This is a genomic window from Tabrizicola sp., from assembly GCF_016793705.1.
Taxonomy (GTDB): Bacteria; Pseudomonadota; Alphaproteobacteria; order Rhodobacterales; family Rhodobacteraceae; genus Tabrizicola.
The window spans coordinates 1-57,671 of sequence record NZ_JAEULO010000041.1 but is presented as its reverse complement, the minus strand read 5'-3'; the positions used below and the strand labels follow the sequence as shown (position 1 = coordinate 57,671).

The 57,671-nt window shown below is 65.6% G+C and carries 42 protein-coding genes, 5 pseudogenes and 1 CRISPR repeat array (1 of these 48 running past the window's edge); of the genes and pseudogenes, 23 read left to right on the top strand and 24 right to left on the bottom strand.

Annotated features, from left to right (window positions below):
* Positions 1 to 540 carry the 3' portion of a dipeptidase gene (locus JNJ68_RS10410; RefSeq protein WP_294982167.1) on the top strand. It extends 528 nt beyond the left edge of the window, so only the last 540 of its 1,068 coding nucleotides appear in the window; its start codon lies beyond the left edge, outside the window; its stop codon occupies positions 538 to 540.
* Positions 541 to 606: 66 nt separating this feature from the next.
* On the opposite strand, the gene JNJ68_RS10405 is transcribed toward JNJ68_RS10410, so the two are convergent.
* On the bottom strand, positions 607 to 1,491 hold the full coding sequence (locus JNJ68_RS10405; protein WP_294982165.1) for a hydrogen peroxide-inducible genes activator: 885 nt from the start codon (positions 1,489 to 1,491) through the stop codon (positions 607 to 609).
* Positions 1,492 to 1,655: 164 nt separating this feature from the next.
* On the opposite strand from JNJ68_RS10405, the gene katG reads away from it, so the two are divergent.
* The gene (katG, locus tag JNJ68_RS10400) at positions 1,656 to 3,824 is read left to right on the top strand and encodes a catalase/peroxidase HPI (protein ID WP_294982163.1); all 2,169 of its coding nucleotides are present in this window, start codon (positions 1,656 to 1,658) and stop codon (positions 3,822 to 3,824) included.
* Positions 3,825 to 3,881: 57 nt separating this feature from the next.
* Here katG and JNJ68_RS10395 read toward each other — a convergent pair whose 3' ends face one another.
* Entirely contained in the window at positions 3,882 to 4,790 is a 909-nt protein-coding gene (locus JNJ68_RS10395; protein WP_294982161.1) for a LysR substrate-binding domain-containing protein, read from the bottom strand.
* A gap of 92 nt (positions 4,791 to 4,882) precedes the next feature.
* On the opposite strand from JNJ68_RS10395, the gene JNJ68_RS10390 reads away from it, so the two are divergent.
* The 9 genes from JNJ68_RS10390 to JNJ68_RS10350 all read left to right on the top strand — a co-directional run bounded on the left by JNJ68_RS10390 (position 4,883) and on the right by JNJ68_RS10350 (position 17,260).
* The gene (locus tag JNJ68_RS10390) at positions 4,883 to 6,448 is read left to right on the top strand and encodes a trimethylamine methyltransferase family protein (protein WP_294982160.1); all 1,566 of its coding nucleotides are present in this window, start codon (positions 4,883 to 4,885) and stop codon (positions 6,446 to 6,448) included.
* Between the two features lie 421 nt (positions 6,449 to 6,869).
* Positions 6,870 to 8,882: a CocE/NonD family hydrolase gene (locus tag JNJ68_RS10385; protein WP_294982158.1), complete on the top strand. Its 2,013-nt coding sequence runs from the start codon at positions 6,870 to 6,872 to the stop codon at positions 8,880 to 8,882.
* A 91-nt stretch (positions 8,883 to 8,973) separates the two neighbouring features.
* Positions 8,974 to 10,083 (top strand): succinylglutamate desuccinylase/aspartoacylase family protein, encoded by a 1,110-nt coding sequence (locus JNJ68_RS10380; RefSeq protein ID WP_294982155.1) that lies wholly within the window; start codon positions 8,974 to 8,976, stop codon positions 10,081 to 10,083.
* Between the two features lie 27 nt (positions 10,084 to 10,110).
* A complete protein-coding gene (locus JNJ68_RS10375; protein ID WP_294982153.1) occupies positions 10,111 to 11,712 on the top strand; it encodes a peptide ABC transporter substrate-binding protein in 1,602 nt (533 codons plus the stop codon).
* 19 nt (positions 11,713 to 11,731) lie between these two features.
* Entirely contained in the window at positions 11,732 to 12,655 is a 924-nt protein-coding gene (locus tag JNJ68_RS10370; protein WP_294982151.1) for an ABC transporter permease subunit, read from the top strand.
* Positions 12,645 to 13,517: an ABC transporter permease subunit gene (locus JNJ68_RS10365; protein ID WP_294982149.1), complete on the top strand. Its 873-nt coding sequence runs from the start codon at positions 12,645 to 12,647 to the stop codon at positions 13,515 to 13,517. Before JNJ68_RS10370 ends, JNJ68_RS10365 begins: the two co-directional genes overlap by 11 nt.
* Positions 13,507 to 14,484, top strand: a complete 978-nt coding sequence (locus JNJ68_RS10360) for an ABC transporter ATP-binding protein (protein ID WP_294982147.1) — start codon at positions 13,507 to 13,509, stop codon at positions 14,482 to 14,484. The genes JNJ68_RS10365 and JNJ68_RS10360 overlap by 11 nt, the downstream gene beginning before the upstream one ends.
* Complete coding sequence (locus JNJ68_RS10355; protein ID WP_294982145.1) at positions 14,481 to 15,452, top strand: oligopeptide/dipeptide ABC transporter ATP-binding protein; 972 nt, start codon at positions 14,481 to 14,483, stop codon at positions 15,450 to 15,452. The genes JNJ68_RS10360 and JNJ68_RS10355 overlap by 4 nt, the downstream gene beginning before the upstream one ends.
* On the top strand, positions 15,449 to 17,260 hold the full coding sequence (locus tag JNJ68_RS10350) for a prolyl oligopeptidase family serine peptidase (RefSeq protein WP_294982143.1): 1,812 nt from the start codon (positions 15,449 to 15,451) through the stop codon (positions 17,258 to 17,260). Before JNJ68_RS10355 ends, JNJ68_RS10350 begins: the two co-directional genes overlap by 4 nt.
* Before the next feature lie 18 nt (positions 17,261 to 17,278).
* Here JNJ68_RS10350 and JNJ68_RS10345 read toward each other — a convergent pair whose 3' ends face one another.
* From JNJ68_RS10345 to JNJ68_RS10330, 4 genes are all read right to left on the bottom strand, one after another.
* Positions 17,279 to 17,590 (bottom strand): hypothetical protein, encoded by a 312-nt coding sequence (locus JNJ68_RS10345; RefSeq protein WP_294982141.1) that lies wholly within the window; start codon positions 17,588 to 17,590, stop codon positions 17,279 to 17,281.
* Between the two features lie 2 nt (positions 17,591 to 17,592).
* Entirely contained in the window at positions 17,593 to 19,542 is a 1,950-nt protein-coding gene (locus JNJ68_RS10340; protein ID WP_294982139.1) for an ABC transporter permease subunit, read from the bottom strand.
* On the bottom strand, positions 19,542 to 20,564 hold the full coding sequence (locus JNJ68_RS10335; RefSeq protein ID WP_294982137.1) for an ATP-binding cassette domain-containing protein: 1,023 nt from the start codon (positions 20,562 to 20,564) through the stop codon (positions 19,542 to 19,544). Before JNJ68_RS10335 ends, JNJ68_RS10340 begins: the two co-directional genes overlap by 1 nt.
* An 80-nt stretch (positions 20,565 to 20,644) precedes the next feature.
* The gene (locus tag JNJ68_RS10330; RefSeq protein ID WP_294982135.1) at positions 20,645 to 21,586 is read right to left on the bottom strand and encodes an ABC transporter substrate-binding protein; all 942 of its coding nucleotides are present in this window, start codon (positions 21,584 to 21,586) and stop codon (positions 20,645 to 20,647) included.
* Positions 21,587 to 21,765: 179 nt separating this feature from the next.
* On the opposite strand from JNJ68_RS10330, the gene JNJ68_RS10325 reads away from it, so the two are divergent.
* Complete coding sequence (locus JNJ68_RS10325; RefSeq protein WP_294982134.1) at positions 21,766 to 22,467, top strand: response regulator; 702 nt, start codon at positions 21,766 to 21,768, stop codon at positions 22,465 to 22,467.
* On the opposite strand, the gene JNJ68_RS10320 is transcribed toward JNJ68_RS10325, so the two are convergent.
* A complete protein-coding gene (locus JNJ68_RS10320) occupies positions 22,448 to 25,312 on the bottom strand; it encodes an ATP-binding protein (RefSeq protein WP_294982133.1) in 2,865 nt (954 codons plus the stop codon). The two genes, JNJ68_RS10325 and JNJ68_RS10320, sit on opposite strands and share 20 nt — an antisense overlap.
* Before the next feature lie 66 nt (positions 25,313 to 25,378).
* On the opposite strand from JNJ68_RS10320, the gene torT reads away from it, so the two are divergent.
* Positions 25,379 to 26,455, top strand: a complete 1,077-nt coding sequence (torT, locus tag JNJ68_RS10315; protein WP_294982132.1) for a TMAO reductase system periplasmic protein TorT — start codon at positions 25,379 to 25,381, stop codon at positions 26,453 to 26,455.
* A 166-nt stretch (positions 26,456 to 26,621) separates the two neighbouring features.
* Here torT and JNJ68_RS10310 read toward each other — a convergent pair whose 3' ends face one another.
* The 6 genes from JNJ68_RS10310 to JNJ68_RS10285 all read right to left on the bottom strand — a co-directional run bounded on the left by JNJ68_RS10310 (position 26,622) and on the right by JNJ68_RS10285 (position 33,033).
* Complete coding sequence (locus JNJ68_RS10310; RefSeq protein ID WP_294982130.1) at positions 26,622 to 27,341, bottom strand: FadR/GntR family transcriptional regulator; 720 nt, start codon at positions 27,339 to 27,341, stop codon at positions 26,622 to 26,624.
* An 18-nt stretch (positions 27,342 to 27,359) separates the two neighbouring features.
* Complete coding sequence (yjfF, locus tag JNJ68_RS10305; protein WP_294982128.1) at positions 27,360 to 28,319, bottom strand: galactofuranose ABC transporter, permease protein YjfF; 960 nt, start codon at positions 28,317 to 28,319, stop codon at positions 27,360 to 27,362.
* Positions 28,316 to 29,356 carry an ABC transporter permease gene (locus JNJ68_RS10300; RefSeq protein ID WP_294982126.1) on the bottom strand — a complete coding sequence of 347 codons (1,041 nt, stop codon included), beginning with the start codon at positions 29,354 to 29,356 and terminating at the stop codon, positions 28,316 to 28,318. The genes yjfF and JNJ68_RS10300 overlap by 4 nt, the downstream gene beginning before the upstream one ends.
* Positions 29,353 to 30,879 carry a sugar ABC transporter ATP-binding protein gene (locus tag JNJ68_RS10295; RefSeq protein ID WP_294982125.1) on the bottom strand — a complete coding sequence of 509 codons (1,527 nt, stop codon included), beginning with the start codon at positions 30,877 to 30,879 and terminating at the stop codon, positions 29,353 to 29,355. Before JNJ68_RS10295 ends, JNJ68_RS10300 begins: the two co-directional genes overlap by 4 nt.
* Before the next feature lie 104 nt (positions 30,880 to 30,983).
* Entirely contained in the window at positions 30,984 to 31,955 is a 972-nt protein-coding gene (gene ytfQ / locus JNJ68_RS10290) for a galactofuranose ABC transporter, galactofuranose-binding protein YtfQ (protein ID WP_294982123.1), read from the bottom strand.
* A gap of 394 nt (positions 31,956 to 32,349) precedes the next feature.
* Complete coding sequence (locus JNJ68_RS10285; protein WP_294982121.1) at positions 32,350 to 33,033, bottom strand: GntR family transcriptional regulator; 684 nt, start codon at positions 33,031 to 33,033, stop codon at positions 32,350 to 32,352.
* 214 nt (positions 33,034 to 33,247) lie between these two features.
* On the opposite strand from JNJ68_RS10285, the gene JNJ68_RS10280 reads away from it, so the two are divergent.
* The 6 genes from JNJ68_RS10280 to JNJ68_RS10255 all read left to right on the top strand — a co-directional run bounded on the left by JNJ68_RS10280 (position 33,248) and on the right by JNJ68_RS10255 (position 39,789).
* Positions 33,248 to 34,441, top strand: coding sequence for a Xaa-Pro peptidase family protein (locus JNJ68_RS10280; protein ID WP_294982119.1), 1,194 nt, complete (start codon positions 33,248 to 33,250; stop codon positions 34,439 to 34,441).
* A gap of 80 nt (positions 34,442 to 34,521) precedes the next feature.
* Positions 34,522 to 36,126: an ABC transporter substrate-binding protein gene (locus JNJ68_RS10275; protein WP_294982117.1), complete on the top strand. Its 1,605-nt coding sequence runs from the start codon at positions 34,522 to 34,524 to the stop codon at positions 36,124 to 36,126.
* A 74-nt stretch (positions 36,127 to 36,200) separates the two neighbouring features.
* Positions 36,201 to 37,208 (top strand): ABC transporter permease subunit, encoded by a 1,008-nt coding sequence (locus JNJ68_RS10270; RefSeq protein WP_294982115.1) that lies wholly within the window; start codon positions 36,201 to 36,203, stop codon positions 37,206 to 37,208.
* Positions 37,205 to 38,107, top strand: a complete 903-nt coding sequence (locus tag JNJ68_RS10265) for an ABC transporter permease subunit (protein WP_294982113.1) — start codon at positions 37,205 to 37,207, stop codon at positions 38,105 to 38,107. Before JNJ68_RS10270 ends, JNJ68_RS10265 begins: the two co-directional genes overlap by 4 nt.
* 3 nt (positions 38,108 to 38,110) lie before the next feature.
* Positions 38,111 to 38,950: an ABC transporter ATP-binding protein gene (locus tag JNJ68_RS10260; RefSeq protein ID WP_294982111.1), complete on the top strand. Its 840-nt coding sequence runs from the start codon at positions 38,111 to 38,113 to the stop codon at positions 38,948 to 38,950.
* Positions 38,947 to 39,789, top strand: coding sequence for a dipeptide ABC transporter ATP-binding protein (locus tag JNJ68_RS10255; RefSeq protein WP_294982109.1), 843 nt, complete (start codon positions 38,947 to 38,949; stop codon positions 39,787 to 39,789). The genes JNJ68_RS10260 and JNJ68_RS10255 overlap by 4 nt, the downstream gene beginning before the upstream one ends.
* A 633-nt stretch (positions 39,790 to 40,422) precedes the next feature.
* A CRISPR array of direct repeats spans positions 40,423 to 40,850; the repeat unit is 32 nt; unit sequence GTTTCGATCCACGCTCCCGGATGGGGAGCGAC.
* A gap of 43 nt (positions 40,851 to 40,893) precedes the next feature.
* Here JNJ68_RS10255 and JNJ68_RS19470 read toward each other — a convergent pair.
* Positions 40,894 to 41,142 (bottom strand): annotated as a pseudogene (locus JNJ68_RS19470) (CRISPR-associated endonuclease Cas3''); the annotation flags it as partial.
* Positions 41,143 to 41,293: 151 nt separating this feature from the next.
* Between JNJ68_RS19470 and JNJ68_RS10250 the strand changes: the two are divergent.
* Positions 41,294 to 41,714, top strand: a pseudogene (locus tag JNJ68_RS10250) (IS5/IS1182 family transposase); the annotation flags it as partial.
* Here the strand turns inward: JNJ68_RS10250 and JNJ68_RS10245 are convergent.
* From JNJ68_RS10245 to JNJ68_RS10215, 7 genes and pseudogenes are all read right to left on the bottom strand, one after another.
* A pseudogene (locus tag JNJ68_RS10245) lies at positions 41,713 to 42,139 on the bottom strand (IS6 family transposase); the annotation flags it as partial. The pseudogenes JNJ68_RS10250 and JNJ68_RS10245 sit on opposite strands and share 2 nt — an antisense overlap.
* 150 nt (positions 42,140 to 42,289) lie before the next feature.
* Positions 42,290 to 43,792 (bottom strand): ABC transporter permease subunit, encoded by a 1,503-nt coding sequence (locus tag JNJ68_RS10240; RefSeq protein ID WP_294982108.1) that lies wholly within the window; start codon positions 43,790 to 43,792, stop codon positions 42,290 to 42,292.
* Positions 43,793 to 43,794: 2 nt separating this feature from the next.
* The gene (locus tag JNJ68_RS10235) at positions 43,795 to 44,841 is read right to left on the bottom strand and encodes a betaine/proline/choline family ABC transporter ATP-binding protein (protein WP_294982106.1); all 1,047 of its coding nucleotides are present in this window, start codon (positions 44,839 to 44,841) and stop codon (positions 43,795 to 43,797) included.
* A 67-nt stretch (positions 44,842 to 44,908) separates the two neighbouring features.
* Positions 44,909 to 45,880 (bottom strand): glycine betaine ABC transporter substrate-binding protein, encoded by a 972-nt coding sequence (locus tag JNJ68_RS10230; RefSeq protein ID WP_294982104.1) that lies wholly within the window; start codon positions 45,878 to 45,880, stop codon positions 44,909 to 44,911.
* 193 nt (positions 45,881 to 46,073) lie between these two features.
* Complete coding sequence (locus JNJ68_RS10225) at positions 46,074 to 46,829, bottom strand: hypothetical protein (RefSeq protein ID WP_294982102.1); 756 nt, start codon at positions 46,827 to 46,829, stop codon at positions 46,074 to 46,076.
* Between the two features lie 4 nt (positions 46,830 to 46,833).
* Complete coding sequence (locus tag JNJ68_RS10220; protein ID WP_294982100.1) at positions 46,834 to 49,254, bottom strand: FAD-dependent oxidoreductase; 2,421 nt, start codon at positions 49,252 to 49,254, stop codon at positions 46,834 to 46,836.
* On the bottom strand, positions 49,251 to 51,644 hold the full coding sequence (locus JNJ68_RS10215; protein ID WP_294982098.1) for an FAD-dependent oxidoreductase: 2,394 nt from the start codon (positions 51,642 to 51,644) through the stop codon (positions 49,251 to 49,253). The genes JNJ68_RS10220 and JNJ68_RS10215 overlap by 4 nt, the downstream gene beginning before the upstream one ends.
* Positions 51,645 to 51,829: 185 nt before the next feature.
* On the opposite strand from JNJ68_RS10215, the gene JNJ68_RS10210 reads away from it, so the two are divergent.
* The 3 genes from JNJ68_RS10210 to JNJ68_RS10200 all read left to right on the top strand — a co-directional run bounded on the left by JNJ68_RS10210 (position 51,830) and on the right by JNJ68_RS10200 (position 55,693).
* Positions 51,830 to 52,750 (top strand): LysR family transcriptional regulator, encoded by a 921-nt coding sequence (locus tag JNJ68_RS10210; protein ID WP_294982096.1) that lies wholly within the window; start codon positions 51,830 to 51,832, stop codon positions 52,748 to 52,750.
* A gap of 100 nt (positions 52,751 to 52,850) precedes the next feature.
* A complete protein-coding gene (locus JNJ68_RS10205; protein WP_294982094.1) occupies positions 52,851 to 54,371 on the top strand; it encodes a trimethylamine methyltransferase family protein in 1,521 nt (506 codons plus the stop codon).
* Complete coding sequence (locus JNJ68_RS10200; RefSeq protein WP_294982092.1) at positions 54,368 to 55,693, top strand: aspartate aminotransferase family protein; 1,326 nt, start codon at positions 54,368 to 54,370, stop codon at positions 55,691 to 55,693. The genes JNJ68_RS10205 and JNJ68_RS10200 overlap by 4 nt, the downstream gene beginning before the upstream one ends.
* On the opposite strand, the gene JNJ68_RS10195 is transcribed toward JNJ68_RS10200, so the two are convergent.
* The 3 genes and pseudogenes from JNJ68_RS10195 to JNJ68_RS10185 all read right to left on the bottom strand — a co-directional run.
* Positions 55,671 to 55,934 (bottom strand): hypothetical protein, encoded by a 264-nt coding sequence (locus JNJ68_RS10195; protein WP_294982090.1) that lies wholly within the window; start codon positions 55,932 to 55,934, stop codon positions 55,671 to 55,673. The two genes, JNJ68_RS10200 and JNJ68_RS10195, sit on opposite strands and share 23 nt — an antisense overlap.
* 431 nt (positions 55,935 to 56,365) lie before the next feature.
* Positions 56,366 to 57,037 (bottom strand): annotated as a pseudogene (locus tag JNJ68_RS10190) (N,N-dimethylformamidase beta subunit family domain-containing protein); the annotation flags it as partial.
* 68 nt (positions 57,038 to 57,105) lie between these two features.
* Positions 57,106 to 57,534, bottom strand: a pseudogene (locus JNJ68_RS10185) (DDE-type integrase/transposase/recombinase); the annotation flags it as partial.
* Positions 57,535 to 57,671: the final 137 nt, after the last annotated feature.

Sequence of the window (57,671 nt, the reverse complement as noted above, 5' to 3'; positions counted from 1 at the left end):
CGCTTCCCCTCGACCGGCGACACCGGGCCGGGGCTGACCGACCTCGGCAAGGCCCTCGTCCGCGAATGCAACGGGCTTCGCATCATGCTTGACCTTTCCCACCTGAACGAGGCCGGGTTCTGGGACGTGGCAGAGCTCTCCAACGCCCCGCTCGTCGCCACCCATTCCAACGCCCATGCCGTCACGCCTTCCAGTCGCAACCTGTCGGACCGGCAGCTGCAAGCCATCGGTGAGACCGGCGGCATGGCGGGCCTCAACTTCGCCACCTGCTTCCTGCGCGAGGACGGCCGCCGCAGCCCCGAGATGACCCTCGACCCTGTCAAGCGCCATATCGAGCACATGCTGAAACTGGCGGGCGAGGATCATGTCGGCGTCGGCTCGGACTACGACGGCGCGACCACGCCCAAGGACATCGGCGGGGTCGAGGGCCTGCCGGTGCTGATCGGGGCGATGCGCGAGATGGGTCTGGGCGAGGCGCTGATCACCAAGATCGCCCATGGCAACTGGCTGCGGCTTCTGGAGCGCACCTGGGGCGGGTGAGCGGCGTGTTCGTCGGTTCCCTCCTCGCGGTATCCGAGAGGAGGAAACGAAGTCGAACGAGGAGGCTCAGGCGAAGGCGGCCCGCAATCCTTCGGCCAGGTCGGAGAACCGCTCCGACAGCGGGTTTGACCGCCGCCAGACCAGGCCGATGGTCCGCTTCGGTCGCGGCTCCGGCAGCTTGTGCAGGACCACCGGGGCCGAACGCAACTCCACCTCCGCCGCCATCTCGGGGATCAGCGTCACCCCGATCCCCGCACCCACCATCTGCACCAGCGTTGACAGGGACGAACCTTCCATGATCTCGCCGGTCGGGCGCGGCGGCAGCTTGCAGACGGCAATCGCCTGATCGCGGAAACAGTGGCCCTCCTCCAGCAGCAGCAAGGGCTCGGCGGGCAGGTCGGCCAAGGGCGGCACCGGCAGATGCGCCGCGTCCAGGTTGCGGACCAGCAGGAATTCCTCGTCGAACAAGGGGGTCTCGGCCAAAGAAGGCTCCGACACCGGCAGAGCCAGCAGAGCCAGGTCGAGCCGCCGCTCGGCCAGGTCGCGCACCAGCTTGGGCGTCACCGCCTCGCGCGGGCGCAGGTCGAGGTCGGGATAGGCCGCGGCCAGGTGCCGCATCACGCGCGGCAGGAGATAGGGCGCGACCGTCGGGATCACCCCCAGCCGCAAGCGCCCCGACAGCGCCGTCGAGGCTCTGGCCAGCGCGCCCAACTCATCCACCGCGCGCAGGACGTCGCGGGCACGCAGCGCAAACTCCTCGCCCAGCGCCGTCAAGCTGATCTGACGCGCCCCCCGCTCGACCAGCGGTGCACCCAGGATGTCCTCCAGCTCCTTGACCTGCAAGGAAAGCGCGGGCTGCGAGATCGACGAGGCCTCTGCCGCCCGCCCGAAATGCCGGTGCCGGGCAAGCGCGTCGAAATAGCGCAGGTGCTTCAGGGTGATTGGTATCATAGGCTCTGCATATCGCGGCGATAGGAAAATGAAAATTCCTATTATCGCTTTGAGGTGGTAGCCAATGGCTCAGGACGAAGACCGGCGACTCGCCCGCCTGCCCTTTCCCGGCGGAGCGGTTGTCGTGTTTTCGCCACCGCATTCAGCCAGACGAGGAGAGCAAGATGGACGGGAATGACACGGGACGCACGGGCAAGTGCCCGGTGATGCACGGCGCGATCACCGAGACAGGGACCACGGTGATGGACTGGTGGCCGAAGTCGCTGAACCTCGACATCCTGCACCAGCATGACAGCAAGGTGAATCCGCTGACCGGCTTCAACTACCGCGAGGAAGTGAAGAAGCTGGACTTCGAAGGCCTGAAGCGCGACCTTATCGCGCTGATGACCGACAGTCAGGATTGGTGGCCCGCCGACTGGGGCCATTACGGCGGGCTCTTCATCCGCATGTCCTGGCACGCCGCCGGGACCTACCGCATGGCCGACGGCCGGGGCGGCGCGGGCACCGGCAACCACAGATTCGCACCGCTGAACAGCTGGCCCGACAACGCCAACCTCGACAAGGCGCGGCGGTTGCTGTGGCCGATCAAGAAGAAATACGGCAACCGCCTGTCCTGGGCCGACTTGATGGCACTGGCCGGAACCATCGCCTACGAAAGCATGGGTCTGAAAACCTTCGGCTTCGGCTTCGGGCGTGAAGACATCTGGGCACCCGAGAAGGACACCTACTGGGGATCCGAGAGGGAATGGCTGACCGACAGCCGCTATCCGACCAAGGACGACCGCAAGTCGCTGGAAAATCCGCTCGCCGCCGTGGTCATGGGCCTGATCTACGTGAACCCGCAGGGCGTCGACGGCCAGCCCGACCCGACGAAGACCGCGCGCGACGTGCGCGAGACCTTCGCCCGCATGGCGATGAATGACGAGGAGACCGTCGCGCTGACCGCAGGCGGCCACACCGTCGGCAAGGCGCATGGCAACGGCAATGCCGCCTTGGTCGGCGCCGAGCCGGAAGGTGCGGGGATCGAGGAAGGCGGCCTCGGCTGGATGATCAACTCCACCCGCTCCGTGGGCCGCGACACCGTGACCTCGGGCCTGGAAGGTGCCTGGACGACGCATCCGACGAAATGGGACAACGGCTATTTCGACCTGCTCTTCAAATACGACTGGTGGCTGGCGAAATCCCCCGCCGGGGCCTGGCAATGGCAGCCGATCGGCATCAGTGAGGAAGACATGCCGGTCGATGTGGAAGACCCGTCGATCCGCCGGATGCCGATGATGACCGACGCCGACATGGCGATGCGCTTCGATCCGGAATACCGCAAGATCGCCGAGCGCTTCCGCGACGACCACGCCTATTTCAGCGACTGCTTCGCCCGGGCCTGGTTCAAGCTGACCCACCGCGACATGGGGCCGAAGGACCGCTACCTTGGACCCTGGGTGCCGCAGGAGGATCTGGTCTGGCAGGATCCGGTCCACGAAAGCTCTACCGCCTGGGACGTGGCGGCGGTGAAGGCGAAGATCGCCGCCTCCGGCTTGTCCGTCAGCGACATGGTCAGCACCGCCTGGGATTCGGCCCGCACCTTCCGCGGCTCGGACAACCGGGGCGGCGCGAACGGGGCGCGCATCCGTCTGGCCCCGCAGAAGGACTGGGAAGGTAACGAGCCCGCTCGCCTCGCCCGCGTGCTGTCGGTGCTGGAACCGATCGCGCGCGAGGCCGGGGCTTCGGTCGCTGATGTGATCGTGCTGGCGGGGAATGTCGGCGTGGAACAGGCGGCGAAGGCGGCAGGGTTCGAGGTGGCGGTACCCTTCCATCCGGGCCGCGGCGACGCGACGGACGCCGAGACCGACGCCGACAGCTTCAGCGTGCTGGAGCCACTTGCCGATGGTTTCCGCAACTGGCTGAAGCAGGACTACGCGGTCTCTGCCGAGGAGTTGCTGCTCGACCGGGCGCAGCTGATGGGCCTGACCGCACCCGAGATGACCTGCTTGATCGGCGGCATGCGGGTGATCGGCACCAACCACGGTGGAACGAAGCATGGCCAGTTCACCGACCGCGTCGGCGCGCTGACAACCGATTTCTTCACCGGGCTCACCGACATGGCCCTGAAATGGGTGCCGAAGGGGTCGAACGACTACGAGCTGACCGACCGCAAGACCGGCGCGGTGAAGTGGACGGCGACGCGCGCGGACCTCGTGTTCGGGTCGAACTCGATCCTGCGGGCCTATGCAGAGGTCTATGCCCAGGACGACAACCGCGAGAAGTTCGTGCGCGACTTCGTGGCGGCCTGGACCAAGGTGATGGAAGCCGACCGCTTCGACCTGCGGGCCTGATCTCGCGACACCTGACGGAACGGCCTGGTCACCGGGCCGTTCTCCTTCCCGCCAGACTCAGTCGCGGGGCTGGGCCAGAAGCCAGTCTCGCACTTCCAGCGCCGCGCGCGACAGGGTGGCCGCGCGCGGCCAGATCACATGGAACTGCAAGCCGGTGGTCAGCGCATGGTCGGAAAGCCGTACCAGCACGCCCTGATCCACCAGCCCCTCGACCAGATGCCGCCAGCCAAGCGCAATCCCCTGCCCCGCGATCACCGACTGCACCACGAGCACATAATCGTTGATCTGCAAGCCCTTCGGCACCCGCCGCCCTTCGATTCCGGCCGAAGCGAACCAGTCGCGCCAGGTCGCGGCCGAGCGGTGGGGCTCCTCCAGATGGATCAGCTGGTGCTCCAGCAGTTCTGCCGCCATCCGGGGCAGGTCGCGGCCCGCAAGATAGCCCGCCCCGCAGACAGGATAGATTTCCTCGGCCGCAAGCGGTGCCGCCTGATACTGCGGCCAGTCGCCGGGGTCGCCCCCCCGGATCGCCAGCGGAATGCCCTCGCCCACCAGGTCCAGGTCGCGGTCCGCGGTCTGAATGCGCAGGTCGATCTCGGGCAGGTCCGCCCGCAGCTGCGCCATGCGCGGCACCATCCAGAAGGCGGCGAAGGCGGTGGAGCAGGACAGCGTCACATGCCCCCCCGCCGCCACCGCCCGCAAGTCCTGCGCCGATCGCTGGATATGCTGCAACCCGATGGAGACATCGGCGTGGAACCGCGCGCCCGCCTCGCTGAGCCGCACCCGGCGATGCTCGCGCAGGAACAGCGCCGTGCCCAGATGCTCTTCCAGCCGATGCACCGCATAGGACACCGCCGCCTGAGTCATCCGCAACTCGCGCGCAGCACTCGTGAAACTGCCAAGCCGCCCCGCGGCCTCGAACACGACAAGGCTGTTGATCGAGGGAAGCAGGCTGCGCAGGGTTTCCATAAAGGCAGCTTATCAAGTCCATGAAACTTTTCCAGCGTCACACCGCCCGGTGACAGGTTTACCCTGCCGATGACTTATCGAAAGGCGGAATCATGGCGGACGGCGATCTTCCCGAACCGAAACGGCAGCGCGGCGGGCGGCAGAAGCTGCGTGATGCCCGCGTCGGCGTGGAGGCGGGCACCCATCGGCCCTATATCGTGCGCGGCATCCCGACCTATGACATCCTGTCCGAGGAAAGCCTGGTCGCCATCGAAGCCACTGCCGACCGCCTTCTTGCCGAGATCGGCATCGAGTTGCGCGACGATCATCCGACGATGCTGCTCTACAAGACCGCCGGGGCCGAGGTGACGCCGCAGACCGACGGCATCTGGCGGGTGAAATTCCCGCCCGGAATGCTGCGCGAAATCCTGAAGACCGCTCCGCCCGTCTTCACCCAGCACGCCCGCAACGCAGCCAACAATGTGCAGATCGGCGGCAACAACGTCGTCTTTGCGCCATCCTACGGTAGCCCTTTCGTCATGGACCTCGACCGCGGCCGCCGCTACGGCACGATCGAGGACTTCCGCAACTTCGTGAAGCTTGCGCAATCCTCGCCCTGGCTGCACCATTCCGGCGGCACGGTCTGCGAGCCGACGGACGTCCCGGTGAACAAGCGCCACCTCGACATGGTCTATTCCCACATCCGCTATTCCGACCGCGCCTTCCTGGGCTCGATCACCGCTGCCGAAAGGGCCGCCGACAGCGTGGAAATGGCGCGCATCCTGTTCGGCGAAGCGTTCACCGACCAGAACTGCGTGGTGATGGGCAACTTCAACACCACCTCTCCCATGGTGATCGACGGGGTGACGGCTGCGGGTATCCGCACCTATGCTGCAGCGAACCAGGGCTCGATCCACCTGCCCTTCCTGCTGGGCGGCGCTGTGGCCCCGCTGACCACCGCCGGGATGGTGGCGCAGGGCCTGGCAGAGAGCATGGCTTCCTGTGCCATCGCGCAGCTGACCCGGCCCGGCGCGCCGACGATCCTGGCCTCGTTCTTCTCGTCGATGTCGCTCAAGACCGGCTCACCCACCTTCGGCATGCCGGAACCGGCCATCGGCTCGCTTGCGATGGGCCAGCTTGCCCGCCGGTTGAACATGCCCCTGCGCTGTGCCGGGAACTTCAGCACGTCGAAACTGCCGGACGGGCAGGCGATGTGGCAAAGCATGATGTCGATGATGTCCGCCGTGCAGGGCGGGGCGAACTACGTCCTGCATTCTGCCGGGTTCCTGGACGGCCTTCTGTCCATGTCCTACGAGAAGGTGGTGATGGACACTGACATCTGCGGTGCGCTCCACTCTTATCTGGACGGCATGGCGGTGAACGAGGACACGCTCGCCTTCGAGGCGCTGAACGAGCTTGGGCCGGGTCAGCACCTCTTTTCCACTCAGCACACGCTGCGGCATTACGAGACCGCCTACTGGGATTCCGCGCTCGACGACAACCAGCCCTGGGAAACCTGGGACGAACAGGGCGGCATCGACTATGCCCAGCGCGCCAACGCCCGCTGGAAGAAGATCCTGCGCGACTACGAGGCCCCAGCGCTGGACCAGGGCACTGACGAAGCGCTGCTTGCCTTCATGGCCCGTCGCAAGGAGTCGATGGCCGATATGTGGTACTGAATCCCGCTCCCGCCCCCGGCGCAACTTGAGCAAGGCCCCTGGCGACCCCGGGATGTGGCCAGGCGTCGGAGGGAAGGACCCGTGCGGCCCCGGTCCGGTGTAGGCAACCGCCGCCTTTGATGCGCGTTGAAAGGCCCGGCAGCGATGCGCGCCTGCACCGATTCTGGCACTCTCGCCGACGGTCGCTGACCTACCTCCCGTTCGACATGATCAAGTGTCGCATCAGCGCGCTGACCTTGAAGCGTCCCGGGCTTGCCTGCGCGCAGCCGACCTCGCCGAGCGTCTCATCTGACCCGCGACCTTCCCGACATGACTGGGCACGGAGATCGACTCGGATCGGTTTGGTCAGGTTCAAGATTTTCCTTCGCTTTATTGAACGATAGTATAGTAAGGTGGCGGGAATCAGATCGAAGGGGGTTTGATGGTGCTTGTCCGCAGCCAGTTCCCAAACCGGGTCGAGGTGGTCGAGAACCTCTGGATTCCGCTGCCGGACGGCACCCGGCTGGCGGCAAAGCTGTGGCGCCCGGCCGAGGGGCGGCATCCGGCGATCCTGGAATACCTGCCCTACCGCAAGCACGACGGCACGCGCGGGCGCGACCAGGGAATGCATCTGTATCTGGCGGGGCATGGCTATGCCTGCCTGCGTGTCGACATCAGGGGCTGCGGCGAAAGTGAAGGCTTGCTGCATGACGAATATTCGGAGATCGAGCAACAGGACGGCTGCGACCTGATTGCCTGGATCGCGTCGCAGGACTGGTGCGACGGGCAGGTCGCGATGATCGGCATCAGCTGGGGCGGCTTCAACGGCTTGCAGATCGCGGCGCGGCAGCCTCCGGCGCTGAAGACGATCATCGCGGTGGGCTTCACCGACGACCGCTATGCGACGGATGTGCACTACATCGGCGGTTGCCTGTCGAAGGACAACCTGGACTGGTCGGGCACCATGGTAGCAGGCATGGACCTGCCACCCGACCCGGCGCTGCACGGGGCGGCGTGGCGTGACCTCTGGTTGCGGCGGATCGAGGCGAACCGGCCCTGGGGGCTGATCTGGATGCAACACCAGCGGCGCGACGACTATTGGCGACAGGGCTCGGTCTGCGAGGACTTAAGCGCGATCAAGGTGCCGGTCTATGCGGTTTCGGGCTGGGCGGACAATTATTCGGAAGCTGTGCCCCGGCTGCTGGCAGGCCTTGGACCTGAGCGCTGCCGCGGCCTGATCGGCCCTTGGGCGCACTCCTTCCCGATGGATGTCACGGTCGGCCCGGCGATCGGCTGGCTGCAAGAGGTCCTGCGCTGGTGCGACCACTGGATGAAGGGGCGCGAGACCGGGATCATGCAGGAACCGGCGCTGCGGGTCTGGATGCAGGAAAGCGTGCCACCACGAACCTGCTATTCGGAACGCGCCGGGCGCTGGGTAGGCGAAGACAGTTGGCCGAGCGCGCGCATCCGTGACTGGCGGCTTTACCCGGCGGATCGCGGCTTGCGCGACAGGCCCCAACCGGGTGAGGCGCGGATATGCTCGCCTCTCTGGGTGGGAGCAGCCGCCGGAGAGATCGGCCGCTATGGCGCCGACGCCGACTGGCCGACCGACCAGCGCGAGGATGATGGCGGTTCGCTGACCTGGACGACTGCGCCGCTGGACGAGCGGGTGGAAATCCTGGGAGCGCCCCGGCTGCAGCTGCGGGTGGCGTCGAACAAGCCCCTGGCACTGGTGGCGGTGCGGCTGAACGACCTGGCGCCGGACGGGTCCTCGACCCGGGTGACGTTGGGGATGCTGAACCTGACGCATCACGCGGGGCACGACCGGCCGCAGGCACTGATCCCGGGTGCATCGGTGGACGTGGTCGTGGAACTTGACGACATCGCCCATGCTTTCCCGGCAGGACACCGGATTGGGCTGTCGCTGTCTTCGGTCTATTGGCCGGTTGCCTGGCCCTCGCCCGAACTGGCGACGCTGACCGTCGATCTTGGTGCGACCGAGCTTGTGTTGCCCCGACGGCCCCTGCGCCTCGAGGATGCCGGGATGCGCGCCTTCGATCCTCCTGAACTGGCGCCGCAAAGCCCGGTGGTGGCGCATCCGGTCGCGCCGGCCCGTCCGCGCCGGGTGACGCGGGACCTTCTGTCGGGTCGCGTCATCGTGGATTTCCCGCGCTGGTGCTATGATCACGAATTCCCCGACATCGGTATCCGGCAGGCGAGCGACGGCCATGTGCGCTATGAGATCACCGAGGGCGATCCGCTGAGCGCGGCGATGGAAACCAGCTATCGCGTGATTCAGAGCCGCGCGGACGGGGTTTTCACCCATGACAGCCGCAGTCAGATGACCTGCGATGAAAAGGCCTTTCGCATTTGGGCGGAAACGGTGATTCACGAGAACGGGGTCGAGATCGCCCGCCAGGAATGGCGTGAGGAAATCCCGAGGGACCACCTCTGATGTCGATCATCTGGGGCCATGGAAGGGTTGACTCCGGGCCGGCACGAAGAGCAAGGTTTGATCAAATGGCCCCGCCCGGCCAGAGGTGTGCATGAGAACCGAGACCGTGCCCCTGAGCGGGCCAAGTCCAGGCACCACACGGACCCTGACCCGGCATCACTGGGGGCAGGACGGCGACAGGCCGAAGGTCTATCTGCAAGGCGGGCTGCACGCTGACGAGATGCCGGGTCCGCTGGCGCTTTATCACCTGATGCAGCTGCTGGACGAAGCCGAGGCCGAGGGCCGCATCGCCGGGCATGTAGTGGTGGTCCCGCTGGCGAACCCCATCGGGTTGTCGGAATGGCTGCTGCACAAGCCGGTCGGGCGGCGTGACCTGGAGGGGGCGCACAACTTCAACCGCGGCTATCCCGACCTCGCTGCATTGGCCGGCGACGGCCTGGAAGGGCAGCTGGGGCCGGATCCGGCGGCGAATGTCGCCACCGTCCGCGCGGCGTTCGGCAAGGCTCTGGCGGGGATGAAAATCGAAACCGAGGTCGACGAGTTGCGCATCAGGCTGATGGAGGCCACCCACGACGCCGACATCGTGCTTGACCTGCACTGCGATCACCGGGCGGTGATGCATCTCTACGCCTCGACCGCGCGGCCCGAGATCACCGATCTTCTGGGCCGCTGCACCGGATCGGTGCTGGCGCTGATCGAGGACAATTCGGGCGGGAACGCCTTCGACGAAGCGCATACTGCCCCCTGGAGGGCGCTGCAGGCACGGTTCGGCGACAGGGTCCCGTCGCCATGCTTCTCGACCACGCTGGAATATCGCGGCCAGAACGACGTGTCGGACGCGACCGCATCCGGCGATGCCGAGGGGCTGATGGCCTTCCTCGCCGGGGTCGGCGCGTTGACCCACGGCCCGGCACCCGGCTACGGGCCGGCGGAAGAGATGCCGCTGGCAGGTGCCGTGGAGTTCATGGCGCCCATGGGTGGCATCGTCAGCTGGGTGACCCAGCCCGGCGACCGCGTCATCGAAGGCCAGGTTCTGGGCCATGTAACCGATGCGGCCGCCCGGCGGCGGGTGGATATCCCGGCCCCGACCACGGGCCTCCTCTTCCGGCAAGAGCTGTGGACCAGTTGCCTGAAGGGGCAAGGTCTCTGCCACGTGGCGGGCCTCGAAATCCGGCGACAGGGCGACCTTTTGTCCAACTGAACCATAACGAAGCAGGGAGTGACGCAGATGATCGGAAAGGCAGGCAAGGTGGCGCGGTGGCTGGCTGGCGCGGCTGTGGCGCTTTCACTGGCGACGGGCCCGGCACTGGCCGATGACACGCTGGATCGGGGTGTTGGGTCGGAATGGTCCTCGCTCGACCCGCAGGTGAATTTCGACTCGGCGGCGGGCTGGATTCTCGCCGACGCCTACGAGGGGCTGATCACCTTCGACCCCGACGGCAAGATCATTCCCGGCGCCGCCGAAAGCTGGGAGGCAAGCGCGGACGGCAAGACCTATACGTTCCACCTGCGCGACGGGCTGAAATGGTCGAACGGCGACCCGCTGGTGGCACAGGACTTCGTCAACAACGTGCTGCGGACCCTGAACCCCGATACGGTTTCGGAGAAGGGTTACTACTTCTACTCCACCATCAAGGTAAAGGGCGCCGCGGCGCTGGCGAATGGCGAAACCAAGGACCCGTCCGTCCTGGGCGTGACCGCACCGGATGAACGGACCGTGGTGGTCGAGATGGAAACCCCCGCCCCGCATATCCTGGACCTGATGGGATCGTTCCAGATGGCACCCCTGCACACGCCCAGCTTCGAAGCCAACGGCGCGGGTGTTTTCATCGACCCCGCGAAGGTGGTGTCGAACGGGGCCTACATCATCAAGGAAGTCGTGCCGCAAAGCCACGTGCTTCTGGAGAGGAATCCGAACTACTGGGACGCGGCCAATGTGAATATCCCCTTCGTGAAGTATCACGTGACCGAGGACGTGGGCACCGAACTCAAGCGCTATCAGGCGGGTGAGCTGGACATCACCTACGACATTCCGCTGGCCGACATGGAACGCCTGAAAGCCGAAACGCCGGACGAGGTGCGCGTCTTCCCTTCGACCTACCTGATCTACTACAGCTTCAACCTGTCGAACCCCGACCTTCAGAATATCGACCTGCGCCGTGCCCTTTCGCTCGCGCTGGATCGCGATGTCCTGGAAAACAAGATCGTCAAGGGCGGGGCGACGCCGAAACTGAACTACGCCGGCGGGTTCGACCCCGAATACCATGGCCCCGACATCGCCGAGGCCGCGATGAGCCAGGCCGATCGTGAGGCGCTGGCGAAAGAGCTTTATGCCAAGGCGGGGTACGGGCCTGACAACCCACTGAAGCTGTCGATCGCAACCACGGTGGCCGAAGTCAACATGCGTCGCGCGCAAGGTGCAGCGTTGATGTGGAAGAAGGTGCTGGGGGCCGAGGTCGAGGTGAATTCGATGGAACGCAAAGCCTGGCTCGACCTCTTCTACACTGACGACTGGTCGATCTTTGCCGACAACCTGGTGGGTGATTTCGCCGGGCCGGAGACCTTCCTGTCCTACATGCGTCCCTCGGCCGAGCCCGGCTATGGCTGGGAGAAACCCGAATACGATGCGGCGATGGACGTGGCGGCCGAGAAGCCCGACAAGGCCAGCCGCTACATCGAACTGGCCAAGGCAGAGAAGATCCTGCTTGACGACACGATCTTCGCGCCGATCTCGATCGAGCCCTACCGGCACCTCGTCAAGCCGAACGTCAAGGGCTTCGGAACCTCGGCAGCCGGCTACAACAACAGCCAGTGGATGACCCTGGAGTAGAGGCGGGAACCAGCCGGGGATGCTGCGCTTCATCGGGAAACGTCTGTGGCACGGGGGTCTGACGCTGGCGGCGCTGGTCACGCTGACCTTCTTCGTCATGCGTCTGGCCCCCGGCGGCCCCTTCTCGCGCAACCGCAAGATCAGCCCCGAGGTCCAGGCCAATATCGAAGCCGCATTCCATCTGGACGAGCCGATCTGGCAGCAGTTCGGTCGCTTCGTCTGGGGCGTGCTGCGCCTTGATCTCGGCCCCTCCACCCGGCACCGCGACTATTCGGTGAACGACCTGATCGCGAGCGGCTTGCCCTATTCGCTGACCATCGGCTTCTGGGCGGTGGTCGTCGCGGCGATGGTGGGCGTGGCCCTGGGCCTGGCCGGGGCGCTCCGGCGCAACTCGGCCACCGACTACCTGGCCGGGATCGTGGGGGTGGTCGGTATCGCGATCCCGATCTTCGTGATCGGTCCCCTTCTTCAGGCGACCTTCGCGCTGCGGCTGGACTGGCTGCCGGTGGGCGGCATCAACAACGGCTGGCACTCGCTGATCCTGCCGGTGGTCGTGCTGGCCCTGCCCAACATCGCTTACATCAGTCGGCTGACCCGCACCTCGATGATCGAGACGCAGCGAGAAAACTACATCCGCACCGCCAGGGCGAAGGGCATCGGCTGGCGGCGCGTGCTGTGGCGCCACACCCTGACCGGAGCGCTTCTGCCGGTGATCGCCTATCTTGGCCCGGCAACGGCGGCGATCATCACCGGGTCGATCCTGATCGAGACGATCTTCGCAGTGCCGGGTATCGGACGGCATTTCGTCGATGCGGCGCTGAACCGCGACTACCCGCTGGTCATGGGGATCACGCTGCTTTACGGCGGCATCCTCATCCTGTTCAACATCGCGACGGATGTGATCCGGGCGGTCCTCGACCCGAGAATCCGCAATGAGCGTTGACCTCGCCCCGCCGCGCGGCATCTCGACCTTCGCGTTGCAGCTTCGACGCTTCCGGCAGAACGGTCTTTCCATGGCCTCGGTGGTGGTGCTGGCCGCGATTGTGGCGCTGTGCTTCCTCGGGCCACTGGCCTTTCCCTTCACCGGCGAGGACGCGGATTTCGACTTCATCTCCGCCCCGGCCACCTTCAGCTGGCCGCACCTCTTCGGCACCGACGATTTCGGCCGCGACCTGCTGGTGCGGGTGCTGGAAGGCGGGCAGGTGTCGCTGACCATCGGCTTCCTCGGAGCGCTGGTGGCCGGGGTGATCGGGGTTCTCTACGGGGCGGCCGCGGGATATGTCGGGGGTCGCGCCGACGGCCTCATGATGCGTGTTGTGGAAATCCTCTACGGCTTTCCCTACGTGATCCTGGTGATCCTGCTCAGCCTCCTTTTCGGCGGCGGCAACATCGCCCTCTTCGCGGCCATCGTCTTCACGCTCTGGCTCACCCCCGCCGTGATCGTGCGGGCGCAGGCGCAGTCGCTCGCGCAGAGGGAATTCGTCCAGGCAGCGCGGGCCGGGGGAATGACCGGACCGGCCATCGTCTTGCAGCACATCGTGCCGAACTGCATGTCCATCGTCATTGTCTACGGCTCGCTGCTGGTGCCCGAGGTGATCCTGTCGGAGTCGTTCCTGTCCTTCCTCGGCATCGGCATCAAGGAACCGCAGGCGAGCTGGGGCAACCTGATCCAGACCGGCACGGCGGCCATGGACACCGACCTCCGCCTTCTCCTCTTGCCCGGTGGCCTGCTCGCCACGGTGCTCCTCTGCCTCAACTTCATCGCCGACGGGCTTCGCGACGCCTTCAATCCCAATGACAGATAGCCTCCTTTCCATAAGGGACCTCACCGTCCGCTTCCGCTTGCCGCAGGGGGAAACGGTAGCAGTCGATGGCGTCAGCCTGGACCTCTCGCCGGGGGAGGTGCTGGGCATCGTCGGTGAAAGCGGGTCGGGAAAAAGCCAGATACTCTACGCGATGATGGGGCTTCTGGCCGCGAACGGGCGGGCCTCGGGGCAGGTTTCGTTCCAGGGCCAGAACCTGCTGGCGCTCCCCCCCGGCGACCTCGACCGGGTGCGGGGCGATGCGTTGTCGATGATCTTCCAGGATCCGATGACCAGCCTCAACCCCTACATGCGCGTGGGCGATCAGCTGGCCGAGGGGCTGATCGTCCACAAGGGCATGGCCGGGACGCAGGCGCGGGCCGAGGCGGTGCGGATGCTCGATCGCGTCCGCATCCCGGACGCCGCGGCCCGCGCCCGGCGCTTTCCGCACGAGTTTTCCGGCGGCATGCGCCAGCGGGTCATGATCGCCATGGCCTTGCTGGCCAAGCCGCGCCTTCTGCTGGCCGACGAACCAACGACTGCGCTGGACGTGACGATCCAGGCGCAGGTGCTGGACCTGATGGCGGAACTGGGACGCGAGACGGGGACGGCGATCATCCTTGTGACCCACGACCTTGGCGTGGTGGCGCGGCTTTGCGACCGGGTTGTCGTCCTCTACGGCGGGCGGGTGATGGAGGAAGCCCCGGCAGAGGTGCTGTTCGACGCCCCCGCTCATCCCTATACGCGGGGCCTTCTGGCCGCGATGCCCCGCCTGGAAACCGCCCTCACCCCAAGGCTGGGCACCATCCCCGGCACGCCGCGCTCGGGCGGGGCGGTGACCGGCTGCCCTTTCGTCGACCGCTGCGAGGTGCGGCTGCCGCGCTGCGCGACCGACCGGCCGCCCCTGCGTGATCTGACAGCCTTCGGCCCCGGACGCCGCGCGGCCTGCCACCTGACGGGGGTGTCATGACGCTGCTGGAGGCACGCAATGTCGGCGTGGGCTACAGGGTGCCGGGGTCCGGTCTCTTCTCCGGCCCGCGCCTCTTGCCTATCGTCCATGACGTCTCCTTCACGCTGGAGTCGGGCCGCACCCTCGGCATCGTAGGCGAATCCGGCTGCGGCAAGTCCACCCTGGGCCGCGCCCTCCTGCGGCTGATCGCACCAACCGGGGGGACGGTCTTCTGGCAAGGCCAGGACATGGCCACGATCCCCGACCTGCGCCGCCGCCGGTCCGAAATGCAGATCATCTTCCAGGATCCGGTTGCCGCGCTCGACCCCCGGATGACGCTGGCGAAGATCGTCAGTCGGCCGCTGGCGACCTTCGAGCCGGGCCTCACCCGCGCCGAAGCCCGGGCCCGCGCGGTCGAGGCGCTGCAACAAGTCGGCCTCTCCGCCGATTTCGCCGACCGCTATCCGCACGAACTGTCGGGCGGGCAGGCGCAGCGGGTGGGCATTGCGCGCGCGCTGGTCGGGCGGCCGAAGCTGATCATCTGCGACGAACCCGTCTCGGCGCTGGATGTCTCGATCCAGGCGCAGGTGATCAACCTGCTGATGGATTTGCAACAGAAGATGGGCCTCGCGCTGGTGTTCATCTCGCACAATCTCGCCGTGGTGCGCCACATCAGCCATGACGTGATGGTGATGTGCCTGGGCCGCGTCGTCGAACATGCGCCCCGCTCCGCCTTCTACGCCCGGCCACTGCACCCCTACAGCCAGGCCCTGATGCAGGCTGTCCCCGAACCCGACCCGCGGCGCGAGAAGGGCCGCGTCGGCACGGCGCTTGTTGGCGAACTGCCGTCTGTCCTCTCGCCCCCGCCCGGTTGCGTCTTCGTCAGCCGGTGCCCCAGGGCCACCGATCTCTGCCGCACCACCCGCCCCGACCTGCGCGAGGTCGGCCCCGGGCGCCTTGCGGCCTGCCACTTCATCGAGACGCCATGACCGACCTTGCCGCGCTCTGGGCTGCCCTGCCCCAGCTTTCGAACATCCACGCCAGCGCCGACGGGGCCTGGGTCTTCTGGTGCATGGCGGGCCTGACCGAGACCGAAAACGTCTGGTGTGCCCCACTGGACGGATCGGCGCCGGCCCGGATGCTGACCGACGGGCAAGATCACTACCTCATCCGCGACGTCACCCCCGATGGCAGGCGCCTGCTTCTGGCGCAATCGTTGAACGCGAACGAGCATGACCACCTTCTGCTGCTCGACCGGGAAACCGGCACGCTGACGCAGTTCACCCCCACGCAGGACACGCATTACGTCTATGGCGGGGTCTTCTCGGCAGACCAGACGGCGGTCTTCTTCCTGGCGGACTACAACTACGCCGCCGGTCAGGTGACGGCGGGCGCCTGGCTCTGGAGGCAGGACCTCGCCACCGGCGCGCGCACCTGCCTGGCGCAGGCGGACAGCCCGCCGCATTTCTATGTGGGGCCGCTGCTCTCTCCTGATGGAACCCGCCTTCTCTGGCACCGCAGCGACCGGACGCCGGGCGGGTATCAGCTCTGGGTCGTGCCGGTAGAGGGGGGCACGGCCCGGAAGGTGCTGGACCTGGGTGAGAAGAACAACGTCCTCGCCAGCTGGCTGGACGACGACCGTATCGGCTTTGCCTGTGACCACGAGGGGAGCGATCGGCTGGGCGTGCTGACCCTGTCTACCGGCGTGGTGCAATGGCTGGCTGGCGAACCGGAACTTTACCCACATTCCGTCCTTGCCGGAACCGCAGGCGACTTCGTCTGCATCCATCACCAGCAAAGCCAAACCCGCGCCGCGCTGGTTGGCCCGACCGGCATCCGCCCGCTCCCCAACCAGTCAGGCCGCCGCAGCCTTCTGCCCCATGCCGCGCTCCCCGATGGCGGCTGGCTGGCCGAGGCCTATGACGCCGACGCCCCGCATGACCTTGTAGCCGTAGCGGCAGACGGCACCTGCCGCGTGATCTTCCGCGCTGCTCCGGAACCCGCGCGCCGCCACGTCGCCCCGCAGGATTTCCGCTGGACCGCCCCGGATGGGCGCCCGATGCAGGGCTGGCTCTACCGGCCCGAGGGCCAGGCAAATGGCTTGATCGGCTACGTCCACGGCGGGCCGACCTGGCATTCCGAGGATTGGGTGAACCCCAAGATCCAGTTCTGGGTCGCGCAGGGCTATGCCGTCCTCGACCCCAACTATCGAGGTTCGACGGGTTTCGGCTACGCCCACCGCGAGGCGGTAAAGGAGGACGGCTGGGGCGGGCGCGAACAGGCCGACATCCGCGCCGGGCTGGAGGCAGCGCTTGCCGCCGGCATCCCCGGCCCTGTGGCGGTGGCGGGCAATTCCTACGGCGGCTTCTCCAGCTGGTTCGCGATCACCCGCCACGCCGACCTCGTGACCGCTGCCATTCCGATGTGCGGCATGTATCGGCTGGACATCGACTACCATGCGACCGAAATGCCCCATGGTCGCGCCTACAGCGAGGAGATGATGGGGGGCACGCCGGAGGAGTTTCCCGAGAAATATGCCAATGCCTCGCCGGGGCGCTTCATCGACCGCATCCGGGGGCATGTGATGATCGTGCATGGCCTCGCAGATTCCAACGTTGGACCGGAGAACACCCACACGGCAGTGCGTGAGTTGACGGCGGCGGCCATCCCGCATGAAATGATGCTGTTTGCCGATGAGGGCCACGGCGTGTTCCGGCGGCGGAACGTCGAGGCTTACCTCCGGAAAAGCGCTGCATTCCTTGATCGCGCATTCCGCGAAGGGATGCGTCGGTCCTGAGGGCCTGCGTGAGCTGGATCAGAGACCGGGCGCGCCCTCCGCAAGCTCGCCATCGGCGACGGCAACGTGATGCTGTCGTCGCAGATGGTAACCGGACATCGCGTCTGTTGCGAACCCACTGAATGCCTTGATCCGTTCGTTCAGAAGGCGGGCATATTCCGTCACGAAGTTCCCAGATGCGCTGGATTTTGGCCTGACGATCATCCCGGCATTGAACCCGCCGATCCGCTTTACGACACTGACGGCGGAGTCGTGCTGGTCGACCCTGCGACGGCAGCGAAGGAGCCGCTTTCCCAGGAACACGCACACTCGACGCCAGAAGTCCTGCAAGGTTAGCTCGAGCGGAGTGCCACTCCTCTGCCATGCGCCCATTTGAGGAGCAGGTGGTCCGCCAGCAATCCCATGAACGCCACCGCGAAGCCAAGGACGAGTCCCTTGCCGACATCGGTCGAGGAGAGCGCGCGCTGCATTTCCTGGCCAAGGTCCTGCGTGCCGATGAAGGCGGCGATGATCACCATGAACAGCGAGAACATGATCGACTGGTTCGCGCCGACGACCAGGGTCGGCACGGCGAGCGGCAGTTTCACATGACGCAAAAGCTGCATGGGGCTGGCGCCGGACATCTGCGCCGATTCCACGATCTCGGGTGGAATGCCGCGCAGGCCCTCGATGGTGTATCGCACGATCGGGACGGTGGCGAAGACCACCACGGCGGCGATCACGGCGACATCGTTCACCCCGAAGAGCATGATCACCGGGATCAGGTAGATGAAGCTGGGGAAAGTCTGGAAGGTGTCGCACACCAGGAGGAAGCGGCGGGAGCGGGCTTCGTTCACGGCGCCCAGAAGGCCCAGCGGAACCCCCAGGATCAGGGCCAGCGCGACGCTGACGAAGACGGTGTAGACGGTGATCATCGCCCGGTCCCACCAACCCGAGAGTGCGATGGGCAGCGCGAAGGCCAGGCAGACCAGAGCGGAGCGCAGGCCGCCAACCCGCCAGCCGATCCCGGCCAGCGCCAGCAGCACGGCGGTCGTGGGAAGCCACAGGAAGGCATCGCGCAAGGGGATCAGGACCCAGGTGATCAGGAACCAGCGCAGCCAGTCGGTGACGGGTGAAATCATCTCGATCAGAACCCCGACGGCCGCGTCGACCGGCTCGGCCATGCTGAGCGCCTGCTTGCGCCCGACCTCGCTGAAATAGGGGTGGACCCAGGCCAGCACGAAGCCAAGGGCGACAAGGCCAAGCCAAATCAGCAGCAGTCGGTGACGGTAAAGCCACGGCCCGGTCGCGTGTTCGGGCTGTTTCACCGCCCAGGCCTTCGACATCCGGTCCAGCACGATGGCGAGAAGGACGATGGTGATGCCGATTTCCACCGAAAGGCCGATCTTGAGGGCCTGGAGCAGTTGCAGCAGCTTCTGCCCCAGCCCCGGCATCCCGATGAAACTGGCCAGCACCACCATCGCCAGGCTCTGCATGATCACCTGGTTCACGCCGATCAGGATTTCGGTCCGGGCGGCGGGCAGGCGCACGCGCGTCATGAGTTGCAGGCGGGTCGTCCCACTCATCTTGCCGCTTTCGATGATCTCGGGCGACACGCCACGCAGGCCGAGGAGGGTCATCCGGATCATCGGCGGGACCGAGAAGATGATCGTGACGATCGCCCCCGCTTTCGGACCCACACCGATGAAGACGACGACGGGGATCATGTAGGCGAAATGCGGCAGAGACTGGGCGATGTTGAGGATGGGGTTCAGGATGCGCTCGGCCAGGCGCGAGCGCCAGGCGAGGGTGCCCATCAGCAGCCCGAAGACGACCGAGAAGGGCACGGCGACGACGATGACCGACAGGGTCTCCATCGCCCATTTCCACTGGCCCATCACGGCGATCCAGACGAAGGTGCCGCCCGCCAGCAGAGCCAGCCGGGCCCCGCCGAGCGCGTAGCCCGCCATCCCGGCGGTGGCGGCGATCACCGCCCAGGGGATCGGGCCGACATACGGCCAGCGCGACTTGCCGTAGAGGAGGTTCGCGGTCACATCCAGGCAGGCTTCCACCATGTCGGAGAAGGCACGGGTGACTGTCATGAGGCCAAGCTCGTCACGGGCAAAGGCGAAGGTGGCGTTGATCCAGTCGGCGAAGGGCAGGATCAGGCCTTCGGGCAGGCGGATCAGGCCTGCGGGCAGCGCGGGGCGGAAGATCACCAGCACAAGAGCGGCAAGCAGGAAGGCCAGCGCGATCCGCTTCTGGTCCAGGCGCAGCGGGGGCGGGGGAAGCGTCGCCGTCATCATGTCGCCGGGCCCAGGAGAAGGTCGAGCGCGGCCTTGCGGTCGAGCAGTCCAGAGATCCGGCCCTGGGTGCTGAGCGGGATCAGGACGCGGCTGTCGCCGACGATCCGGCGGGCCAGGGCGTGCAGTGTCTCGCCAGCCGGAAGCGGATCGCCCTCGACGGGGCGCCCGTCCACCGGCAGGGCCAGGGCGCCCGCGTGGATCACCCGCGCCCGGTCGATGCTTTCGGTGAACTTGGCGACATAGGGTGTCGCGGGGGCCATGACGATGCGGTCCGGTGTGTCGATCTGCTCGACCGCGCCGTCCTTCATGATCGCGATGCGGTCGGCTAGCCGCAGCGCCTCGTCGAAGTCATGGGTGATGAAGACGATGGTCTTGGCGAGCATCCCCTTCAGCCGCAGGAATTCATCCTGCATCTCGCGCCGGATCAGCGGGTCGAGTGCGCTGAACGGTTCGTCCAGGAACCAGATGTCGGGTTCCACCGCCAGGCTGCGGGCGATGCCGACCCGCTGCTGCTGGCCACCCGACAGCTCGCGCGGGAAATAGCCCTCGCGGCCCTTCAGGCCTACCAGCTCCAGAACCTCCCGCGCCCGTGCGATCCGCGAGGCACGATCCTGCCCGCGCATTTCCAGCGGGAAGGCCACGTTCTCCAGCGCGGTGCGGTGGGGCAGAAGGCCGAAGCTTTGGAACACCATGCCCATCTTCTTGCGGCGCAGCTCGATCAGCTGGGGTTCGGTCAGCTTGCCGATGTCCCGCCCCTCGACCTCGACCGTGCCGGAAGTGATGTCCAGCAGCCGGGCGAGGCAGCGGACCAGCGTCGACTTGCCGGACCCGGAGAGCCCCATGACGACAAGCATCTCGCCCCGCCGGATGTCCAGTGACACGTTGCGGACGGCGGCGATGTGGCTGGTGGCGCGCAACTCGTCCATCGTCGTGTCAGGCGTCAGGCGCAGCCGGTCGGGATAATCCCCGAACACCTTCCAGACGTTGCGGCAGGAAATCACCACTTCACTTGCAGTCATGGGGCAGACTCCGATGGAAAGGGCCACCCGGTGGGTCCGGGTGGCAAGGTGCAGCCGTCACCCGAAGGCGAGGTCGGAGATCATTCGGTCCAAGGCTTCCAGACCGCCTCGTTCGCCTGCATCCATTCGGCGGCCGCGTCTTCGGGTTCCATACCGTCGACGTCCACCAGCTTGGCCATCTCGGCGATCTGGGCGTTGGTGAAGTTGACCTTTTGCAGCGCGGCATAGGCCTTGGGCCACTTGTCCTTCATCCCGTCCCAGGCGGCGATCTTCAGGTAGCCGTTGGCCGGGTTGCCGCAGTCGAAGGTCTTGTCGGGTATCGGCCCCTTGGCGGGGTCGGTATCGCAGCCCGCTTCCCAGGCCGGAAAATTGACGAATTCGCCTGGCCAGACGGCTTCGGCAAAGTTCGGGGTCCAGTTGAAGACCACGATTGGCGTCTTGTCCTTTTCCGCCGCCGCGATCTCGGCCCAGAGTGCTGCCGCCGAACCGGCGTTGACCACGGTGAAGTTCATCCCCAGGGCATCGACCTTTTCGGCGTCGTGCTTCAGCCAGTCCACCGGCCCTCCCAGGAAGCGGCCCTTTTCCCCGGTCTCCGGCGTGGCGAATTTGGCCGCGCAGTCGTTCAGCGCCTGCCAGTCGGGCAGACCGGGGCAGGCCTCTTTCGTCCACATCGGATACCACCAGTCCTCGCGCGTGATGGCCTGGTGGGTGGCGACATCCTCGATCCCGCCCTTTTCCAGCGCGGCATTGAACGACTTGCCGAAAGCGCCTTCCCAGACTTCCAGTTCCAGCGTGGCGTCGCCCAGTCGGATCGCCTCGTAGACGGCCTGGCTGTCGGTCGAGACATATTCCACCGAATTGCCCATGCCTTCGAACATCTGGCCGACGACGTTGGACATCACGATCTGGCTGGACCAGTTGTGGGTCGGGATGATGATCGGGTCCGAGGAATCCTCGGCCAGCACGGGGGCAGCAAGCGCCAAGGTCGCCGCGCCAAGAAGCAATCCAGTCAGTTTCTGCATGTGTTTCGATCCCTGTTGCGCGCGCCGGGCCCGGCGCGGAAGTTTCCCCGGAAAGTCGGTCGCTTTCCTGAGAGGGAAGGTTAGGGAAGGGTTGTGAACGTGTCAGACCCCTGCTGTGAACGGTCTGGAGAATCTTGTTACAAAATGTTAACAAGGCCTCGCCCCTCTTCGGAAGCTGCATGACCCCTGCCCCCCATATCGTCGTGATCGAGGATGACCCGGTGACCCGCACCGCATTGGGGGGGTATCTGGAAGGTTTCGGCTATCGCGTCACGGCCTGCGCCGGGGCCGAGGCGGCGGAGAAGGTGCTGGGACAGGAAACGCCGGATCTTCTGATCGTCGACATCAACCTCTCCGGCAAGGACGGGCTGGAGATCACCCGCGAACAGCGCGCCCGCTCCGAGGTGGGGATCATCCTTCTGTCGGGTCGTACCGATGACGTGGACCGGATCGTCGGGCTGGAGCTGGGGGCCGACGATTACGTCTGCAAACCCTTCAACCGGCGCGAGCTTCTGGCGCGGGTCAAGAACCTTTTGCGGCGCACGGCGGCGATGCGGCAGCTGTCGCGACGGATGGTGAATTTCGCGGGCTTCACTTTCGACACAGCCGCAAGGCATGTGACCGGGCCGGACGGGGCGACGATACAGCTGACGCGGGCGGAGTACGAGCTTCTGCGCACTTTCGTGCTGAACCCCGGGATCGTGCTGTCGCGCGACCGGCTGCTGGCCAGCATCACCCACCGGCAAAGCCTGACGGGGACGCGGACGGTGGATGTGATGGTGAAACGGCTGCGGGCGAAGTTCGGCGACGACCCGAAGGTCTCGCGCATCTTCGGCACCTCGCACGGAGAGGGCTACGTGTTCACTGCGCCGCTGTCCTGATGGCGGCCTCGTCCAGCGCCCGAAGCGAGCGGGTCAGGTCACGCTCGGCCAAGACTGCGGCCGCCAGAAGCGGCGCCACGGCCTCGGGTCCCGGCGCGGCGTCACGGCGGGTCAGCGCCGCAAGGATCGCCACCAGGTCCGGGAGCGCAAAGTTGCCGACCGCGCCCTTCAACTGGTGCGCGCGGCGGTCGACTTCCGCGGTTTTGCCCGCCTGCAAGGCCCCGGCCAGCGCCCGCACCTCGGGCTTCAGCCGGTCGAGCATCAGGCGCAAGAGATCGCGCGTCCGCGCAGCACCAAGATCGGCCAGCGTCTCACGCACCGCCGGGGCGATCCCGGCGCCGGAAAGCCGCGCCAGTGTCTCGGCCAGCGCCTCAGGGGTCAGGGGCTTGGCGACGACGGCATCCATTCCGGCGGCAAGGCAGGCGTCGCGATCCCTGGGCTGGGCATGGGCCGAAACGCCGATCACCGGCAGATGCGCGAGCCCTGGCAGACCGCGCAACCGCCGCGTCGTCTCGATCCCCGAAATGCCGGGCAGGCTTACGTCCATCAGCACAGCGTCGAAGGTCTGGCTGCCCAGCAGGTCCAGCGCGGCCTCGCCCGTCGCGGCGATCGTGGCCCGGTGGCCGAGGCCGGCCAGAAACCCCGACGCGACCTCCTGATTGACCGGGTGATCCTCAACCACCAGGACGGACAGGGGTGGCAGGTCCGGCACCGGTTGCGACCCGTCCACAGGCAAAGCCGCGCCACGGGCAAAAGGCAGCCGCAGCGTGAAGGTCGCCCCCTGCCCGCGCTGGCTGGCTACGCTCAGCGTGCCCCCCATCAGCTCGGCCAGACGGCGGCTGATCGTCAGGCCCAGGCCCGTCCCGCCATGCGTCCGCGCGGTCTGCGGGTCCTCTTGCTGGAAAGCATCGAAGATCCGCTCCAGCGCGGCCGACGCGATCCCCGGGCCGGTGTCGCTGACCGAAAAGTGCAGGGGCAGCGGGTCGGCATCCGGCGGGCCAAGCAGGGCGACCGCGATCCGCACTTCACCCTGATCGGTAAACTTCACCGCATTCGAGACAAGGTTGAACAGGATCTGCCGCAGCTTGCCCATATCGCCTTTCAAGGGCGGCAGCGGCGCTTCGGGCAGGCGCGTCACCAGCCGCAACCCCTTTTCCTCGGCCATCGGCTCCATCAGCCGCACGATATCGGCCAGCGCCTCGGCCAGATCGAAATCCACGATCTCTTCGGCTGTCTGGCCCTGTTCCAGCTTGGAGTAGTCGAGGATGCCGTTCAGCAGGCCCATCAGTCCCTTGCCCGAGGCCAGCGCCGCATCCAGCCGCGCCACCTGCTCCCGCGTCAGGCCGTCCTTCGGCAGGTTCCGCAACATGCCCAGGACACCGTTCATCGGGGTGCGGATTTCATGGCTCATCATCGCCAGGAATTCCGACTTCGCCTGGTCGGCCGCCTCGGCCCGGTCGCGGGCCGCGTCGTGCGCCGCCACCTCGCCCCGCAGGGCCTCGGTCTGTTCGTCCACCAGTTGCTGCAACTCGCTACGGTGGCGGCGCAGCTCTTCCAGGTGCCGCTCGCGCTCGGCCGCCAGTTCGCGGTTGGCGATGGCCTGCTGGCGGAAGACTTCGACCGCTCCCTCCATCCCGGCGATCTCGTCGGTGCCCGAGCGCCGGATTTCCTCGCCCGGTTCGCCCTCGGCCAGACCGGTCATCCGCCCCGACAGCGCATCCAGCCGCCGGATCAGGTTGCCCCGGACATAGAACCACAGCACCGCCGATGACAGCACCAGCGCCAACATGGTCGAAAAGGCGTAAAGGCTTTGCGTCGCGAGGATGGCAGCCTGCGCCGACTGGCCCGCCGTGACCGCATTGTCCTCGATCCGGTCCGCCAGAACCGCCGCTGCCGACTCCAGCTCCAGCGCCGCCTCGCGCAATTCGGTCTCGGCCTCGGCGATCCGGCCGGTCACGGCCAGCACCTGGGCCGCGTTCTCGAACAGGGCCGCCGTCTCCGGGGGAGAAGCGGGTGCTGCTCCGATCACCCGCAAAAGGACGCGCACACGCTCTGCCCGCCGCGGGTCCTGCACAGATGCGAGCCGCCGGGCGATCACCTTGACCCGCGCCTCCAACTCGTCGCGCAGCGATTGCAACTCGGGCTGCGACTGCACTCCTGCCACCCGGTTCAGCAGAAGCCCGACTTCGGAGGCATGCGACCGCAGCTCGAACATCAGCCCCATCTGGAAGAGGTCGACCTCGATCAGCTTGTCCAGCGTGTCCAGCCGCGTTTCGGGGTCCGTCGCATCCGTCCCGTCCATGCCGTAAAGGCTGGAGATCACGGCCGAGGCCCCCATCTCGGCATTGGCGACCAGCGTGTCGGCGATCTCGGTCAGCTCGACGGCGGCGGCAAGGCCATCCTGGAGCTGCACATCGCGCCGGGCGATCAGGCTGATCCGCTGCCGGACCAGCCGGTCGATGGCGGTCAGCGCCTGCCGCAGTCCGGCCTCGGCCGCCAGCGCATTGGCCAGCGCATCGTCGGGCAGGCCTTCCTGCCGCAGAAGCCGGGCCCTGAGCGCGTTCGCCTGGTCAAACAGGAAGGCCGCCCGCTCGGCCCGCTGCGCTTCTTCCGTCACCGCCGCCAGTTCGGGCGCGACCGCGACCACGCGGCTCGTCTCCTCGGCCACGCCCCGCACTTCGGAAATCGCCGGGATCGCCTCGGTCACAACGCGGGACTGGTTGGCGGCCACATCCTTCAGCTCGAACCAGCCCAGAATCCCGGTCGCTGCCGGAAAGCCCGCGATCAGCACGATGGCCATCAGCAGGCGTCCGCCGAGACTCGACTTGTAGCCGAAGTTCCGCAAGGCTCTCCCCCGGATGCCACAGGATGCCGGTCAGGCTATCACCGAATCCGCAAAGGGGGAGAGTGGATGCGCATCGCCTTCATGTCGGCGATCCTGGCCCTGGGGCTCGCCGGCGGCGCCGCGGCCGAAATCTGGAAGCTCGAAGCGCGCTCTGTTCCGTTCGACGATGCGAGTCCAGCGGTGCCGATCGACTACACGCCGCTGGATCACGCGGCAAAGCCCTGGCGGTTCTGCGTGCTTTACCCTCACTTGAAGGACGCCTACTGGCTGTCGGTCAACTACGGCATGGTCGAGGAGGCCCGCCGTCTGGGTGTCGCATTCGACGTGTTCGAGGCCGGGGGCTACCCCAACCTTGCGCGGCAGATCGAGCAACTGAAGGGCTGTGCCAGCGAAGAATTCGACGCAGTGATCGTGGGCACGGTCTCTTACGCGGGGCTGACGGCAGAGGTGGAGCGGATTGCGCGACTGAAGCCAGTGATCGCCGCGGTGAACGATATCGATGACAGTGGCATCACCGCCAAAGCCAGCGTCCCCTGGACCGAGATGGGCGCCGCCGCCGGGCGCTTCCTGGCGCAGCGCCATCCCAGGGGCAGCCCGCCCGTGACCGTCGCCTGGTTCCCCGGCCCGCAGGGCGCGGGCTGGGTCAGCTTCGTCGAGGCAGGTTTCCGTGCCGCCTTGGCTGACAGTTCCGCCCAGATCGTGATGACCCGCTTCGGCGACACCGGGACCGAGGAACAGGTCCTTCTGGTCGAAGAAGTTCTCGATGCGATGCCCGATATCGACTATCTGGTCGGCAGCGGCCCGATGGCCGAGGCGGCCGTTCCGATCCTGCGGGCCAGGGGTCTTGAAAGCGAGGTCGAGGTGGTCTCGACCTATCTCAGCCACGCCGTGTACCGTGGCGTGGTCCGCGGCCGGATTCTCGCCGCACCGACCGATTCGCCAGTGCTTCAGGGGCGGCTCTCCATCGAGATGGCCGTCCGCGCACTGGAAGACCGCTTGAGCACCCGCCACGCTGGACCGCGCATCTGGACTGTGACGCCCGTCACTGCCGGAAACGACGTGATCGAAGGATCGCTCGCCCCGGCGAGCTTTGTGCCCGTCTTTTCCCTGGAAGCGGGTCCTGTGCCCCTGAGAAGCCCTTAGAAGGACCCCGCAGATCGTTCGGGGTGCCGATTTGCCCGAGCGGCGGCCGCCGCTTGGCTTGACGCCACCGGATGCCCAAGCGAGTGCCCGCGTGTGGACAGGTTTCAGAATTACATGAAGTCAATGAGTTACGCGCTTTTAGTAGGAATTTGTTAGGGCTGCCTGCCTAACGCGTGAGGGCGGCCATACAGGTGGCGGCGGTATCTTCGTCCCCTCGCTCGATTGCCCGGATCAGGGCCTCATAGGCCGCGGCGCGGGGTTCGGCGAGGCCCTCGGGCGGAGCGGAACGGTCGTCGCCGAGTTGCGCAAGGACACTGACGGCAACGCCGAATTCAAGGATGGCCGAGGCAGCGCGCAGGAACGGGTTGCCGGAGGCCTCGGCCACGACGCGGTGGATTTCGAATTCGGCCATAGCAAAGGGCTCGGGCTGGAGGGACATCACGGCGCGCTGGTTCAGCCAGTAGTTCAGCAAGCGGACATGCTCGGCCTCGCGGTGCCGGGCGGCCAACCGCGCGGCCTGAACCTCCAGGCTTTCGCGGATGATCTGGAACGAGGCGAGGAAGGCGGGCGAGGGGCCGCTTTCCAGTTTCCAGGCGAGGATCTGCCGGTCGAAGAGGTTCCAGCGCGATTGCGGCAGGACGCGGGTGCCGACCTTGGCGCGAGCCTCGACGAGGCCCTTCGCTTCCAGCGTCTTCAGCGCCTCGCGCAAGACGGTGCGGGAGACGCCGAAGCGGTCCATCATCTCGGCATCGCCGGGCAGGCTGGAGCCGACGGGCATGTCACCGGAGACGATGGCGCGGCCGACCTCGTTGATGACGTAGGAATGGTAGTTCCGCGCCGCTGGCCGCCCGGAGAGCGTTCGGATCAGGCTCCCGGGTTCGCTCATCTTATCGGTCCAGGTCCCTTAGGTTCGTCGTGGTCCGGCCCGGAAGACCAGCCGTTGCAGCACGATGAACATAAACAAAAGCACGCCGACGACAATCTTGGTCCACCAGCTTGAGAGCGTGCCGTCGAAGACGATGTAGGTTTGCACCAATCCCTGCAGCATCACGCCGATGAAAGTGCCCGCGACGAAGCCGTAGCCGCCGGTCAGGAGCGTGCCGCCGATGACGACGGCGGCGATGGCGTCAAGCTCCACGCCGAGGGCGTTCAGCGAATATCCGGCGGAGGTGTAGAGCGAGAAGACCACCCCGGCGAGACCCGCGAGGAAGCTGGAGAGCGCGTAGATCGTGATCGTGGTGCGGGCGACGGGGACACCCATCAGGGCAGCGGAGGTTTCGGATCCGCCCAGCGCGTAGACGTTGGAGCCGAAGCGGGTGCGGTGGGCAAGGAGGATCGCCACGGCGAAGACGGCGAGCATGATCATTCCGACAACGGTCAGGCGACCGCCACCGGGAAGGAGGATGTAGCTTTTCTGGACGGCGGTGAAGAACGGATGCTCGATGCCGATAGAGTCGGGCGAGAGGACGGAAGCGCCGCCCCGGGCAAGGAACATGCCAGCGAGGGTAACGATGAAACTGGGAACGCGAAGGTAGTGGATCGCGGCCCCCATGACCGCCCCGAAGGCGGTGGCGACGATCAGAGCGACGGCGAAGGCGATGAGCGGGTGCAGGTTCAGCCACATGATCAGCACGGCGATCAGGACGGTGGTGAAGCCGATGACGGCTCCGACCGACAGGTCGATCCCGCCGGAGAGGATGACGAAGGTCATGCCCACGGCGGCGATGCCGAGGAAGGCGTTGTCGGTCAGGAAATTGCCGAGGACGCGGGTCGAGAGCATCGCGGGCTGCTGCGACACCGCAAGCATGTAGGCGAAGAGGAAGATCAGGGTCGTCGCCAGAAGCGGGCGCAGGCTGCGGGTCATTTTTGCGCTCCGGGCAGGCGGCGGAAGAGGCGGGCGGAGATGGGGGATTGCAGGACGAGGATGACGATGATCACGGCGGATTTGACGACCAGATTGAACTCGGGGGAGAAGCCCGAGATCAGGATGCCGGTATTCATCGCCTGGATGATCATCGCGCCGAGGACGGCCATGGGGATGGAGAAACGCCCGCCCATCAGGGAAGTGCCGCCGATGACGACGGCGAGGATCGCGTCAAGCTCCAGCCAGAGGCCCGCGTTGTTGGCGTCGGCACCACGGATGTCACCCGCCACGATCAGGCCGGAGATCGCGGCGCAGAAGCCCGCGAAGGTGTAGACGATCAGGAGCAGCGCCCCGGCGGAGAGTCCGGCAAAGCGGGCGGCAGAGCGGTTGACGCCGACCGCCTCGATCAGAAGGCCAAGCGCGGTGCGGCGGACGATCAGGGTGGCGAGGATCATCAGGAGGGCGGCGATGACCACGGGCATGGGGAAGCCGAGGAAGGAGCCGGTGCCGATGAAGATCAGCAGGGGATCGGAGAAGGTGACGATGTAGCCCTCGGTGATCAGCTGGGCGAGACCGCGCCCGGCGACCATCAGGACGAGGGTGGCGATGATCGGCTGGATTTCCAGCACGGTGACGAGGATGCCGTTCCAGAGGCCGCAGAGGAGGCCCGTTCCCAGCGCGGCGAAAACAGCGACGGGGGCCGGGACACCGGATGTGACGAGAGTTGCGGCGGTGGCGCCGCTGATCGCCATGACGGCGCCGACGGAAAGATCGACGCCCTTGGTGGCGATGACCATGGTCATGCCGATCGCAAGGATGGCGACCGGCGCGCCGCGGTTCAGCACGTCGATCAGGCTGCCGAAGAAGCGGCCGTCCTGCCAGGTGATAGTGAAGAAGCCGGGGAAGAGGAGCCAGTTGACGAGCAGCACGGCGGCAAGGGCGATGACCTGCGGTCGGGTGAAGAAGCTGGCGATGGGCCGCGCGCGGGGCATGGGGGGCTGGGTGGTCGGGCGAAGGTCCACGGTCGGGCGGGTCACGGGCGGGCCTCCTGGGGCTTTCCGGGCGCGGTTCCGGCGATGGCTCGGACGATGGCGTCGGGGGCGATGGTGTCGCCGTCAAGCTCGGCCACCATCTCGCGGTCGCGCATGACAACGATGCGGTTGGAATAGGCCACCACCTCGTCGAGTTCGGAGGAGATGACGAAGAGGGCTAGGCCCTCCTCGCGCAGGCGGTTGATGGTGCGGACGATCTCGGCATGGGCGCCGACGTCGATGCCGCGGGTGGGTTCGTCCAGGATCAGGAAGGTCGGGTCGATGGCCAGCCAGCGGGCGAGGATGACCTTCTGCTGGTTGCCGCCGGAGAGAAGCTTGACCGGCATGTCATGGTCGGCGGCGCGGATGTCCAGCGCCTCGGCATAGCGGCCAGCGAGTTCGATCTGGTCGTCGCGGTTCAGGGCGCGGAACCAGCCGAGCTTGGCTTGCAGGGCGATGATGATGTTCTCGCGGACGGAAAGGTCGCCGAAGATGCCGTCGATCTTGCGGTCCTCGGGGCAGAAGCCGAAACCGGCGGCGACGGCCTGGGCGGGGTTGCGGATGGTGACGGGCTGGCCGTCGACGCGGACCTGCCCACCGTCGCTGGTGTCGACGCCGAACATCAGGCGGGCAACCTCGGTCCGGCCGGAGCCGAGGAGACCCGCGACGCCGACGACCTCGCCTTCGTGGACGGCAAGGTCGAAGGGGGCCATGCCCTTGCGGCCGATCTGCTGGAATTCGACGCGGACCGCGCCCTTGGTGGCGCCGGACAGGGCGGAGGGGTGGTGTTCGAAGGCGACATCCTTGCCGAGCATCATGCGAACGACATCGGTGGTGTTGAGCGTGTCGAGCGCCTGGGTCGCAACTTTCTTGCCGTTGCGCAGGATGGTGACGCGGTCGGCCAACTCGAACACCTGGTCGAGGAAATGGGTGATGAAGATGATCGCCAGTCCCTTGGCCTTCAGCCCGCGGACCACGTCGAACAGGCGCTGAACCTCGTTGCGGTCGAGGCTGGCGGTGGGTTCGTCGAGGACGAGGACCTTGCCGGAGAGTTCGACGGCGCGGGCGATGGCGACGATTTGCTGGACGGCAACGGAATATTCGGAGAGGTCGGCGCGGACGTCGATGTCGAGGCCGTAGCGCGTGAGCAGGTCGCGCGCCTGGGCGTCGATCCGCTTGCGGTCAACGAGGCCGAAGCGGCTGGGCTGTCGGCCGAGGAAGAGGTTCTCCGAAACAGAACGGTTGGGGAGGAGGTTGACCTCCTGATACACGGTACCGATCCCGTAGGTCTGGCCGTGGAGCGGATCGCGCAGGTGGATGGGCTGGCCGTCGAGGAGGAGGTCGCCGCCGTCGGGCTGGTAGGCGCCGGTCAGGATCTTGATCAGGGTGGACTTGCCTGCGCCGTTTTCGCCGAGAAGAGCGTGAACCTCGCCAGCATTGGCGGCAAAGTCGACCTTGTCCAGGGCTCGGTGCTGGCCGAAGACCTTGACGATCCCGCGCGCCTCAAGAACTGGCTGTTCAACTGTCATGTCGGCTTCCCCCTGCCCCGCAACTGTCCGCCGAACCGGCGGATAAAGCAATTCCGCCGGACGGGGGTATGTGCCCCCGTCCGACGGCGCCCTGGCGAGGAAACCTAGTAGCCAAGGCCTTTGCGGCGGTCGTATTCACCCTGCGGATCGTCGGCGGAGGTGAAGAGCTTCGATTCCGTGATGATGAACTTCTCGGGTGCTGTGCCCGCGTCCCAATAGGCTTGCAGCGCGTCGAAGGCGGGGCCGGCCATGTTGGGGGTCAGCTCCACCGTGGCGTTGGCCTCGCCGGCGACCATGGCCGAGAAGATGTCCGGCACCGCGTCGATCGACACCACCAGGATGTCGCTGCCCGGTTTCAGGCCCGCGTCCTTGATCGCCTGGATCGCGCCCACGGCCATGTCGTCATTGTGGGCATAGACCGCGCAGATGTTCTTGCCGCCGTCTTCGGCCTTGATGAAGCCTTCCATGACCTCCTTGCCCTTGGACCGGGTGAAGTCGCCGGTCTGGCTGCGGATGATCGACAGGTTCGCATGGCCCGCGATGCCTTCTTCGAAGCCCTGCTTGCGGTTGATCGCAGGCGAGGAGCCGACGGTGCCCTGCAGCTCGACGATGTTGCAGGTCTTGTCGCCGACGGTCCCGACCAGCCATTCCCCGGCGACGCGGCCTTCTTTCACCTGGTCGGAAGCGACCGAAGTGAGATACAGGTCCTCCGGCCCCTCGATGCCGCGGTCCAGGAGGACGACGGGGATGTTGGCCTCCTTGGCTTCGGTCAGCACTTCTTCCCAGCCGGTGGCGACGACAGGGGCAACCAGGATCGCATCCACGCCTTGCGCGATGAAGCCGCGGATTGCCTTGATCTGGTTTTCCTGCTTCTGCTGGGCGTCGGCAAATTTCAGGTCGATGCCGCGTGCCTCGGCCTCGGCCTTGGTCACGGAGGTTTCGGCCGCACGCCAGCCGGATTCCGATCCGATCTGCGAAAAGCCGATGACCTTGCCCTGAAGACCTTCGGCATAAGCTGCAGAAAGCAACAAGCCAGCCAGTCCCGCGCCAAGCGCGAGAGTCTTGTAAACGTTCATGATTTCCTCCCGGTGAAAACTTGGGCCACTTTCCTCGCGTGGCTGAGATGAGGTTATCAAAAGTATTACTATATGCAAGATTTCCGTTCACGGAGGCGTGTATATCCTGCGGGCCATGCTGCAATTGCGCGGCGTTTGCAAGAAGCTGTTCTCTCTCAATACCTTCGGATGAGCCGAGCCCTGCCGCATCGCGGCAGAAGCGCTCAGCCTAAAGTCGACATGACGTCAAGGCACCTGACGGGGCAGCAGGTCCAGCCGGAATCAAGCCATGCCGAGAGGACCTGCTGCCCGTTCGGCGAATCAGGGAAGCGCCGGGTTTCGGTGGCAAAGACAGCGAAGCGGGGGCAGTGGTCCGCAGCACCCCAAGTTCCTCTGACAATACCTCGGCAGCCCGCTAAAGGGTCCCGCCGAATGCCGCCTGGATCTTCGCCAGATGCTCGCGCAGCATCGCATGGGCGCGACGGATATGCGCGGTGGTCAGTTCTGCCGCCGCATCGGCGTCGCCGCGCGCACAGGCCTCCAGAATCTCCAGATGTTCGGCATTGGCGCGGGCATGGCCTTCGGTCAGCAGAAGCTGCGCGCGAACATAGCGGTCAAGCCGATCCATCGCATTGGTCAACGTGCCCAGATGAAAGGGCAGGTTGCTGGCCCGATAAAGCGTCATGTGAAAGTCGCGGTTCAGATCGCCCCAGCGCGCCGGATCGTCGGTCGCGGAAAAGGCGTCACAGATGGCGCGGGCCTCGGCGATCACGGCGGGCGTCATATGCGGCACGGCGGCGCGGATCACATGGGCATCCATGATGCAGCGGAAATCGAAGATCTCGCTGGCCTCGGCGATGGACAGGCCGACCACGACCGCCCCCCTAAAACGGTGGTTCTTCACCAGCCCCTGCTGCTCCAGCATGGTGATCGCTTCGCGCACCGGAATCCGGCTGGTGTTGAACAGGCGCGCGATTTCATCCTGGCGGAGCGAGTCGCCATCCTTCAGTTCGCCCTCGATGATGGCCCGGCGCAGGGCCTCGAACACAAGCCCGCCGGCCGAGACGGTCCTTGAAATGTCGACACCTTTCAACGCCATGCCTGCCCCCAGCCGCACCCCATCGCTCTACCCAATATTGCCCGGATCGGAAAGAAGTTTGATATTGTATATAGGATCCAATCTGGTTTAGGTGGCACGGCGTTCCTGTGGGGGCAGGTCGCGCGCTCAGCGGTGACACGTCTCGTTCAAGGCGCTGACAGTCACGCCAAACTGCCACCCTGCACGTCGCCCGTGAACGGACAATGGAAGCTTGATGACCGATTTTGCCACCGCGCTTGACGCCTTCGGCCATGTCCAGGCGCAGCCCATCCAACCGGCAGAGCTGCGGGCGCGGGTATCGGGGCTTCAGGCGCGGATGGTCGGGGCGGGCATCAAGGCGGTCTGGCTGGATGCCTCGTCCTCGCTGACCTATTACACCGGACTGTCGTTGGGGCTGTCGGAACGGATTCATGGCGCGCTGGTTCCGGCGGATGGCTCGATGATCTATGTCTCGCCCCAGTTCGAGGCGCCGAAGCTGCGGACTCTCCTGCGCCTTCCCGGCGACATCGCGGTCTGGGAAGAACATGAAAACCCCTATGCGCTGATCGCGGCCCGTCTGGCGGGTTTCGACGCGCCGGGCGCGGGCTTTGCGCTGGACCCGGCGACGCCCTTTGTCTTCGCCTCGGCCCTGATGCAGGCCATCCAAGGCCCCGTAACCTTGGCCCAAGCGATGATCTCGGCGCAGCGGCAGGTGAAATCGCCTGCCGAGCTGGCGCTGATGCAGGCCGCGATGGACGCGAGCTTTCGGGTGCAGAAGGCGGTTCATGCCGGGTTGCGCGAAGGTATCTCGACGACCGAGGTTGCCCAGTTCATCTTGGCCGCGCATAGCGCCCTTGGGCTGAAGCCGCTGTTTGCCGCCGTGCAGTTCGGCGAGGCGACCGCCTATCCGCATGGCGTGCCGCATCCGCAGGTGCTGGTGGACGGCGATATGGTGCTTGTCGACATGGGCGGCACCTTGCAGGGCTACTCCTCCGACATCACCCGGACCTATGTGTTCGGCACCCCGACCCCCCGGCAGCGCGAGTTGTGGGAGCTGGAGCGGCAGGCGCAGGCCGCGGGTTTTGCGGCGGCCCGGATCGGCGCGACCTGCGCCTCGGTCGATGCGGCCGCGCGCAAGGTGTTTACCGATACAGGTTTCGGCCCCGGCTACCAGGTGCCCGGCCTGCCACACCGCACCGGGCATGGCCTGGGTCTGGATATCCACGAGGCGCCCTATATCGTGGGTGGCAACGACACCCCGCTTGAGGCGGGCATGTGCTTTTCCATCGAGCCGATGCTGTGCGTCTATGGCGAATGCGGTGTCCGGCTGGAAGACATCGTCTACATGACACACTCCGGCCCGCGCTGGTTTGTGCCCCCTGCCGAGCGGCTGGATGATCCATTCGGTGTGACAGAGATCGGGACCTAGCCGCGACGCAAGGTCTTGAAAAGTCCGGCCCATCTCAACCGGGTCGGCGCAGGCTACAACAGAGAGTGAAAGGACAAGACATGAAGATGATTACCCGTATGCTCGTTGCGGCATCGGCGCTGGCGATGACCTCCGCCATGCCCGCCCTTGCCAAGACCTTCGTCTATTGCTCGGAAGCGTCGCCCGAAGGCTTTGACCCTGCGCCCTATACCGCAGGCGGCACCTTCGACGCCTCGGCCCACCCGATCTACAACCGCCTGACCGAATTCAAGAAAGGCACGACCGAGGTCGAGCCGGGTCTGGCCGAAAGCTGGGAAGTTTCGGAAGACGGCACCGAATACACCTTCCACCTGCGCAAGGGCGTGAAGTGGCAGTCGAACGAGAAGTTCACCCCCACGCGTGACTTCAACGCCGACGACGTGATCTTTTCGTATGACCGTCAGGGCAATGCCGAGAACCCCTGGCACCAGTACATCCCGGGCATCACCTACGAATACTACACCTCGATGGCGATGCCGGACCTGATCAAGTCGATCGAGAAGATCGACGACTACACGGTGAAGTTCACCCTGAACACGCCAGAGGCGCCGTTCCTGGCGAACATCGCCATGCCCTTCGCCTCGATCGTGTCGAAGGAATATGCCGATGCGCTGGACGCCGCCGGTACGCGCGAGGATCTGAACAACATGCCGATCGGCACCGGCCCGTTCAAGTTCGTGGCCTATCAGAAGGACGCCGTGATCCGCTACACCAAGAACCCGGACTACTGGGGCACGGCGCCGATCATCGACGACCTGGTCTTCGCGATCACCCCGGACGCTGCCGTCCGCCTGCAGAAACTGAAGGCCGGCGAATGCCATCTGATGCCCTATCCGGCCCCCGCCGACATCGAAGGCATCAAGGCTGACGCCAGCCTGAAGCTGGACGAGCAGGCCGGCCTGAACGTGGGTTATCTGGCCTACAACACCACCATGCCGCCCTTCGACAATCCGAAGGTCCGCAAGGCGCTGAACATGGCGATAAACAAGCAGGCCATCGTGGATGCGGTGTTCCAGGGCGCGGCCGAACCGGCGAAGAACCCGATCCCGCCGACCATGTGGTCCTACAACGACGCCATCGTCGATGACGCCTATGACCCCGAAGCCGCCAAGGCCATGCTGGCCGAAGCCGGGGTGACTGACCTGTCGATGAAGATCTGGGCGATGCCGGTGCAGCGCCCCTACATGCCGAACGCCAAGCGCACGGCAGAACTGATGCAGGAAGACCTGTCGAAGGTCGGCGTCAAGGTCGAGATCGTCAGCTACGAATGGGGCGAATACCTGGCCAAATCCATGGAACCGGGCCGTGACGGCGCGGTGATCCTGGGCTGGACCGGCGACAACGGCGACCCGGACAACTTCCTGTCCGTGCTGCTGTCCTGCGATTCCGCCGGTGACGGTGGGGCGAACCGTGCCTTCTGGTGCAACGAGGATTTCTCCAAGCTCTTGAAGGACGCCAAGATCACTGCCGACCCGGCCGAGCGCACCGCGCTTTACGAGCAGGCACAGGTGATCTTCAAGGATCAGGCGCCCTGGTTTACCATCGCCCACTCGACCCAGTATGTGCCGATGTCAGCCAAGGTCTCGGGCTTCGTGATGAGCCCGCTGGGTGACTTCACCTTCGAAACCGTGGATATCGCCGAGTAATCGGCTTTCTCTGACAAAACCGGGCGCGCGGGGGGCGATGGGTTCCCCGCGCGCTCTCTATAGGAACGAGGCGCATGATCAGGTTCATCCTCTCCAAGCTCTTGTATCTGGTGCCGACCTTCCTCGGCATCACCATCATCGCCTTCAGTTTCGTGCGCATCCTGCCCGGCGATCCTGTGCTGCTGATGGCGGGTGAGCGGGGCGTCACCCCCGAGCGGCACGCGGAGCTGACCGCGCAACTCGGCTATGACAAGCCGGTGGTGCTGCAGTATTTCGACTTTCTGGGGCGGTTGTTCCACGGCGATTTCGGCAACTCGCTGGTGACGAAGAAGCCCGTCCTGACCGAATTCCTGACCCTGTTCCCGGCAACGGTCGAGCTGGGTCTTTGCGCCATCATCATTGCCACGCTGATCGGCGTGCCGGTCGGGGTTCTGGCCGCCATCAAGCGCGGCAGCTGGTTCGACCAGATTTCCATGACCACCGCGCTGATCGGGTTTTCGATGCCGATCTTCTGGTGGGGGCTGCTCTTGATCATCCTCTTCTCCGGCATCCTGGGCTGGACGCCGGTATCGGGGCGGATCGACCTGTTGTATTACTTTCCCGATGTCACCGGCTTCATGCTGATCGACAGCCTTCTGTCGGGGCAGAAGGGGGCGTTCACTTCGGCGCTTTCGCACCTGATCCTGCCCTCGGTCGTGCTGGCGACGATCCCGCTGGCGGTGATCGCCCGGCAGACCCGGTCCGCGATGCTGGAGGTGATGGGCGAGGACTATGTCCGCACCGCCCGCGCCAAGGGGATGCCCCCGTCACGCGTGATCGGCATCCATGCGCTGAGGAACGCCATGATCCCGGTCATCACCACCATCGGCTTGCAGATCGGTGTTCTCATGGCCGGGGCGATCCTGACCGAGACGATCTTCTCCTGGCCCGGCATCGGCAAATGGATGATCGATTCGATTTCGCGCCGCGACTATCCGGTGGTGCAGTCCGGCCTGTTGCTCATCGCCGGTCTGGTGATGCTGGTGAACCTGCTGGTCGACCTGACCTATGGCCTGATCAACCCGAGGATCCGCAACACATGACCGACGCAACCGTCAAACTTTCGGATGCCGCCATCCGCCGCCGGATGCTGGCCGAGTTCTGGTTCTACTTCAGCCAGAACCGGGGCGCGGTGCTTGGGCTGATCGTCTTCATCCTTCTGGTGCTGGTCGCGGTCTTTGCCGGGCTATTGTCCCCGCATGACCCGACGGTGCAATACCGCGATGCCCTGCTGGTCCCCCCGATGTGGGAGGAAAAGGGGCGCGCGGCCTATATCCTCGGCACCGATGCCGTCGGGCGGGACATGCTGTCGCGGCTGATCTACGGCGCGCAGTATTCGCTGTTCATCGGCATCGTCGTCGTGTCCATCGCGCTGGTCGGCGGCATCGTCATCGGCCTTCTCGCCGGTTTCTTCGGCGGCTGGGTGGATACCGTCATCATGCGGGTGATGGACGTGATCCTCGCCTTCCCATCCCTTCTTCTAGCACTGGTGCTGGTTGCGGTGCTTGGGCCGGGGCTGACCAATGCGATGATCGCCATCGCCATCGTCTACCAGCCGCATTTCGCCCGGCTGACCCGCGCCGCCGTGATGAGCGAGATGAAGCGTGAATATGTCACCGCCGCCCGTGTTGCCGGGGCGGGCAACCTGCGGCTGATGTTCAGGACCATCCTGCCCAACTGCCTGGCGCCCCTGATCGTGCAGGCGACGCTGTCGTTCTCCTCCGCCGTGCTCGACTCCGCCGCGCTTGGCTTTCTTGGCATGGGCGCGCAACCGCCCGCGCCGGAATGGGGCACCATGTTGGCCGAGGCACGCGAGTTCATCCTGTCCGCGTGGTGGGTCGTGACCTTCCCCGGCCTCGCCATTCTGGTCTCGGTGCTGGCGATCAACCTGATGGGCGACGGGCTGCGCGACGCCCTTGACCCGAAACTGAAGCGGAGCTGACAGATGGCGCTTCTGAACATCCGCAACCTTACGGTCAAATTCGCCACCGCCACCGGCAGCTTCACCGCCGTGGACGGGATCGACGTCTCGGTCGACAAGGGCGAGGTGCTGGCCATCGTCGGCGAAAGCGGCTCGGGCAAGTCGGTCTCGATGCTGGCGGTGATGGGCCTCCTGCCCGACACCGCCACCATCACCGCCGACGAGATGACCTATGACGGTCAGGATATCTCGAACATGACGGCGGTGCAGCGGCGCAAGCTGATCGGGCGCGAGATCACGATGATCTTCCAGGAACCCGTCGCCTCGTTGAACCCCAGCTTCACCACCGGCTTCCAGATCGAGGAGGTGCTGCGGCTGAACCTGGGCATGTCCCGGCGCGAGGCCCATGCCCGAGCGCTGGAACTTTATCGCGCCGTCGGCATCCCCGAGCCGGAGGAAAAGCTGAAGGCCTATCCGCACCAGATGTCGGGCGGGCAGTGCCAGCGGGTGATGATCGCCATGGCCATCGCCTCGAACCCGCGCCTCTTGATCGCGGACGAGCCGACCACGGCGCTCGATGTGACGATCCAGAAGCAGATCCTCGACCTGTTGATGAAACTTCAGGAAGATTACGGCATGGCCCTGATCCTGATCACGCATGACATGGGCGTGGTGGCCGAGACCGCCGACCGCGTGGTGGTGCAGTACAAGGGCAAGAAGATGGAAGAGGCCGACGTGCTGTCGCTGTTCGAAAACCCGCAGCATCCCTATACCCGCGCACTTCTTTCGGCCCTGCCCGAGAATGCCACCGGCGACCGGCTGCCCACCGTATCCGACTTCTTCACGCAGGAGGCCGCGCGATGACTGCCGTTGTCGAAGGGAAGGCCATCGTGCAGGACTATCACGTCCCCGGCGGCATGTTCGCCCGCGCCAGGAGCGTCCGCGCCCTGAAGGGCGTGGATTTCAGGGTCGAGAAGGGCAAGACACTGGCCATCGTCGGCGAATCCGGCTCGGGCAAGTCCACTCTGGCCCGGGTGATCGCCCTGATCGACGCCCCCACCGGCGGCGAGTTGCGGATCGAGGGCAAGCCCGTCGATATCCGCGCGCACCGCCCGGGGCCGGACATGCGGTCGAAGGTGCAGATGGTGTTCCAGAACCCCTATGGCAGCCTGAACCCGCGCCAGAAGATCGGCAATGTGCTGATGGAGCCCTTGGCGATCAACACCAATGTCCCCGCCGCCGAGCAGCGTGAGCGGGCCGAGGCGATGCTGGCCAAGGTCGGGTTGCAACCCGAACACTTCAACCGCTATCCGCATATGTTCTCGGGCGGGCAGCGCCAGCGCATCGCCATCGCACGGGCGCTGATGCTGAACCCCTCGCTTCTGGTGCTTGACGAACCCGTCTCGGCGCTGGACCTGTCGGTGCAGGCGCAGGTTCTGAACCTCTTGGCCGATCTTCAGGACGAGTTCGGCCTGACCTATGTCTTTGTCAGCCATGACCTGTCCGTCGTGCGCTACATTGCGGACGAGGTGATGGTGATCTCGAAGGGCGAGGCGGTGGAACAGGGTACGCGGGAAGAGGTTTTTGCCAACCCGACCCATCCCTATACCCGCCAGCTTTTCGCTGCGACCCCGGTGACGGATGTGGCTGCCATCCGCACAAGGGTAGAGCGCCGACGCCTTGCGCGGGCCGGGGTACAATAGCTCCCGACCAGGTGCTGTCAGACGAATGCGAACCAGTTTGCGTTACCCCTGCCCCGTCGTTCGGTCAGGCAGCGAAAAGGCCGCGCCACCCGGCGAGAGCGGCGATGCGGATTTCTTTGTGGGCCTTGCATGGGTCTGCCCGGATTTTGCAGAGAGCGTTTGATCATGCCAGAAGGCCGATCGGGTACCCTGCCCACCGCAGGCGGTCTCCTCTGACGGCACCCTTTGGTTTTATGTGGCGCTATAGTCTCGATTTTCACCGGGGGTCGACCGAGACACCCTGCTGCCGGGCTTCGGTCACGCGTTGGGGAAATCGTGCCTGACCCGGGTAGGCGGTGACGCCACCGTTTTCGATGAGAGCGACGTTACCCGCGACATCCGAAGCGCGACCGTCTGTTGCATAGAAGTCGCCGTGCACCTGAATGGTTGCCGCAAGCGCGGAGATTAGGCATGCGACATCGGCTATCTCTGGTCGCTTTGGCGTGGGCCGGAAACCTGCAAGCGGCCTTTTGTGCGTGATGCCCGCAATGTTCTAAGTCGCTATTCCAAGGCATTTCACCGGGCAACCTGCCTGCAATGCTGGCAGCCCGACCGTGCTGTTCAGAACGATACCCGGGCGCGCCGTTACATCCGGTTTCGATCCACGCTCCCGGATGGGGAGCGACAAGTCTATGGGTCACTGACCGAGGGGCTTCGAGCGTTTCGATCCACGCTCCCGGATGGGGAGCGACTTGTCCACGACCTTGACGTTGGCACCCATCAGAGTGTTTCGATCCACGCTCCCGGATGGGGAGCGACCAGTGGCGCTGACGCCTCCTGCGCAGACGCGATGTTTCGATCCACGCTCCCGGATGGGGAGCGACGAACCACCCTTCGCTGGTCGGCAACCAGGCGAACGTTTCGATCCACGCTCCCGGATGGGGAGCGACCGGAACAGGACGCGCTCGTGGCGCGTCGTGTGACGTTTCGATCCACGCTCCCGGATGGGGAGCGACCGGTCTGCTTGTCCGCAGCCTCTGCGCCCGAAAAGTTTCGATCCACGCTCCCGGAGGCCAGCAACTGTGCGGCATGGGGCATCGGTCCGGCACGACCGAGCAGCAGGTGCGCCCCGGCGGTGGAATGGTCGACCGCGGTCTTGTCGCCGCTCAACCGCCACTGGAAGGCGGGATCGTACTTGCCGAAGTCATGAAACCGCGCTGCGATGCTCGCGCACAGCGGCAGACCCAGCCTCTCGCCCGCCGTCGCCGCTCGCGCGGCGGTTCCCTCCAGATGTTCAAGAAGCGTTTGCCAGTCGCTGCCATCCTCGGACCTTCCAGAATGGGCGAAAAAGGTGTCTTGCCGTGCATTCTGCATTCTCGAATCCAGCCCTGTGGTCTCTGCATCCACCCGGAATCACGGGAATGCAGCGACGTTAAGGGGGGGCCTTTGCTGCCACAATCTCAGATTGCCTGAATGCTGATGCCGCTTTTCAGTTCTCCCAGTCCGGGAAGCGCCGACCCTTCGGATGGACTCAGTCGGTTTGATACTAGCCGCGCGTGATCAGACAGAGCGGCCGAAGCCGCTCTTCCCCAAGACCCATGGCAGGCCGCAGGTGGATGACCGGCGCGTCCTGTGCGGAGTCATAGACCGCAATGGGTTGCGGTGGTGCGATGCATCGGGGAAGCGTGGCCCTCCGAAGACGCTCAACAATCGTTGGAAACGGTGGGGCGACATGGATGTCTTCACCCGGATGATGGAAGGCCTGGCCACCAAAGGCGGCGAGCAGAAAACCATCATGATTGCCGCGACCTATCTGAAGGCGCACCGCACAGCTTCGAGCCTTCGGGCGAAAAAGAGGGGCCGGACGATCAGCGCGGGCGTCCGATCGGGCGCAGGGCGGGTTGAACACCAAGCTGCACGTCACCGACGTCAAGGGGCGTCCGCTGACCGGAGCCGATCCGTCATGATCGTTTCGGGCTCACCGTGGCGCTTCATCGATTTCTTCAGAAACTTAAGGGCCGCCTTGCGATCACGGGTCTTGGTGACGATGCTTTCCAGCACCTCGCCCTCATGATCCACAGCCCGCCAGAGGTAGTGCGTCACCCTGTTGAGCTTCACGTGAGCTCGTCCAGGTGCCAGAGGCGATGCTCGCGTATGGCCTCGACCCAGTTGCCCCTGATCTCGCGGCAAACATCGGCCCGAACCTGTTCCACCCGTACTGCAGGGTCTCGTGGCTGACCTCGATGCCGCGCTCGTGCAGAAGGTCCTCGACGTTGCGAAGCGACAGCGGGAATCGGACGTAGAGCATCACGTCCAAGTGGATGATCTCAGGGCTCGTCTTAAAGTAACGGAAAGGGGAGGGTTTGGTTATCTCGGCAGGCTGGCGGGGCGCCCTGCCCCACCGAAAGCCGGTTTGCCGTGACAGGTCCGCGCGTTGGTTTCCGCCCGAAGTTTCTCGGCAGTGAGCCGGCCGAGAAGCACATATCTTTCAGCCGGTCGCCGGTCTTGCCAATGCGGTAGATTATGTCCAACTGCGTCCTTGGACGATGCGGTCAAGCACGATGGCGCACAATAGGATCGCCATCCCGGCCAGAATCCCCTGCCCCACCGCCGCATATTGCAGGGCCGATAGCACATCCTCGCCCAAGCCCTTGGCGCCGATCAACGAGGCGATGACGACCATGGAGAGGCACATCAACAGTGTCTGGTTCACCCCGGTCATGATCGAGGGCATGGCCAGCGGCAGATCGACCTTGAACAGCAGGAACCGACGTGAGGCACCGAAGGCTGTGGCGGCCTCGCGCACGGTCTCCGGCACGTTCGCGATGCCAAGCGCGGTCAGGCGGATCACCGGCGGCATGCCGAAGATCAGCGTCGCGATGATGCCAGGCGGCTTGCCGATGCCGAAAAAGGCGATGACAGGGATCAGGTAGACGAAGGCCGGCATGGTCTGCATGAAATCCAGCACCGGTCGCATCGCGCTGTAGACGCGCGGCTTGCGGCCGCACCAGACCCCAAGCGGAATGCCGATCGCCACGCAAAGCGCCGCGGCAGTGCCAAGAAGCGCCACGGTGGCCATGCTTTTCTCCCAAAAGCCCAGCACGGCCAGATAGGCCAGCGCCGCAGCGGCGAAGTTTGCCACGCGCGGACCGGCGACCTGCCAGGAAATCGCCAGGACCGCGATCATCACGATGGGCCAGGGCGTGGCGACCAGCGCGATCTCCATCAGGTTCAGGACGGCGTTGATCGCGCCGGTGATGCCGGTGAACAGCCAGGCGAGGTTGTCGGCCAGCGACGAGACTCCGGCGTCGATCGCGCGCGACAGGTCGCTGCGCAGGTCGGTCGCGGCCGGGAAGGACACCAGCCAGTCGGGCGGCGCGGGCGCGGCGAAGCGGTAGACGGCCAGCGGCAGGCAGACCGCCGGCAACAGGGCCGCGAAGGCCAGCCGCAGCGGCGGCAGGCCATGCGGCAGCGCCGGCAGGGCGCGCCAGCGGCGGTAGCGGGCGGCAAGCAGGGCGGTGCCGAACAGCGCGCACAGCCCGTGCACGGCCAGGCCCAGCGCCGCACCACCCGCGATGAAGGCGGGCGCCCGCAGCCTTGCGGCATCGGCGGTGGCGCGCGCCTGGTCGGCGGCCTGCGCGATGGCCTGGGCCGAGGTCTTCATGCTTTCGCCCAGGCTGTCGCCGCTGGCAATCGCGGCCTCGGCGGCGACCATCCGCTCGGCCGCCTGCTGGGCCAGCCGGTCGGCCCGCGCGATCGCGTCGCTGCCCAGATCGCCCAGAAGGCCGATGCCGATCAGGACGACGGCCAGCATGTCGGCCAAGAAGGCGAACCAGAACACGCCCCAAAGTGCGCGCGCCGCCAGCCAGACCGGCCCCAGGATCCCCGCCCAGAGGTTGGGCACCACGGCGCGCCCGCCGCTTTGGTCGATCCGCGCGAAGGCGGCGCCGTAATAGGCGGCGCCGCGGCCAAGGAATTGCGCGAGGCCCGGGCCGAACGGATTGGGGGTCGGCGTTTCAGTCATGGCTAGGGCTCTTTCTGGATGCTGCGCAGAAGGCGGGTCCGGTCGATCACGCCGGCCGGCCGGCCGTCGTCCTGCACGACCAGCGGCGCCTCGCTGGCCTGGGCAAGCGTGATCAGCTGGGCAAGCGTCATGCCCGGCCTTGCCGCTGGCGCGCCATTCAGATCGGCGCCGGGATTGCGGGAAAGGTATTCTGCCAGGGGTTCCATGATCCGGTGCGCGTGAACGACATGCAGGCGCGAGATATGTGCCACGAAATCGGCGACATAGCTGTCCGCGGGTTCGGCCACGATCTGTTCGGGCGTGCCGGTCTGGACGATCACCCCGTCCTTCATGATCGCGATGCGCGTGCCGATGCGGATCGCCTCGTCCAGGTCATGGGTGATGAAGACGGTAGTCTTGCCGATCTCGCGCGAGAGGGACAGGAACTGGTCCTGCAACTGCCGCCGGATCAATGGGTCGAGCGCCGAGAAGGGTTCGTCCATCAGAAGGATAGGCGGGTCGGCGGCAAGCGCCCGGGCCAACCCGACACGCTGCTGCATGCCGCCCGAGAGGCTGGCGGGCAGCCGGTCGCCCCAGCCCGAGAGATCGACCCGCGCCAGCGCCGCCTCGGCCAGGGCATGTCTTTCGCGGAGGGGGGCGCCTTGAATCTCAAGCGGCAGCGAGACATTCTCGCGTACGGTCCGGTGCGGCAAGAGGCCAAAATTCTGGAAGACCATGCCGATGCGCCGCGCCCGCAGGTCGCGCAGCTCGGCAGGGGATTTGGCAAGGATGTCCTCGCCCTCGATCAGCACCCGGCCGGCCGAGGGTTCCAGCAGCCGGTTGATATGGCGCACCAGCGTGGACTTGCCCGATCCCGACAGGCCCATGACGCAGAAGATCTCGCCCCGGCCGACCGACAGCGAGGCATTCGAGACGCCAAGGATGCAGTTGAACCGCTCGAATATCTGGGCCTTGGGCATACCGGCGCGGGCGGCGGCAAGTGCCTGGTCGGCATGGGGGCCGAAGACCTTCCAGACGCGTTCAAGCGTGATCACCGCCGCTTCTGTCATTCAGACTTCATCCTAGCCTTGTAGGGGAAAGGGGCGCGGCGGCCGCTGGGACCGCCGCATTCGAACGTCACTGGGCCATCCATTGCGCGATCAGGTCGGGATGGGCCTTGACCCATTCATCGGCGACCTCGGCAGGCTCCTTGCCGTTCACGATCGCCAGCGACCAGGCGTTCACGTCCTCGGCCGAAAGCTGGATGTTCTTCAGCAGCGCCACGGCCTGCGGCTGGCGGTCGGCGAGGGTGCTGGACCAGCTGATATGCACGGTCGTGTCGGCATAGGCCGAAGCGACATGCGACTTGGCCATCCAGTCCGGATCGTCGGCAGGCTGCACCATGACGAAATCGCCATCGTCGTGCGCGGGTTCCTGCAGAAGCGCGATGTCATAGGTCGCGAAGTTCTGGTGCGGGCCGTAGCAGTATCCGACCCAAGGCTTGCCCGCCTTGGCCGCCGCATCGAGGCTTGCGGTCGCCACAGCCTCGTCGGTGGATTGCAGTTCGAAGAAATCGGCAAAACCGTAGTCGCGGGCGCGGATCGTCTCGATATTGGTCGACTGCCAGCCTTGCGGGCCGATCCAGATTTCGCCCTTGCCGTCGCCATTGGTGTCGAACAGCTTGGCATTCTCGGGATTGGCCAGATCGAACACCGACTTGATGCCATACTGGTCCATGGTGACCTTGGTCACGCAATAGCCCTGCACGGCGGGGAAGAACTTGTCGCCGATGGTGACGCTCTTTTCCTCATCGGCATATTTTTGCGCCAGACCCGACTGGTTGGGCAGCCAGGTCTCGGTCCAGACGTCGATCTCGCCCGTGCCGCGGCCCATCGCTTCCCAGATCACCGGGACGGCGGTCGTGGTGGCCATCTCGACATCAAGGCCCAGACCCTCTTCCAGAATCGCCTTGACCGCATAGGCGGTGGCGCGGCCCGAGGCATAGTTCGGATCGGGAATGACGATATCGGCGGCCAAGGCGCTCGCGGGAGCAAATAGGGGAGAGAAGGCGGCGGCAAGAAGCGCGGTCGATTTGACGGGGAATTGCATGCTGTGTCTCCGGGCTGAGATTGATGACAGCGAAATGCTGGCACGCCAGCGCGCAGGGCGTATCGGGGAATCCGCAAAATTAGTGAAACTAATGAATAGCATATCTCGGCTTCATGCGTCGGGCATGCCGCAGCTTTCGGCGCGGGCTGCCAGGCCCCGCGCAGACCGGGAGAGCGTTGCGGTCGGGGGAAGGTCAGACCGTCAGGGCAACCGAGCGCAACCTTTCGTAGAACGGCCGATGATGGGCCAGATAATCTTTCATCCGCGGCTGAGCCGCGGCCATTTCATCGAATTGCGCCTGTAGGGCAACGGTCTCATCCGCGTCGATCGGGCGGATCGAGGTCGAGGCCATAACATCGGCATGCCAGCCACTGACCTGTTCCCAGTCCTTGGGCTTCTGCTTCTGCCAGTCGAAGGCCACTTCGGAATATGGCAGTCCCAACCTGGCCCACAGCGCCGCCATTGCGACCCTTGGGTTGCGGCGGATATCCTCGGCCGTGATCACCGACGGTGCCGGGCCGCGTTCGGCCAGCGCCTGATACTGCAACCATTGCGCTTCAAGCCCGATCTCGTCCAGCGTCACGTCGGGGTCGAGCTTGAAATAGGACAGGATCGCCGCCAGCGGATCGCGGATCAGGAAGCAGTTAACCAGCCGCGCCGCGAAACCCGCATCCGACAGGATATGCGGCATGACGTAATAGCTCATATCCTTAATGAAGACCGGGCGCGCCTTGGCGCGAACCAGCAGCTGGTCGCGGATCGCGCTGTAGCTGACCGGGTGGCCCGGCTGCACCTTGAAATGCGGCATGACGCGGATCTGCCGCGCGACATAGTAGTCATACATGAACGGCTCATGCGCACAGTCCAAGTCGCCGCGCTCGCGCATCACCCGCTCCATCGCGGTCGACATGGACCGCGGATGCGACCAGAGCGCGTAGATCGGGTTCATGCTGTCAACCTCCGCTGGGCCGGTCTTTCAGCCGGGTATTGTCGGGATCAAAGGGTGGCCGGTCCAGCACGGTTGCGGCACGGCGCTGGCCAAGCACCTCTACCGTCAGCCCGTCGCGGGCTTCGCGGTCGCGCAGATAGGCCAGGGCCAGGGTCTTGCCGGTGCGGTGGCCGTAGGCGGCCGAGGTAACCACGCCGACGCAGCGGTCGCCCTGCCAGATGCTGTGCGAGAAATAGGGATCGACATCGGCCGTCGCGATTTCGATCTGCACCAGGTCCCAACGCCTGGGATCGTCCATGCGGCGCAACAAGGCCTCTCGCCCAATGAAATCGTGATCGGGCTTGATCAGAAAGCCCATGCCGGTTTCGGCCGGACTGCGTTCGGTGGTGAAATCGCTGCCCCAGGCGGGGTAGCCCTTTTCGATGCGCATCGCATTCATCGCATAGGCGCCAAAGAGGCCTAGCCCGTGCGGCTTGCCCGCCAATTCGAGCGCCAGAAACAGATCGGCGGTGCGGTCTGCAGGCGCGTGAAGTTCCCAGCCCAGCTCTCCGACATAGGAGAGCCGCAGAGCCCGGACGGGAATGCCGGCGACCGTGGTCAGGCGGACCGACATCCAAGAACCAAGGTCGTCAGGGGTCAGGGATTGCAGGATCTGCCGCGCGGCGGGGCCCATGAGCCCGAGGATGCTGATGGCGTCGGAAACCCGGGTGATGGTCACCTCGAAGCCCGCGGACCTTGCCCGCAAGAGATCGTCGTCACGCTGTTCGGCGCCGGCGGCCGAGGTCAGGTAGAAATGGCTGTCCGACAGGCAGGCGACGGTAAATTCCGATTCCGTGCCGCCGGCGGGCGACAGGGCATGGGTCAGGCCGATGCGCCCGGCGCGGGGGGCGAGATTGGCGCCAAGCGCATCAATGAAGGCGCGGGCGCCGGAGCCGGTCACCTCGAATTTCGATAAGACCGACATGTCCGCCAGGCCAGCGGCCGTCGTGACGGTCTGGCATTCGCTGGCGACCCGATCGAACCAGTTGGCGCGGCGAAAGCTGGGGATCGCCACGTCGCCCGGATGGTCCGAGAACCAGTTAGGCCTCTCCCAGCCGTTCACCGTGCCCATGACCGCGCCGCGGTCGAGCATCAGCCGGTGCAGCGGCGTCAGGCGTTTGCCGCGGGCCGCGGGACGTTCTTCGTAAGGGTAATGCACGCCGAATTGCAGGCCGAAACACTCGATCGCCTTGGCAACGCGGTAGTCTCGGTCGGCCCAGCTGCCGAAGCGGCGGCTGTCGACGGCAAGCGCATCCATCGGCGGCGCGCCATGCGTCATCCAATGCGCCAGGAACCAACCCGAGCCGCCGCCCTCCATCACGCCCATGGAAGATCCGGTCAAGAGCCAGGCATCGGGCAGGCCATGCGCCGGGCCGATCAGCGGATTGGCGTCGGGGGTGAAGGTGATCGGCCCGTTGACCACCGATTTGACGCCGCCGGTTTCCAGGGCCGGGATACGCGCCATGGCGGCCATCAGGATATGCTCGACTCGATCAAGATCGGGCGGCATCAGTTCGGCGCCGAAGTCGGGCGGCACGCCATCGACCGACCAGACCTGCGCCTCTTTCTCATACGGCCCCAGGATCAGCGCATCGCGTTCCTGCCGGACATACCAGCTTTCCTCGGGGTCGCGGATCATCGGCAGTTCCGGCAGGCCGGCGGCGATGCGTGCGGCCACGACCGGGACGGTGTCGGTGACCAGATACTGGTGGAGGACCGGCACCGAGGGGATGTTCAGCCCCATCATGTGGCCAATCTCCCAGCCCCAGGTGCCGGCGGCATTGACAATATGCTGCGCGCGGATCGTGCCCTGTGCCGTTTCCACCCGCCAATGGCCGGCCTCGCGCAAGATCGACAGGACCGGGTTGTGCCGCAGGATCGTCGCGCCGTTCTGCCGCGCCACCCTGGCCATCGCATTGGTCGCGAGCGTCGGGTCGACATGGCCGTCATCGGGTTCGTAGATGCCGCCCAAGATGCCCTCGGTCCGCGCCAGCGGATGCAACGCCGCGACCTCTTCGGGGCTTTTCAGCAGTTGCAGGTCATAGCCGGTGAAGCGGCTGAGGCCCGCGACATGGGCGAACTCGTCCATCCGGTCGGGGTTCGAGGTGATCCGCATCGCGCCTGAGCGGTGAAAGCCGCAGGTATCGCCCGTTTCGGCCGGCAGGATGTCGCGGTAGAGTCGCACCGAGGTGGCGCGCAGTTCCTGGATGGTCGGGTTATGGGCGAAATGGGTGCACAGGCCTGCGGCATGCCAGGTAGAGCCATGGGTCAGGTCGTTCTTCTCGGTCAGCACCAGATCGGTCCAGCCGGTCTTGGCCAGATGGTACAACAGCGACACACCCATGGCGCCGCCGCCGATGATCAGAACCCGCGCCTCGGTCTTCATGCTTTCATCCGTTCGCCAGTGGGATCGAAGGCCGGCCGCGCCAGCACCTGTGCGGGGCACAGCCGCCCCGCCACCTCGACCTGAAATTGCCGCGCGCCACTCTGGGCCAGCGTCTCGCCCGGCGCGATGTCGATCATCGCCAACGCGAGTGTAAGCCCTGTCCGCACCCCGCGCGCGCCCGAGGTGGTCAGGCCGACAACCTTGCCGCCTTCGCGCACCAGTTCGTCATGCAGGATCAGGGGATCGCCCTCGATCTGCAACGTGATCAGCCGGCGGAGCAGCCCCACGGCACGCTGTGCGGCAAGCGCGGGCTTGCCAAGGAAATCCTTGCCCCAGTCCACCGTAAAGCCCAGCCCGGCCTCAAGCGGCGTGATCTCGGGGCCAAGGTCGTGGCCCATATGGCGAAAACCCTTTTCAATACGGCAGCCGTCCAGAGCGTAATGCCCCATCGGCCGCGCGCCCGCCGCTTCCAGCGCGTCGAACAGGGTGCCCGCCCCTGCGGTGGACACCGACAATTCCCACCCCAGTTCGCCCACGAAGCTTACTCGCGTTGCGGTGCAGGCGACACCGGCCACCGCAACCTCGCGCCCGGTCGAGAAGGGGAAGGCCCGCCAGTCATCGGGCGAGAGCCCGGCAAGCAGGGCGCGCGACCCCGCGCCCATCACGCCGATCACGCATTCGGCCTCGGTCATGTCCTGAATGGCCACCTGCATCCCGCGCGCATGCCGGCGCAGCCAGGCCACATCGCGCGACCGCGTCGCGGCGCCCGAGGTCAGGCGGAAACGGTCCACGGCCCGACGCAGGATCGTCACGTCGGCCTCGATCCCGCCGCGGGCATTCAGAAGCGGCGTGTAGACGGCGCGGCCGGGCACCACGTCGAGATCGGCACAGGCGAGATGCTGCAAGAGCGCCAGCGCTTCGGGGCCGGAAATGTCAATCTTGGTGAAGGGCGACAAGTCCAGAAGCACCGTGCCCGCCTGCATTTCGGCCGCTTCGCGCGCGGCGATCGGATACCAGGGCTGCGCGCCCACTGCATAGGGCAGGTCCCGTTCGCCCGCATCGCGCGCATACCAAAGCCCGCGCTCCCACCCCGCCGTCAGGCCGAAATGCGCGCCGGCCCGCGCCCAGCGGTCATGCAAGGCCGACTTCCGCAAGCCACGGCCCGATTTCGATTGCTTGAACGGCCAGTGCAGCGCGAAGACATCGGCCACCGCCTCGTCCATCCGCGCCTCGACATGGGCGGCGGCGGCGGCCAGCGGATCGACGCGGGCGATGTCGACTTCCCACAGGTCCAACGGCGCATGACCTTCGGCGATCCAGTCGGCCAACACACGCCCGACCCCGGCCGAGGACATGACGCCGACAGAATTCATCCCCGCAGCAACGTAAAGCCCGTCCACCTCGGGCGTTTCACCGATCAGAGGGCGGCTGTCGACGGTGAAGCTTTCCGGCCCGTTCATGAAATGCGCGATGCCCGCGCGTTCCAATGCCGGGATCAGCGCCAGACCCGCTTCCATGAAGGGCGCGAACTGGTCCCAGTCCTCGGGCATTTCCAGGAAGGGGCGGTCACCCTCAGGGCCGAACGGGTTCCAGACCTTGGCATGTGGCTCGAACCCGCCCAGAACCAGCTTGCCGGCATCGCCCTTGATGTAGATGCCGCGGTCCAGGTCGCGGATCACCGGGAAAGGGTTCGGCAGGCCGTGCAAGGGTTCGGTCACGATATACATGTGGTTGACCGCCTGCAGCGGCAGGGCCACCCCCGCCGCATCGGCCAGCCGCTTGGACCAGGCTCCGGCACAGAGCGCCACGGCATCGGCGCAGATCTCGGTGCCATCGGCCAGCGCCACGCCGACGGCACGACCGGCCCTAATCAGGATCCGGGTGACCGAGACGCCCTCGCGGATCACGGCGCCGGCCTGGCTGGCGGCGCGCGCATAGGCCATGCACAGATCGACCGGGTTCACATTCGCATCCTCGGCGACCGCCATGGCGCCGACGATGCCGTCGAGGTTCAGCCCCGCCACCGAGACCCCTTCGGGCCCGGTGATGTTGGGCGTCAGGCCGAAATGCCGGCCCAGGCTTGCAATCCGCTGCAATTCGTCCATCCGCGCCGGATCGCGCGCCAGCCAGTAGCCGCCCGTACGGCGATAGCCGGTGGACATGCCGGTCTCGGCCTCAAGTTGCGGAAACAGCGTGCCGGCATACATCGCGATCTTGGTCATGTTGGGCGTCGCGCGCAGTGGCCCGACGATGCCGGCGGCGTGCCAGCTGGTGCCCGAGGTCAGCTGGTTACGCTCCAAAAGCTCGACCGTTTGCCCGGGTTTGCGGGTCAGGTGATAGGCAAGCCCAAGGCCGATTGCCCCGCCGCCGATGATGAGTGTCTTGTGCATGCGCCCTTCCGATCGCTTGCAGGCAGTGAAGCGCGGGCGGGCGGACGGGGGCAATGTTTGACAGGGAACATTAGAAATACTAATGATAACTATCGAAAGAACGCCAGGCTTCGCCGAAACCCCACTGAAAACTGATGTCAAACCCCAAGTCCGACCTTGATCTGAACCTATATCGCGCCGTGGAAGTGTTCATGGCCGTGGCTGAGATGCGGCAGGTCACGGCGGCGGCAACGGCGCTTGGCATCACGCAATCGGCGGCCTCGCAGCATCTGAAGAACCTGGAAACCGCCTTCAACGTCTCGCTTTTCGACCGCAGCACGCGTCCTATCTCGTTGACCTTCGCGGGTGAGACCTTCCAGCGCCACGGCTTCCGCATGCTGAATCTGGTCGAGGATCTGCGCCGCGATATTCACCATCTGGCCGCGTCATCCCTGCCAGTGCTGCGGGTGGCGATGCTGGCCTCGATCGCGACGACGCTGACTCCGGGCCTGTACGATCTGGTCGAGCACCGGTTCCGCGTGCCCGAACTGATCCTGAGCGCGGGGCTGGCCAGCGACCATCAGGTGGCGCTGAACGACCGGCGGATTGACATTGCGGTGACGTCCGAACTGATCCAGCTGACCACGGACTATGAGGTGATCCCGATCCTGGACGAGCCGTTTTTCCTTGTTCTTCCCGTGGATTACGATGGCCCGGTCGATGACGTGCATGCGCTGTCCGAACGGCTTTCGCTGGTGCGGTTCGGCGCCTCGACGCCGGTTGGCCGGCGCACGGACCAGCAATTGCAGCGCTGTCGGCTGAACCTTCCGCGCGCGATCGAGGCAGATCGCTCGTCGATGGTCATGGCGGGCGTGATCACCGGAAAATGCTTTGCCATCCTGACCCCGTCGCTGCTAATCGACGGGGTGGCGGAAGGCATGGCGCTGCGGCTGGCCCCGCTGCCCTTCGCCGAATTCAGGCGCACGATCAAGCTGGTCTGCCGGCGCGACGATCTGGGCGAGATGCCGATGCAGATCGCGCGCGAATGCCGCGACATCCTGCAGCGCGCCTTCCGCCATCGCTTTCCAGATCAGGTCGATCAGGTGCTCTTTCACGAAATTGGCTAATCCGCTTCATTAGGATTTCCGATAGTAGTAAATTCCCCTGTCCAGCGGCGGCGTGATCCTCCTAACCTTCCCCGGGAGGCAAGTTGGGTGATCGAGAGCCATGAACGAAAGACGGGGACGATCAGCGCGGATGATGGCGCGGGCCGAGAGGTCGGCCTTGGCCAGCCCCTTCGTGACGCGGCGCATCGGCATCGTCAGCCTGATCGACGAAGAGGCGCTGTGGATCATCGAGCGCAATGCCGACCGCATCTTGGACGAGATCGGGATGGAGTTTCGCGGCGATCCCGAGACGCTGGAGATTTTCCGTAAGCACGGCGCTCGCGTCGACGGCGAGCGGGTGCGCTTTGATCCCGGCTGGTGCCGCGACAAGATCCGCAATGCCCCGCGCATCTTCACGCAGCATGCGCGCAATGCCGCCCGCTCGGTCCAGATCGGCGGCGATGCGCAGGTCTTCTGCCCCAGCTTCGGCCCGCCCTTCGTGCATGACATCGAGAAAGGCCGCCGCTACGCCACGTTTGAGGATTTCAAGGCGATCACCAAGCTGCATTATTCGCTTGCCGCCGTGAACCATTCCGGCGGGGTGGTAGTCGAGCCGGTGGACCTGCCAGTGCCGGTGCGCCACCTCCATATGGCGCACGCCCATCTGACCCATTCCGACAAGCCCTTCATGGGCGCCGTCACCGCGCCGGAACGTGCCCGGGACACGATCGAAATGTGCAAACTGGCCATGGGCACGGGCTTCGTCGAAGAGAATTGCGTGCTTTATTCGGTCGTCAATACCAATGCGCCGCTGGTGATGGACGAGACCATGCTCTGGGCGCTGAAGGAATACGCCAAGTCAGGGCAATGCACCGTCGTTTCGCCTTTCGTCCTGGGCGGCGCGATGAGCCCGGTCTCGGTCGCGGCGACGTTGGCGCAGGTTCTGGCCGAGGTGATGGCCTGCGTCTCGCTGATCCAGCTGATCCGCCCCGGCGCCCCGGCGGTCTTCGGTACGTTCTTCTCGCCACTCAGCCTGCGCACGGGCGCGCCCACTTTCGGAACGCCCGAGGGCACCCAATTCCAGATGTGCGCCAAGACGCTGGCCGACCGGCTGGGCCTGCCCTTCCATTCTGTGGGAGCGCTGACCGCCTCGAAAGTACCCGATGCGCAGGCGGGCTATGAAAGCCAGTCGCAGTTAATGGGGGCGGTCTTGGCGGGCGTGAATTTCGTCATCCATGCGACGGGCTGTCTGGAAGGACTGCTGACCACCGGCTACGAGAAGATCGTGATGGATGCCGACCGCTGTGCGGCTTTGCAGCGCTTTGTGCAGGGTATCGACTTTTCAGAGGCCGCGCAGGCGATGGACGCCTTCGCCGAGATCGGTCCCGGCGGTCATTTCCTGGGCGCGCGCCACACGCAAGAACATTTCGAAACCGCGTTCTGGCTGGGCGACATGTCAGACAACGGCACCTACGAGCAATGGGTCGCCGAAGGTGGGATGTGGGAGCATGAGCGGGCCAGCCAGAAAGTGCGCAGGCTGCTGAACGAATACGAGGCTCCGCAGATGGATATCGCGGTGCGCGAGGCGCTGAACGATTTCGTCGCGCGCAGGACAAAAGAGATTACCGGAGACAAGGCATGACGATGAAAACCGTTTGGGACTTGCAGGCCACCGCCGCGCGGCGCGACCGCTATTACGCCGCCAGCCAAAAGAAATTCGTTCCATTCAAGGAGCCGATGGTCTTCCGCCGCGGCGAGATGCAGTATCTCTGGGATGTTGAGGGGCGCAAGTATACCGACCTTCTAGGGATGAATGTCTGCATCTCGGTCGGCCATTCGCATCCCAAGGTCGTGGGTGCCGCCGTGGCGCAGGCGCAGGAACTGACCCATTGCACGACGATGTTCTACCATCCCGTTCCGGCGCATCTGGCCGAGGAGTTGGCGGCGACCATGCCAAAGGGGCCGGAGGGCGATGTGGAGTGGGTGGTGCACTTCACCAATTCCGGCTCGGAAGCCGTCGATCTGGCCTTGGCCATGGCGCGGGGCTATACTGGCAATCTTGACGTTCTGGCGTTGCGCACGGCATATCACGGGCCGACCTCGGCCGCGCAATCGGTGACCGGCATCTCGGGCTGGCGCCATCCTGGAATGCCCGGCAACGTAGCCTTCGTGCCCGAGCCGAACCAGTATCGCGGCATTTTCGGCGAGAACGTCGGTGCCGCGCCCTATCTGGACGAGATCGAGCGCACAATCGCCACCGCCACCACCGAGCGCGTGGCCGGGATCATCGTCGAAAGCATACAGGGTTATGGCGGCATCATCGAGATGCCCAGGGGCTATATGTCCGGCGCGGCAGAACGCATCCGCGCGGCGGGCGGGCTTTACATCGCCGACGAGGTGCAGTCAGGTTTCGGCCGCACGGGCGCGCATATGTGGGGCTTCGAGGCCGATGGGGTAATGCCCGATATCGTCGTTATGGCCAAAGGCATATCAAACGGCTTCCCACTGGGTGCCGTGGTGGCAAGGCGCGAGGTTGCTGCACCAATGGCCGAGAAGTTCATGTTCCATACCTATGGCGCCAATCCCACCTCCTGCGCGGCCGGACGTGCCGTTCTGCAAGTGCTGGCCGAGGACCGGATGCAAGAGAATGCGCGAAAGGTGGGCGGGGCGCTGTTGGCGCGCCTGCAAGACCTGCAGTCTCGCCACGCCGCCATCGGCGATGTGCGCGGGCGTGGGCTGATGCTGGCGATCGAGATGGTCAAGGACCGCAAGACCAAAGAACCCGACGAGGCGACGACCAGCGCCGTCTTCGAGGCATGCCGCGAAGCCGGACTGATCCTGTCGAAATCGGGGCCGCATCGGTCTTGCCTGCGGATGGTGCCACCGATGTGCCTTTCCATGACCGACGTCGAGGTGGTCGCCGAAGGGATTGACCGCGCCATCAGGAGTGTCGCCGCAGCGTGACCTCGGCAATGCGCCATTTCCACAATATGACCGCGCCGGACGGGCCGGCAGGCGTCGCGCAGTAACGCGACAGTTCCGTCCGGCCAGCGCTTTCCCGCAGCTGGTCGAGGAAACGGACGAGCGCGGAAAGAAGAAGCCTCCGAAGCAGATTTTCCCTCGCTTTCACCAACTCGACGTGGTGCGCAAGCTGCTGGCCGACGCAGAGGCCTTTGGCGCCGGGCGGCGGTACCTGATCCAGCACTCAGCAGGCTCTGGCAACGGGAGGCGAAGGGAACCGGGATCGGAGTTCGCACTGGTGCGAGATAAAATCATTTATGGACAGATGCTTACAAGCTGTTCACCGTAACGGCACAGGCAAAAGGTCCAGAGAATAAAGGGCCAGAGAGAAGGCATCCGGGCCTCCTGACGGTAGTGCCAGTGCTCAGCCCCATCCGCATAACCCCCGAAAACAACGGGAAAGTCCTGCCGCAGCCGGATCGGGAGAACGCTTTCGCGAGGGCAACTGGCGGAGGGGATGGGCCTGAAATCCAACCTTCTCCAACCGTGAGGCGGCTAGATGGCGCACGTCGAGCCTCCTTGGTGATCACCATCGAATTGGAAATGTCGCACCGAAACTGAGAAAAGGGGGCGACAGTGCTGCCGCCCCAGGAGAGGGAACTAGCCGGAGGTAAGCTAGCGCCACTGCTTCTGTTCCAAGGTCCAGTTGGAGCCCGGAAGCGGTCCGTCCTTGATAAAGGCCTCGACCACATTGGCCAGGACCTTCGCCGCGCTGTTGTTGAAACCGTTAGCCGGGAGAGCCTGGCCGTAGCCGATGGACCCGGTGCAGAACACGGCCCCGTTGTTCGGGGCGGTGAAGTAGGTCATGTCCCCCCGGATGCGGTAGTCGAGCGAGCCGACAAGCCCGGCATAGGCGTAGAGCAGTTCCTCAGTGACCAGGACATAGTTGTCCGAATGTCCACCCGTCGCCGCGATGATCTTGGTGTGCGGCGGCGTGCCGAGCGACAGGTCGTATCGGTCCAGTTCAATTCCACCCGCGGCCCCATAGGCAAGGCCCTGGTTGCCGATGATTTCCCCTTCCACCCCGTCGGTGATCCAGGACACGGTCCGGTGCCAGGCATCGGGCATCTTGCGGTAGGGCGAGGCGGTTTCGAACCCCTCGCCGATGAACCCGACGCCCGTCAGCTTCTGGGGCGCGCGCCCGCGGTTCCGCCACAACCCGCTCTTTTCGCCGGTAGTCTGAAGGTAATGCTCGCCAGGTTTCGCCGCCCAGGCGCGCATGCCAGAGTCAAGCTTGCGGACCTCCATGCAGGCGGGATTGTCGCGCGAGAAGCTGACGACCCAGTAATAGCCGTTCCCGCGGTGCTGTCAGACGAATGCGAACTCGTCTCCGTTACCCCTACCCCGTCCTGGTATCAGGCATCGAGAAGGCCGCGCCACTCAGCGAGAGCGGCGGCGCGGGTCATCTTGTAGGCGTCGCGATCTTGGAGATGGCGCTCCGTTGGGAAGTGGTTGTGGACCGAGGCATGGACTGAAGCGAACTTCTGCAACGTGTGCATGCGCCGGAACCGCAACATTGCCCGCTCTCGTCGTCGGAACGGCAGGTGAGAGTTTTTCGCCCTGTTGTTGAGCCAGCGTCCCATCTCGCGGTCATCCCCGCGGCCGAGCTCTTTTAGCGCAGCGCCGTAGGACCGAAGCTCGTCAGTCACGATCGTTTCTGGCCGACCGTGCCGCTTCATCGATTTCTTCAGGAATTTGAGAGCTGCCTTGCGATCCCGCGTCCTGGTGACGATGCTTTCCAGCACTTCACCCTCATGATCGACAGCCCGCCAAAGGTAGTGTGAACCGCGCCGGGTTTACCGGAGGCTGATTTCGGTTAGTTACGCGGCCATGGCTGAGTCTTCCAGAGCTGCGTAGAAGTTGGCCTCGGCTTCTGTCGGCGGGATGTTCCCGATGGGCTCGAGCAGGCGGCGGGTGTTGA

What these genes read in the sequence shown, in the direction of transcription:
- JNJ68_RS10265 (WP_294982113.1), top strand. Translation starts at nt 37,205, where the DNA reads ATGACCGACGCAACCGTCAAACTTTCGGATGCCGCCATCCGCCGCCGG.
- JNJ68_RS10220 (WP_294982100.1), bottom strand. Translation starts at nt 49,254, where the DNA reads ATGAAGACCGAGGCGCGGGTTCTGATCATCGGCGGCGGCGCCATGGGT.
- JNJ68_RS10200 (WP_294982092.1), top strand. Translation starts at nt 54,368, where the DNA reads ATGACGATGAAAACCGTTTGGGACTTGCAGGCCACCGCCGCGCGGCGC.
- JNJ68_RS10230 (WP_294982104.1), bottom strand. Translation starts at nt 45,880, where the DNA reads ATGCAATTCCCCGTCAAATCGACCGCGCTTCTTGCCGCCGCCTTCTCT.
- JNJ68_RS10350 (WP_294982143.1), top strand. Translation starts at nt 15,449, where the DNA reads ATGACCGACCTTGCCGCGCTCTGGGCTGCCCTGCCCCAGCTTTCGAAC.
- torT (WP_294982132.1), top strand. Translation starts at nt 25,379, where the DNA reads ATGCGCATCGCCTTCATGTCGGCGATCCTGGCCCTGGGGCTCGCCGGC.
- JNJ68_RS10360 (WP_294982147.1), top strand. Translation starts at nt 13,507, where the DNA reads ATGACAGATAGCCTCCTTTCCATAAGGGACCTCACCGTCCGCTTCCGC.
- ytfQ (WP_294982123.1), bottom strand. Translation starts at nt 31,955, where the DNA reads ATGAACGTTTACAAGACTCTCGCGCTTGGCGCGGGACTGGCTGGCTTG.
- JNJ68_RS10285 (WP_294982121.1), bottom strand. Translation starts at nt 33,033, where the DNA reads ATGGCGTTGAAAGGTGTCGACATTTCAAGGACCGTCTCGGCCGGCGGG.
- JNJ68_RS10225 (WP_294982102.1), bottom strand. Translation starts at nt 46,829, where the DNA reads ATGAACCCGATCTACGCGCTCTGGTCGCATCCGCGGTCCATGTCGACC.
- JNJ68_RS10375 (WP_294982153.1), top strand. Translation starts at nt 10,111, where the DNA reads ATGATCGGAAAGGCAGGCAAGGTGGCGCGGTGGCTGGCTGGCGCGGCT.
- JNJ68_RS10325 (WP_294982134.1), top strand. Translation starts at nt 21,766, where the DNA reads ATGACCCCTGCCCCCCATATCGTCGTGATCGAGGATGACCCGGTGACC.
- JNJ68_RS10390 (WP_294982160.1), top strand. Translation starts at nt 4,883, where the DNA reads ATGGCGGACGGCGATCTTCCCGAACCGAAACGGCAGCGCGGCGGGCGG.
- JNJ68_RS10395 (WP_294982161.1), bottom strand. Translation starts at nt 4,790, where the DNA reads ATGGAAACCCTGCGCAGCCTGCTTCCCTCGATCAACAGCCTTGTCGTG.
- JNJ68_RS10235 (WP_294982106.1), bottom strand. Translation starts at nt 44,841, where the DNA reads ATGACAGAAGCGGCGGTGATCACGCTTGAACGCGTCTGGAAGGTCTTC.
- katG (WP_294982163.1), top strand. Translation starts at nt 1,656, where the DNA reads ATGGACGGGAATGACACGGGACGCACGGGCAAGTGCCCGGTGATGCAC.
- JNJ68_RS10205 (WP_294982094.1), top strand. Translation starts at nt 52,851, where the DNA reads ATGAACGAAAGACGGGGACGATCAGCGCGGATGATGGCGCGGGCCGAG.
- JNJ68_RS10255 (WP_294982109.1), top strand. Translation starts at nt 38,947, where the DNA reads ATGACTGCCGTTGTCGAAGGGAAGGCCATCGTGCAGGACTATCACGTC.
- JNJ68_RS10330 (WP_294982135.1), bottom strand. Translation starts at nt 21,586, where the DNA reads ATGCAGAAACTGACTGGATTGCTTCTTGGCGCGGCGACCTTGGCGCTT.
- JNJ68_RS10385 (WP_294982158.1), top strand. Translation starts at nt 6,870, where the DNA reads ATGGTGCTTGTCCGCAGCCAGTTCCCAAACCGGGTCGAGGTGGTCGAG.
- JNJ68_RS10275 (WP_294982117.1), top strand. Translation starts at nt 34,522, where the DNA reads ATGAAGATGATTACCCGTATGCTCGTTGCGGCATCGGCGCTGGCGATG.
- JNJ68_RS10335 (WP_294982137.1), bottom strand. Translation starts at nt 20,564, where the DNA reads ATGACTGCAAGTGAAGTGGTGATTTCCTGCCGCAACGTCTGGAAGGTG.
- JNJ68_RS10215 (WP_294982098.1), bottom strand. Translation starts at nt 51,644, where the DNA reads ATGCACAAGACACTCATCATCGGCGGCGGGGCAATCGGCCTTGGGCTT.
- JNJ68_RS10280 (WP_294982119.1), top strand. Translation starts at nt 33,248, where the DNA reads ATGACCGATTTTGCCACCGCGCTTGACGCCTTCGGCCATGTCCAGGCG.
- JNJ68_RS10355 (WP_294982145.1), top strand. Translation starts at nt 14,481, where the DNA reads ATGACGCTGCTGGAGGCACGCAATGTCGGCGTGGGCTACAGGGTGCCG.
- JNJ68_RS10240 (WP_294982108.1), bottom strand. Translation starts at nt 43,792, where the DNA reads ATGACTGAAACGCCGACCCCCAATCCGTTCGGCCCGGGCCTCGCGCAA.
- JNJ68_RS10340 (WP_294982139.1), bottom strand. Translation starts at nt 19,542, where the DNA reads ATGACGGCGACGCTTCCCCCGCCCCCGCTGCGCCTGGACCAGAAGCGG.
- JNJ68_RS10405 (WP_294982165.1), bottom strand. Translation starts at nt 1,491, where the DNA reads ATGATACCAATCACCCTGAAGCACCTGCGCTATTTCGACGCGCTTGCC.
- yjfF (WP_294982128.1), bottom strand. Translation starts at nt 28,319, where the DNA reads ATGACCCGCAGCCTGCGCCCGCTTCTGGCGACGACCCTGATCTTCCTC.
- JNJ68_RS10380 (WP_294982155.1), top strand. Translation starts at nt 8,974, where the DNA reads ATGAGAACCGAGACCGTGCCCCTGAGCGGGCCAAGTCCAGGCACCACA.
- JNJ68_RS10260 (WP_294982111.1), top strand. Translation starts at nt 38,111, where the DNA reads ATGGCGCTTCTGAACATCCGCAACCTTACGGTCAAATTCGCCACCGCC.
- JNJ68_RS10270 (WP_294982115.1), top strand. Translation starts at nt 36,201, where the DNA reads ATGATCAGGTTCATCCTCTCCAAGCTCTTGTATCTGGTGCCGACCTTC.
- JNJ68_RS10365 (WP_294982149.1), top strand. Translation starts at nt 12,645, where the DNA reads ATGAGCGTTGACCTCGCCCCGCCGCGCGGCATCTCGACCTTCGCGTTG.
- JNJ68_RS10310 (WP_294982130.1), bottom strand. Translation starts at nt 27,341, where the DNA reads ATGAGCGAACCCGGGAGCCTGATCCGAACGCTCTCCGGGCGGCCAGCG.
- JNJ68_RS10370 (WP_294982151.1), top strand. Translation starts at nt 11,732, where the DNA reads ATGCTGCGCTTCATCGGGAAACGTCTGTGGCACGGGGGTCTGACGCTG.
- JNJ68_RS10295 (WP_294982125.1), bottom strand. Translation starts at nt 30,879, where the DNA reads ATGACAGTTGAACAGCCAGTTCTTGAGGCGCGCGGGATCGTCAAGGTC.